Origin of the sequence: Pseudoxanthomonas sp. 22568, from assembly GCF_052044485.1 — a bacterium.
GTDB classification, from domain to species: domain Bacteria; phylum Pseudomonadota; class Gammaproteobacteria; order Xanthomonadales; family Xanthomonadaceae; genus Pseudoxanthomonas_A; species Pseudoxanthomonas_A beigongshangi.
On record NZ_JBQENC010000005.1, the window covers coordinates 280,421 to 335,508 of the forward strand.

At 67.4% G+C, this 55,088-nt stretch carries 50 protein-coding genes (1 of these 50 cut by a window edge); 20 read left to right on the top strand and 30 right to left on the bottom strand.

All coding sequences use genetic code 11. The features are described from left to right. Both ACTJI2_RS08820 and ACTJI2_RS08825 read left to right on the top strand, forming a co-directional pair. Positions 1-1,173, top strand: the 3' portion of a protein-coding gene (locus ACTJI2_RS08820) for a M28 family metallopeptidase (RefSeq protein WP_440841837.1). 534 nt of this gene lie to the left of the window's left edge; 1,173 of the gene's 1,707 nt are visible here — the last part of the coding sequence; its start codon lies beyond the left edge, outside the window; its stop codon occupies positions 1,171-1,173. Positions 1,174-1,366: 193 nt separating this feature from the next. After that, positions 1,367-1,756: an MAPEG family protein gene (locus tag ACTJI2_RS08825; RefSeq protein WP_183640356.1), complete on the top strand. Its 390-nt coding sequence runs from the start codon at positions 1,367-1,369 to the stop codon at positions 1,754-1,756. Positions 1,757-1,826: 70 nt separating this feature from the next. Here ACTJI2_RS08825 and ACTJI2_RS08830 read toward each other — a convergent pair whose 3' ends face one another. Next, entirely contained in the window at positions 1,827-2,549 is a 723-nt protein-coding gene (locus ACTJI2_RS08830) for a pseudouridine synthase (protein WP_183640349.1), read from the bottom strand. 60 nt (positions 2,550-2,609) lie between these two features. Between ACTJI2_RS08830 and ACTJI2_RS08835 the strand changes: the two genes are divergently transcribed. From ACTJI2_RS08835 to ACTJI2_RS08845, 3 genes are all read left to right on the top strand, one after another. Then, a complete protein-coding gene (locus ACTJI2_RS08835) occupies positions 2,610-5,384 on the top strand; it encodes a M16 family metallopeptidase (RefSeq protein ID WP_440841839.1) in 2,775 nt (924 codons plus the stop codon). 126 nt (positions 5,385-5,510) lie between these two features. Further along, on the top strand, positions 5,511-6,176 hold the full coding sequence (locus ACTJI2_RS08840; RefSeq protein WP_440841840.1) for a response regulator transcription factor: 666 nt from the start codon (positions 5,511-5,513) through the stop codon (positions 6,174-6,176). A 2-nt stretch (positions 6,177-6,178) separates the two neighbouring features. Then, on the top strand, positions 6,179-7,558 hold the full coding sequence (locus ACTJI2_RS08845) for an ATP-binding protein (RefSeq protein ID WP_183640342.1): 1,380 nt from the start codon (positions 6,179-6,181) through the stop codon (positions 7,556-7,558). Between the two features lie 9 nt (positions 7,559-7,567). Here the strand turns inward: ACTJI2_RS08845 and ACTJI2_RS08850 are convergent, their stop codons facing one another. Both ACTJI2_RS08850 and ACTJI2_RS08855 read right to left on the bottom strand, forming a co-directional pair. After that, a complete protein-coding gene (locus tag ACTJI2_RS08850) occupies positions 7,568-8,587 on the bottom strand; it encodes an MBL fold metallo-hydrolase (RefSeq protein ID WP_203322264.1) in 1,020 nt (339 codons plus the stop codon). 89 nt (positions 8,588-8,676) lie between these two features. Next, on the bottom strand, positions 8,677-9,207 hold the full coding sequence (locus ACTJI2_RS08855) for a GNAT family N-acetyltransferase (RefSeq protein ID WP_440841841.1): 531 nt from the start codon (positions 9,205-9,207) through the stop codon (positions 8,677-8,679). Positions 9,208-9,392: 185 nt separating this feature from the next. Here ACTJI2_RS08855 and ACTJI2_RS08860 point away from each other — a divergent pair, with 185 nt between their 5' ends. Continuing rightward, positions 9,393-10,553 carry a lactonase family protein gene (locus ACTJI2_RS08860; RefSeq protein WP_440841843.1) on the top strand — a complete coding sequence of 387 codons (1,161 nt, stop codon included), beginning with the start codon at positions 9,393-9,395 and terminating at the stop codon, positions 10,551-10,553. 30 nt (positions 10,554-10,583) lie between these two features. On the opposite strand, the gene ACTJI2_RS08865 is transcribed toward ACTJI2_RS08860, so the two are convergent. From ACTJI2_RS08865 to oleC, 6 genes are all read right to left on the bottom strand, one after another. After that, positions 10,584-11,336 carry an N-acetylmuramoyl-L-alanine amidase gene (locus ACTJI2_RS08865; RefSeq protein WP_183640334.1) on the bottom strand — a complete coding sequence of 251 codons (753 nt, stop codon included), beginning with the start codon at positions 11,334-11,336 and terminating at the stop codon, positions 10,584-10,586. 124 nt (positions 11,337-11,460) lie between these two features. Continuing rightward, entirely contained in the window at positions 11,461-13,119 is a 1,659-nt protein-coding gene (gene ubiB, locus ACTJI2_RS08870; RefSeq protein ID WP_440841845.1) for a ubiquinone biosynthesis regulatory protein kinase UbiB, read from the bottom strand. Further along, complete coding sequence (locus tag ACTJI2_RS08875; protein WP_183640322.1) at positions 13,116-13,757, bottom strand: ubiquinone biosynthesis accessory factor UbiJ; 642 nt, start codon at positions 13,755-13,757, stop codon at positions 13,116-13,118. Before ACTJI2_RS08875 ends, ubiB begins: the two co-directional genes overlap by 4 nt. 51 nt (positions 13,758-13,808) lie before the next feature. Beyond that, positions 13,809-13,967 carry a DUF1328 domain-containing protein gene (locus ACTJI2_RS08880; RefSeq protein ID WP_141454537.1) on the bottom strand — a complete coding sequence of 53 codons (159 nt, stop codon included), beginning with the start codon at positions 13,965-13,967 and terminating at the stop codon, positions 13,809-13,811. 61 nt (positions 13,968-14,028) lie between these two features. Further along, complete coding sequence (oleD, locus tag ACTJI2_RS08885) at positions 14,029-15,042, bottom strand: 2-alkyl-3-oxoalkanoate reductase (protein WP_440841846.1); 1,014 nt, start codon at positions 15,040-15,042, stop codon at positions 14,029-14,031. Further along, positions 15,039-16,685, bottom strand: coding sequence for an olefin beta-lactone synthetase (gene oleC, locus ACTJI2_RS08890; RefSeq protein WP_440841847.1), 1,647 nt, complete (start codon positions 16,683-16,685; stop codon positions 15,039-15,041). Before oleC ends, oleD begins: the two co-directional genes overlap by 4 nt. 100 nt (positions 16,686-16,785) lie before the next feature. On the opposite strand from oleC, the gene ACTJI2_RS08895 reads away from it, so the two are divergent. Continuing rightward, positions 16,786-17,217, top strand: a complete 432-nt coding sequence (locus tag ACTJI2_RS08895) for a YkgJ family cysteine cluster protein (RefSeq protein ID WP_183640309.1) — start codon at positions 16,786-16,788, stop codon at positions 17,215-17,217. A 26-nt stretch (positions 17,218-17,243) separates the two neighbouring features. Here ACTJI2_RS08895 and ACTJI2_RS08900 read toward each other — a convergent pair whose 3' ends face one another. The 4 genes from ACTJI2_RS08900 to ACTJI2_RS08915 form a co-directional block, all read right to left on the bottom strand. Continuing rightward, complete coding sequence (locus tag ACTJI2_RS08900; RefSeq protein ID WP_440841848.1) at positions 17,244-18,137, bottom strand: alpha/beta fold hydrolase; 894 nt, start codon at positions 18,135-18,137, stop codon at positions 17,244-17,246. Positions 18,138-18,203: 66 nt separating this feature from the next. Beyond that, on the bottom strand, positions 18,204-19,220 hold the full coding sequence (locus ACTJI2_RS08905) for a 3-oxoacyl-ACP synthase III (RefSeq protein ID WP_183640303.1): 1,017 nt from the start codon (positions 19,218-19,220) through the stop codon (positions 18,204-18,206). Between the two features lie 312 nt (positions 19,221-19,532). Then, positions 19,533-19,847 (bottom strand): DUF4156 domain-containing protein, encoded by a 315-nt coding sequence (locus ACTJI2_RS08910; RefSeq protein WP_183640300.1) that lies wholly within the window; start codon positions 19,845-19,847, stop codon positions 19,533-19,535. 143 nt (positions 19,848-19,990) lie between these two features. After that, a complete protein-coding gene (locus tag ACTJI2_RS08915) occupies positions 19,991-22,870 on the bottom strand; it encodes a M16 family metallopeptidase (RefSeq protein WP_318288234.1) in 2,880 nt (959 codons plus the stop codon). A gap of 114 nt (positions 22,871-22,984) precedes the next feature. Here ACTJI2_RS08915 and ACTJI2_RS08920 point away from each other — a divergent pair, with 114 nt between their 5' ends. The 3 genes from ACTJI2_RS08920 (at position 22,985) to trmL (ending at position 25,308) form a co-directional block, all read left to right on the top strand. Then, a complete protein-coding gene (locus tag ACTJI2_RS08920) occupies positions 22,985-23,689 on the top strand; it encodes an SDR family oxidoreductase (protein ID WP_440841849.1) in 705 nt (234 codons plus the stop codon). Positions 23,690-24,109: 420 nt separating this feature from the next. Further along, a complete protein-coding gene (locus tag ACTJI2_RS08925; protein WP_183640293.1) occupies positions 24,110-24,502 on the top strand; it encodes a hypothetical protein in 393 nt (130 codons plus the stop codon). A gap of 329 nt (positions 24,503-24,831) precedes the next feature. Further along, positions 24,832-25,308, top strand: a complete 477-nt coding sequence (trmL, locus tag ACTJI2_RS08930; RefSeq protein ID WP_440841850.1) for a tRNA (uridine(34)/cytosine(34)/5-carboxymethylaminomethyluridine(34)-2'-O)-methyltransferase TrmL — start codon at positions 24,832-24,834, stop codon at positions 25,306-25,308. A gap of 9 nt (positions 25,309-25,317) precedes the next feature. Here the strand turns inward: trmL and ACTJI2_RS08935 are convergent, their stop codons facing one another. From ACTJI2_RS08935 to ACTJI2_RS08955, 5 genes are all read right to left on the bottom strand, one after another. Continuing rightward, positions 25,318-26,598: an NAD(P)/FAD-dependent oxidoreductase gene (locus ACTJI2_RS08935; protein ID WP_318288232.1), complete on the bottom strand. Its 1,281-nt coding sequence runs from the start codon at positions 26,596-26,598 to the stop codon at positions 25,318-25,320. Beyond that, positions 26,595-27,305, bottom strand: a complete 711-nt coding sequence (locus ACTJI2_RS08940) for a M15 family metallopeptidase (protein ID WP_318289419.1) — start codon at positions 27,303-27,305, stop codon at positions 26,595-26,597. Before ACTJI2_RS08940 ends, ACTJI2_RS08935 begins: the two co-directional genes overlap by 4 nt. Before the next feature lie 4 nt (positions 27,306-27,309). After that, positions 27,310-28,815, bottom strand: a complete 1,506-nt coding sequence (locus ACTJI2_RS08945; protein ID WP_440841851.1) for a serine hydrolase — start codon at positions 28,813-28,815, stop codon at positions 27,310-27,312. 114 nt (positions 28,816-28,929) lie between these two features. Then, the gene (locus tag ACTJI2_RS08950) at positions 28,930-31,911 is read right to left on the bottom strand and encodes a TonB-dependent receptor (RefSeq protein WP_440841852.1); all 2,982 of its coding nucleotides are present in this window, start codon (positions 31,909-31,911) and stop codon (positions 28,930-28,932) included. A gap of 42 nt (positions 31,912-31,953) precedes the next feature. Next, complete coding sequence (locus tag ACTJI2_RS08955; protein WP_440841853.1) at positions 31,954-33,384, bottom strand: transglutaminase-like domain-containing protein; 1,431 nt, start codon at positions 33,382-33,384, stop codon at positions 31,954-31,956. Positions 33,385-33,760: 376 nt separating this feature from the next. On the opposite strand from ACTJI2_RS08955, the gene ACTJI2_RS08960 reads away from it, so the two are divergent. Genes ACTJI2_RS08960 through ACTJI2_RS08980 form a run of 5 tightly spaced genes read left to right on the top strand, consistent with a single transcriptional unit; the run spans position 33,761 to position 39,277 of the window. After that, complete coding sequence (locus ACTJI2_RS08960; RefSeq protein ID WP_440841855.1) at positions 33,761-35,155, top strand: C40 family peptidase; 1,395 nt, start codon at positions 33,761-33,763, stop codon at positions 35,153-35,155. Positions 35,156-35,162: 7 nt separating this feature from the next. Next, a complete protein-coding gene (locus tag ACTJI2_RS08965) occupies positions 35,163-36,260 on the top strand; it encodes a dipeptide epimerase (protein ID WP_183640269.1) in 1,098 nt (365 codons plus the stop codon). Positions 36,261-36,301: 41 nt separating this feature from the next. Continuing rightward, positions 36,302-37,165, top strand: coding sequence for a MurR/RpiR family transcriptional regulator (locus tag ACTJI2_RS08970; RefSeq protein ID WP_183640259.1), 864 nt, complete (start codon positions 36,302-36,304; stop codon positions 37,163-37,165). A gap of 19 nt (positions 37,166-37,184) precedes the next feature. Continuing rightward, on the top strand, positions 37,185-37,985 hold the full coding sequence (locus tag ACTJI2_RS08975; protein WP_440841857.1) for a L,D-transpeptidase family protein: 801 nt from the start codon (positions 37,185-37,187) through the stop codon (positions 37,983-37,985). Further along, on the top strand, positions 37,982-39,277 hold the full coding sequence (locus ACTJI2_RS08980) for an APC family permease (RefSeq protein ID WP_440841858.1): 1,296 nt from the start codon (positions 37,982-37,984) through the stop codon (positions 39,275-39,277). The genes ACTJI2_RS08975 and ACTJI2_RS08980 overlap by 4 nt, the downstream gene beginning before the upstream one ends. 34 nt (positions 39,278-39,311) lie before the next feature. On the opposite strand, the gene ACTJI2_RS08985 is transcribed toward ACTJI2_RS08980, so the two are convergent. Further along, on the bottom strand, positions 39,312-39,794 hold the full coding sequence (locus ACTJI2_RS08985) for a DUF305 domain-containing protein (protein ID WP_440841859.1): 483 nt from the start codon (positions 39,792-39,794) through the stop codon (positions 39,312-39,314). Positions 39,795-40,085: 291 nt separating this feature from the next. Here ACTJI2_RS08985 and ACTJI2_RS08990 point away from each other — a divergent pair, with 291 nt between their 5' ends. Then, positions 40,086-40,673, top strand: coding sequence for an OmpO family porin (locus tag ACTJI2_RS08990; protein ID WP_183640254.1), 588 nt, complete (start codon positions 40,086-40,088; stop codon positions 40,671-40,673). A 427-nt stretch (positions 40,674-41,100) separates the two neighbouring features. Here ACTJI2_RS08990 and ACTJI2_RS08995 read toward each other — a convergent pair whose 3' ends face one another. The 5 genes from ACTJI2_RS08995 to ACTJI2_RS09015 form a co-directional block, all read right to left on the bottom strand. Further along, on the bottom strand, positions 41,101-42,123 hold the full coding sequence (locus tag ACTJI2_RS08995) for an NAD(P)H-dependent glycerol-3-phosphate dehydrogenase (protein WP_183640251.1): 1,023 nt from the start codon (positions 42,121-42,123) through the stop codon (positions 41,101-41,103). Between the two features lie 52 nt (positions 42,124-42,175). After that, the gene (secB, locus tag ACTJI2_RS09000) at positions 42,176-42,691 is read right to left on the bottom strand and encodes a protein-export chaperone SecB (protein ID WP_183640248.1); all 516 of its coding nucleotides are present in this window, start codon (positions 42,689-42,691) and stop codon (positions 42,176-42,178) included. A gap of 90 nt (positions 42,692-42,781) precedes the next feature. Further along, a complete protein-coding gene (locus tag ACTJI2_RS09005) occupies positions 42,782-43,216 on the bottom strand; it encodes a rhodanese-like domain-containing protein (protein ID WP_440841860.1) in 435 nt (144 codons plus the stop codon). Positions 43,217-43,279: 63 nt separating this feature from the next. Next, on the bottom strand, positions 43,280-43,696 hold the full coding sequence (locus ACTJI2_RS09010) for a hypothetical protein (RefSeq protein WP_183640242.1): 417 nt from the start codon (positions 43,694-43,696) through the stop codon (positions 43,280-43,282). A gap of 36 nt (positions 43,697-43,732) precedes the next feature. Next, positions 43,733-44,191, bottom strand: a complete 459-nt coding sequence (locus tag ACTJI2_RS09015; RefSeq protein WP_440841861.1) for a YiiD C-terminal domain-containing protein — start codon at positions 44,189-44,191, stop codon at positions 43,733-43,735. A gap of 16 nt (positions 44,192-44,207) precedes the next feature. Here ACTJI2_RS09015 and ACTJI2_RS09020 point away from each other — a divergent pair, with 16 nt between their 5' ends. From ACTJI2_RS09020 to ACTJI2_RS09030, 3 genes are all read left to right on the top strand, one after another. Continuing rightward, the gene (locus ACTJI2_RS09020) at positions 44,208-44,984 is read left to right on the top strand and encodes a uroporphyrinogen-III synthase (protein WP_440841863.1); all 777 of its coding nucleotides are present in this window, start codon (positions 44,208-44,210) and stop codon (positions 44,982-44,984) included. Positions 44,985-45,092: 108 nt separating this feature from the next. Further along, on the top strand, positions 45,093-46,073 hold the full coding sequence (locus ACTJI2_RS09025) for a uroporphyrinogen-III C-methyltransferase (protein WP_440841884.1): 981 nt from the start codon (positions 45,093-45,095) through the stop codon (positions 46,071-46,073). Further along, a complete protein-coding gene (locus ACTJI2_RS09030) occupies positions 46,070-47,332 on the top strand; it encodes a heme biosynthesis HemY N-terminal domain-containing protein (RefSeq protein WP_440841864.1) in 1,263 nt (420 codons plus the stop codon). Before ACTJI2_RS09025 ends, ACTJI2_RS09030 begins: the two co-directional genes overlap by 4 nt. A gap of 151 nt (positions 47,333-47,483) precedes the next feature. Here ACTJI2_RS09030 and ACTJI2_RS09035 read toward each other — a convergent pair whose 3' ends face one another. After that, positions 47,484-48,764, bottom strand: coding sequence for an acetyl-CoA C-acetyltransferase (locus ACTJI2_RS09035; protein ID WP_183640232.1), 1,281 nt, complete (start codon positions 48,762-48,764; stop codon positions 47,484-47,486). Between the two features lie 97 nt (positions 48,765-48,861). On the opposite strand from ACTJI2_RS09035, the gene ACTJI2_RS09040 reads away from it, so the two are divergent. Beyond that, positions 48,862-49,749, top strand: coding sequence for a hypothetical protein (locus tag ACTJI2_RS09040; RefSeq protein WP_440841865.1), 888 nt, complete (start codon positions 48,862-48,864; stop codon positions 49,747-49,749). Positions 49,750-49,796: 47 nt separating this feature from the next. Here the strand turns inward: ACTJI2_RS09040 and ACTJI2_RS09045 are convergent, their stop codons facing one another. The 5 genes from ACTJI2_RS09045 to ACTJI2_RS09065 form a co-directional block, all read right to left on the bottom strand. Then, complete coding sequence (locus ACTJI2_RS09045; protein ID WP_440841886.1) at positions 49,797-50,363, bottom strand: superoxide dismutase family protein; 567 nt, start codon at positions 50,361-50,363, stop codon at positions 49,797-49,799. Positions 50,364-50,419: 56 nt separating this feature from the next. Further along, positions 50,420-51,859, bottom strand: coding sequence for a nitrogen regulation protein NR(I) (ntrC, locus tag ACTJI2_RS09050; RefSeq protein ID WP_183640222.1), 1,440 nt, complete (start codon positions 51,857-51,859; stop codon positions 50,420-50,422). After that, a complete protein-coding gene (locus ACTJI2_RS09055) occupies positions 51,849-52,901 on the bottom strand; it encodes a two-component system sensor histidine kinase NtrB (protein ID WP_440841866.1) in 1,053 nt (350 codons plus the stop codon). Before ACTJI2_RS09055 ends, ntrC begins: the two co-directional genes overlap by 11 nt. Before the next feature lie 62 nt (positions 52,902-52,963). After that, on the bottom strand, positions 52,964-54,364 hold the full coding sequence (locus tag ACTJI2_RS09060; RefSeq protein ID WP_425504644.1) for an ammonium transporter: 1,401 nt from the start codon (positions 54,362-54,364) through the stop codon (positions 52,964-52,966). 93 nt (positions 54,365-54,457) lie between these two features. After that, positions 54,458-54,796, bottom strand: coding sequence for a P-II family nitrogen regulator (locus tag ACTJI2_RS09065; protein ID WP_055941078.1), 339 nt, complete (start codon positions 54,794-54,796; stop codon positions 54,458-54,460). Positions 54,797-55,088: the final 292 nt, after the last annotated feature.

Genomic DNA, 55,088 nt, shown 5'->3' on the forward strand with positions numbered 1-55,088 from the left:
GTCATGTTCGTCAACGATCCCGGCTTCCACACCGGCGACGAGAAGCTGTTCGAAGGCAAGCGCATGACCTATTACGGGCGCTGGACATACAAGTTCGAGGAGGCCGCGCGCAAGGGCGCCGCCGCCGCGTTCATCGTCCATGACACGCCCGGCGCCAGCTACGGCTGGGACGTGGTGAAGAATTCCTGGTCCGGCGCGCAGTACGACCTGCCGGCCAAGGACGATCCCGAGCGCCGCATCCCGGTGCAGGGCTGGCTGACCGCCGACGCCGCCCGCCAGTTGTTCGCCGACGCCGGCCTGGATCTGGACACCTCGTACAAGGCCGCCAATCAGCGCGGCTTCAAGCCGGTCACGCTGAAGACCAAGGCCTCCATCGATCTGAAGAGCACCATCAGCGAAAAGAACTCGCGCAACGTGGTCGGCGTGCTGCCGGGCACCGATCGCAAGGACGAGGCGGTGCTGTACATGGCGCACTGGGATCACCTGGGCAAGCATGAAGGCGAGACCGGCGACAACATCTACAACGGTGCGATCGACAACGCCACCGGCGTGGCGGGCATCCTGGAAATCGCCGACGCCTTCGCCCATCAGGAACCCAAGCCGAAGCGTTCGCTGGTGTTCCTGGCGGTGACCCTGGAAGAGTCCGGCCTGCTCGGCTCCAAGTACTACGTCGCCCATCCGACCTTCCCGCTCGCCAAGATCGCGGCGGTGATCAACATCGATGCGATGTCGGTGGCCGGCAAGGCAAAGGACATCACCGTGGTCGGCTTCGGCAGCTCGGAGCTGGAAGACGTGCTCAAGCCGATCGCCACCGCGCAGGGCCGCACCCTGCACGGCGAGACCTCGGTGCAGAGCGGCTTCTACTTCCGCTCGGATCATTTCAACTTCGCCAAGGCCGGCGTGCCGGCGTTGTACGCCGATGGCGGCGAGGATCTGGTCGAGGGCGGCACCGAGGCCGGCAAGAAGGCGGCCGAGGACTACGCCAGGCACTACCACTCGCCGAGCGATCAGTACTATCCGGAAACCTGGAAGCTGGACGGCACGGTGCAGGATCTGGAAGCGCTGTACGGCGTCGGCAAGGACATCGCCGGCGGCGACAAGTGGCCGAACTGGTATCCGGGCAATCCGTTCAAGGCGGCCCGCGACAAGATGATGCAACCGGCGGCGAAGTAAGCCTCCGCGGCATTGACGGCAACGGCGCCCCAGGGCGCCGTTGCTGTTTCCGGGGTGGGTCCGACCGGCGAGTACTTCCGATCGGAACCTGTTTCCCACCGCGGCCCGTTCCGCCGCCGAAGCCGGGAAGTACATCGAAGCGCTCCATCGCGCGGGCTTCGGCTAGGCTATGCGGCAATCCAAGGAGGAATCCATGTCCATCGCTTACTGGTGCATCCTGATCACCGCCCTGCTGCCCTATCTGTGGGTCACCATCGCCAAGCGTTCGGGCGAGCGCTACAACAACCGCGCGCCGCGCGAGTGGCAGGCCAGGCAGGACAATCCGCGCTCGCATCGCGCCCACGCCGCGCACCTCAATGGTTTCGAATCCTTCCCGGCCTTCGTCGCCGGCGTGCTGATGGCGCAACTGGCCGGTGTCGATCCCGCCACCATCAATCTGCTGGCGATCGTCTTCACGGTAACGCGCGTGCTGCACGGCGTGCTTTACATCGCCAACCAGGCCGCGCTGCGCAGCCTGGTGTGGGCGGTCGGATTCGCCAGCGCACTGGCGCTGATCGTGATGGCGGCATTGAAGATCGCCTGACCGAACAGCAGCGGAGCGAGCTCGGCTCTACACCCGGGTAGAGCCGAGCTTGCTCCGCTGAAGGGATCGGTCAGCGCAGCGATTCGTCCCAGCCGAACAGCGCGAAGGCGCGGCGGAATTCGGCGTCCAGCGGCGCGATGGCTTCGATTCGCGCGCCACTGAGCGGATGCAGGAACGACAGCCGCACCGCATGCAGCAACATGCGATGCACGCCATGCATGCGGAAATTGCGGTTGTGGCGGCCGTCGCCGTGGCTGCTGTCGCCTATCAGGTGGTGGGACAGGTGCTTGAGATGCCGGCGGATCTGGCGGAAGCGCCCGGTTTCCGGCCGGCAGCGCAGCAACGCGTAGCGTGAACTTGAGAACCCCGCAGACGGCAGGGGCAATTCGCCGGTCGCCAGCCGGGTAAACCGGGTCGACGCAGGTCGCTTCTCCGGCTTGCCGGGTCCGCCATCGAGCGCATAGTCGAGGTCGATCTGCGGTTCCGGCCACCCTCGACAGATGGCCAGGTAGTCCTTTTCCACTTCGCGCGACATGAATGTCCGGCCCAGCGCCGAGGCGACATCGCGATCAAAGGCGATCAACAGGCAACCGCTGGTCGCGCGGTCAAGCCGGTGGATCAGGAAGATCGGCCTGCCGAAACGCTCGCGCAGGCGGTCGGCCAGGAACTCGGTCTCGCCGCGCGCCAGCTTGCTGTCATGGACCATCAGTCCCGCCGGCTTGTCGATGATGGCCAGGTCCGCGTCCTGGTACAGCACGCCGCCAATGTCGTGACCGCTCTCACTATCGCTCATGTAACGTCCGGCTCCCGCAAATCTGCGACACTGCGGGTTGCCGTTTACAGGGAGTCCTGCATGCAACCACGCCGCCTTATTCTCGCATTGGGCCTGGCATTGACGCTAAGCCTCGGCATGGCGCCGGCCTCCTTCGCGGATACCGCGCTGCCCCGCGGCGTGGTCGCCGGCCCCAGCGTCGAAGGCATCAGCGAGTACCGGTTGGGCAATGGCCTGCGGGTGCTGCTGTTCCCGGATGCGAGCAAGCCCACGGTGACGGTGAACCTGGTCTACGGCGTCGGTTCGGTACACGAGAACTATGGCGAGACCGGCATGGCGCACCTGCTGGAGCACCTGCTGTTCAAGGGCACGCCCACCCACGCCGACATCAGCGGCGAGATGAAGAAGCGCGGCATCCAGTTCAATGCGACCACCGGGCTGGATCGCACCAATTACTTTGCGTCCTTCCCCGCCGACGACGCCACCCTCGACTGGGTGCTGGGACTGGAAGCCGATCGCATGGTCCACTCCAATGTCGCGCGCAAGGATCTGGACAGCGAGATGACCGTGGTCCGCAACGAACTGGAAGCGGGCGAGAACAATCCCGGCGGCGTGCTGTTCCAGCGCATCCGCTCGACCGCGTTTCTGTGGCACAACTACGGCAACAGCACGATCGGCGCGCGTTCGGACGTCGAAGGCGTGCCGATCGAACGCCTGCAGGGCTTCTATCGCACCTGGTACCAGCCGGACAACGCCACCCTGATCATCGCCGGCCGCATCGACCCGGCGGCGACGCTGGCGCGGGTCGCGGCCCATTTCGGTCCGCTGAAGAAACCCGCCCGCGCGCTGCCCGCCTTCCATACCGCCGAGCCCGCGCAGGACGGCGAACGCCAGGTCGATGTGCGCCGTGCCGGCGACGTGCGCATCGTCGCCGCGGCCTACCACATTCCCGCCGCCGGCCATCCGGACAGCCCCGCGTTGAGCGTGCTGGGCAATGTGCTGGGACACACGCCGGGCGGCCGCCTGCACAAGACGCTGGTGCAGCCGCGCCTCGCCGCCGGCAGCGGCGCCGGCAGCGAATCACTGCGCGATCCCGGTTTGTTCACCGCGTTGGCGGTGCTGCCGAAGGATGGCGACGCGGCCAAGGCCGAGCAGGAACTGCTGGCCCAGGTCGAAGGCGTGGCGCGCACGCCGGTGACCGAGGCGGAAGTCGAGGAAGCCAAGCAGCGCATCGCCAATGCCTACGAACTCTATTTCACCGACGTCAACGCGGTCGGCATGGGCCTGTCGGAGTTCCTGGCGGCCGGGGACTGGCGCCTGCTGTTCGTCACCCGCGACGCGATCGCCAAGGTCACCGCCGCCGACGTCAACCGGGTGGCCGCCGAATACCTGAAGACCAGCAACCGCACGCTCGGCCGCTTCATCCCCACCGATCCGCCGGAGCGCGTCACCATCACCCCGCGCCCGGAAATCGCCAAGCTGGTGGACGGCTATGTCGGGCGCCCCGCCGTCTCGGCCGGCGAACAGTTCGATCCCACGCCGCAGAACCTGGAGGCGCGCACCCAGCGTTTCACCCTCGGCAATGGCCTGCGGGTGGCCCTGCTGCCGCGCAAGACCCGCGGCGAGACGGTGGTGGTGGATGCCAACTTCCGCTTCGGCGACGTCGCTTCGCTGACCGGCCGGCAGGATGCCTCCGGCCTGGCCGGCGCCATGCTGATGCGTGGCAGCACCACGCTGAGCCGGGAACAGATCGATCAACGGTTCGAGGCGCTGAAGACCCAGGCCAGCGTCAGCGGCGGCCTGCAGGGCGCCGGGATTTCGCTGCTGAGCCGGCGCACCCAACTGGCCGACGCGCTGGCGCTGGCGGCGGACATCCTGCGCCACCCGGCCTTCCCCGAGAGCGAGTTCGAACAGTTGCGCCTGCAGGCGCTCACCGGCATGGAAGCCTCCCGCAAGGAGCCCGGCGCGGTCGCGGGCCAGGCGTTGGCGCATCATTTCGACCCCTGGCCGAAGGGCCATCCGTTGCACATCGAAACCCTCGACGAGGCCATCGCCGCGGTGAAGGCGCTCAAGCGCGAGGATCTGGCGGCGTTCCATCGTGACTTCTACGGCACCGCCGAGGGCGAAATCGCCGTGGTCGGCGACTTCGATCCGGTGGCGGTGCGCGCGCAGCTGGAATCCCTGTTCGCGGGCTGGAACTCGCCGCATCCGTATGCGCCGATCAACACCCGTTACACGCCGGTCGCCGCGACCCACCAGCGCCTGTCCACGCCGGACAAACCCAACGCGGTATTGCTGGCACGCAGCAACCTGTCGCTCAAGGTCACCGACCCCGACTATCCGGCGATGCTGATCGCCAACCGCATCTTCGGCGGTGGCGCGCTCAAATCGCGACTCGGGGATCGCATCCGCCAGAAGGAAGGCCTGAGCTACGGCGTCTCCAGCGCGGTTCGCGCCGACGACAGCCGCGAAGGCACCGACGACAATGGCAGCTTCAATATCCAGGCCATCGCCGCCCCTGAAAACATGGCCAAGGTGGAAGCCGCCATCCGCGAGGAACTGGCGCGGCTGGTCCGCGACGGCATCACCGGGGAGGAGCTGCGCGATGCCGTGTCCGGCACGCTGACCGAGCGGCGCCAGGGCCGCGCCGAAGACGGCGCCGTCGCCGGCATGCTGTCCGATCAGGCGTACTTCGGCCGCACCATGCAGTTCACCGCCGACCTGGATGCCGCCTACGCCGCACTGACCTTGGAACAGGTCAATGCCGCCATCCGCAAGCACCTCAAGCCGGAAACGCTGAGCGTGTACCTGGCCGGCGATTTCGCCAAGGCGGCCGCGACACAATCCGCCCAGTAGGACCGGAAGCCGGGACGGACGGGACCCTGCCCGGGTCCCTCCCCGCCCGTTCTGCCGTGGGCGGATTAAGACGGCTTTAAAGCGCGCGGTTTACCATCGGTTCCCCTGTTTTTCCGGAACCTCGCCGTGACCCCGATCCTGCTGGTGGAAGACGACCGCATGCTCGGCGACGCCGTGGCCGCCGCACTGCGCCAGGATGGCTGGGACGTCGCCCGCGCCGAGGACGCCGGCGCCGCCAAGACCGCGCTGATCGACCACGCCTTCGCCGCGGTCCTGCTGGATCTGGGCCTGCCGCGTGGATCCGGCCTGGATGTCCTGAACGCGCTGCGCCAGCGCTACGACACCACCCCGGTACTCATCGTCACCGCCCGCGACCAGCTCAGCGATCGCGTGCGCGGCCTGGACGCCGGTGCCGACGACTACATCGTCAAGCCGTTCCAGACCGACGAGCTGTGCGCGCGCCTGCGCGCGGTGGTGCGGCGCAGCCAGGGCCGGGTGGCGCCGGTGCTGTCCTACCGCGACGTGGTCCTGGATCCGGCCGCCCGCACGGTCACCCGCGGCGGCCAGTCGGTGAAGCTGGGCGTGCACGAGTACCGCACGCTGATGGCACTCATGGAACGCCAGGGCCGGGTGGTGGCGCGCGACGCGCTGGAATCGCTGGTCTACGGCGGCGACGGCACCATCGAGAGCAACACCATCGCCGTCTACATCCACCAGTTGCGACGCAAGCTCGGCGACGACTTCATCACCACGGTGCATGGATTCGGCTACCGCGTCGGCGAGGTGGAATGAGGATGAGGCGCCACCATTCGCTCAAGGGCAAGCTGCTGGCCACGTTGATGGGTGTCAGCCTGATCGGCTGGCTGATCTGGCTGGGTTGCCAGTACGTGCAGGTCTCGCGGCAGCAGAACGGGCATTGGGATCAATCGCTGCGCGAAATCGGCCAGCAGATCCTGATGTCGATGCCGAGCGACGTGGACACCGTCGGTGGTCGTTCGCGCCTGCAACTGCCGGCGGATTTGCCCGCCCAGCCCAATTACAAGTTCGACAAGATCCGTTTCCAGGTCTGGAGCCTGCAGCGCCGCGAGAGCATCGTGTCGTCCAATGGCGCGCCGAAGACCCCGCTGCAGCCCAGTTTCCGGACCGGACTGGCCAACACCCGCACCGCGGGCGACAACTGGCGCGTCTACGCGGTCACCGACGCCAGCGGACGCGTGCAGGTGCAGGTCGGCATGTCGCGCAAGCAATTGCGGGCCGAGGTTGCCTGGTGGGTGAAGATCACCCTGCTGTCGGCGGTGGCGCTGATGGTGGGGCTGGCGCTGGCGATCTGGGCGGCGATCGGCTGGAGCCTGCGGCCGGTGAATCGCCTGCGCAATCTGATGTCGCAGCGCGATGCGCTGGACCTGGCCCCGCTGCCCACGGCCGGCATTCCGCGCGAGATCCAGCCGCTGGTGCAATCCTTCAATGGCCTGCTGTCCCGGCTGGCCGACGCGATGCACGGCGAGCGCCAATTCCTGGCCGACGCCGCGCATGAACTGCGCACGCCGCTGGCGGCGTTGCAGACCCAGACGCAGGTCGCGCTGCGCGCCGGCAGCGAGGCCGACGCCCGGCAGGCACTGGGCCAGCTCGCCCACGGCATCGAACGCACGTCGCGGCTGGCGCAGCAGTTGCTCGACTCGGCCCGCATCGATGCCTCGCAGCGTCGCCATGACCACGCGACGGTCGAACTCGCCGACGTGGTGACGATGGTGGTGCGCGAGTTCGAGATCATGGCCTCGCGCCGGCAGCAGACCATCGTGCTGAACACCGCCGTCGCGCCGGTGTCCGGTGATCTCGACGACCTGGGCGTGCTGGTGCGCAACCTGATCGACAACGCCATCCGCTACAGCGGCGAAGGCGGCCGGGTGGTGGTGGCCTGTGGTCGCGGCCTGGACGGCGCGTGCGTGGAATTGACCGTCACCGACAACGGCCCGGGCGTGCCGCGGGAAGAGCGCGCGCAGATCTTCGACCGGTTCTTCCGTGGCAGCAACGGCAATGGCGAGCGCGGCAGCGGCATCGGCCTGTCACTGGTCCGGCGCATCGCCCAGGCCTATGGCGCGGAGGTCACCCTGGACGACGGGCTCGACGGACGTGGCCTGTCGATCCGGGTGCGGTTCCCGGATCCGGGACGCTGACGCCTCCGCTCAACGCGGCAGGCGCCACCACGGCGTGAACGCCTGCGGCGCGTCGACCGCGACCGCCTGCCCGATCATCGGCGTGCTCAAGGCCACGCCACGCTCGGCGGCGATCGCGCTGACCGATTCCATCGGCGCGTTCCAGTCATGGAAGGCCAGATCGAAGGTGCCGTTGTGGATCGGCATCATCCAGCGGCCGCGCAGATCCAGGTGCGCCTGCACGCTCTGCTCCGGCAGCATATGCACGCCTTCCCACAGCGGATCGTAGGCGCCGCATTCGAGCAGGGTCAGATCGAACGGTCCCAGCCGCTCGCCGATTTCGCGGAAGCCGGCGAAGTAGCCGGTGTCACCACTGAAGAAGATCCGTTGGCGCGGCGTCTCGATGACCCAGGAGGCCCACAGGGTGGGATTGCGCTGGAACGGCGCGCGTCCGGAGAAATGCTGCGCGGGGGTGGCAGTCAAGTGCAGGCCACCCACCCGCACCGACTGCCACCAGTCCAGTTGCGTGATCCGATCCTTGGGCACGCCCCAGCGCGCCAGCAGATCACCCACGCCCAGCGGCGTGATGAAGCGTTCGGCACGCGCGGCCAGTGCCCGGATCGTCGCCTTGTCCAGGTGATCATAGTGATCGTGCGACAGGATGACCCCGGCGAGCGGCGGAAGCTCGGACAGTGCGATCGCCGGCGCGTGAAAGCGCCTGGGTCCCGCCCATTGCACGGGCGAGGCACGCTCGGAGAACACCGGATCGGTGATCCAGTAGCCGCCTTCGAGCTTCAGCAGGATGGTTGAATGGCCGATGCGATAGAGCGTGCCATCCGCGGCCGCGTCCAGTTCCGCACGGGTGATTTTCCGGACCGGCAATGCGGCGGGCGGCACGGTGCGATCGGATTTTCCGAACATGAAGCGCCACCACAGACCGGGGATTTCCCGCGTGGCCGGCTGGCGTGGTTCGACCGGATTGTGGAACGCGCGCTCGCGGTACTGCGGTGACTGCGGATAGGGGACGGTGCTGCAGGCGGACAGGGACATGTAGAGCATTCCGGCGATCAGGAACAGGAAGAAGGCGGCGACGCGCCGGCCGGGGCGCCGCCGGGGGGAGGAACGGCGGCGCCCGCGGCTCATGATGCGGTCGGAGTGGACAGGCGGAGCATGCCGCAGCGGCCGTCGCCGATGCTGGCGCCGGTGAGCTGCAGCGGCGGCAGGCCAGCGCCCTGTTGCCACTGCACGGCGAAGCATCCCAGTTGCGCCGCCGTCGCACTCGCCGAAGCCAGCAGGCGTGCTTCCACGTCGCGGCCATGATGCGCCGGATCCACGTACAGCGATTCCAGTCGCAGGTAGTAGCCGCGCTCCAGCAACGAGAAACCCACGGTGGCGGCGGCATAACCGACCGCGGCCTCGCCGTCGCGCGCGATCCAGGCCCAGGCGCGCAGCGGTGGATCGAACAGCGCTTCCATCAGTTCGAGCAGGCCCGCGGATGTCTCCCGATCGTCCGCCGCCGGACTCCGGCCGTGGTCGCGCTGCAGGTCGCACAACGCCATCAGCACCTCGATATCGCGGCGGGAAACCCGGGCGACGGTGTAACCGGCCGCGGCGGGAAAGGTGGGTGGCGATACGCGACCGCGTGGCACGAGAGCGGGGAACAGGTTCACGGGATTCCTCCGGGTGGGGGCTGCACTGCGTCGCGGCGCATCCTGCGCCGGCGGCATTAAAAGGGCTTTAAGTCACCCGCTTCCGGTCGGCACCGGCATGCCGGCGTTCATGAAGTCGGCCGGCTGAACACGCGGCTGGCGCGAATGCGCTTAGGATTCTGGCCTCCCTCTTCCGGAACGCCTCCATGCCTGGTCGTGTCGCATCTGCCGGAGGGTGCCTCCTGGCCTGCCTGCTCGCCGTCGCGCCCGCGCATGCCCAGGTGCTCGGCATCGCCCTGGACGGCAAGGCGCGGATGAACAACGGCGAGGTGGAAATACTCGGGACACCCGCACCGGATCGCGCGGCGTTCTACGACACCACCAACGGACAACTGCGCCTGCTCGGCGAAGTCGAAGTGCCGATCAGTTTCCAGGGACCGCCCTCCAGCATCGCGATCAGTGCGGACGGACGCGAGGCGCTGGTCACCGCCTTCACCCGCGCCGATCCCGAACGCGCCGGCGCCTTCACCGCCAATCCCGCGATGGCGGTGATCGATCTGGCCTCGACACCGATGCGTGTGTCGCAGACGCTGACCCTGGTGGCGGCCCCTTCGTCGGTGAGCCTGCATCCGGATGGCCGCCATGCCTGGGTGCCGCATACCGGCGCCGACAGCGTCAGCGTGCTGGAGAAACGCGCCGGCATCTGGGAAGTCGTCGAGGTGGTGCGCTTCGAAGCGGGCAGCGCGCCAATCGCGACGGCGTTCAGCGCCGATGGCGCGCATGCGCTGGTGAGCCTGCCAGGCAGCCAGCGGATCGCCTGGCTCGCGGCGGATCAGGGCCGACCGGTCCTCCCCGCCCGCCACGAAATGAGCGCCGGCGTCGGCCCCACCGCGCTGTCGTTCTGCGGCGACACCGGACTGGCGGTGGTCGCGAATTACGGCAAGGTGACCGGCGATGTCGACACGATCAGCCTGATCGACACGCGCGGCGCGTTGCCACGTGTCATCGACACCGCCTCCGTCGGCATGTCACCGGAAGGCGTGGCTTGCGCGCCCGATGGCCGCCATGCGGCCGCCGCCCTGCAGAACATGAGCACGCTCCCGCGCTCGCATCCGCTGTATTCGCCGGACAGCCGGCTGGTGGTGCTGGCCATCGAGTCGGGACGGCTGCGACGCGTGGCGGAAACCGGATTCGGCGGCTGGGCGCAGGGCGTCGGATTCCTTGATGATGCACGCACGGTGTTCGCGCAGAGCATGATCGATCGCCGCGTGCACGTGTTCCGGCTGGACGGTGAGACGCTGGTCGCGCAGCCGGGATTGACGTTCACGTCCGGCTCGCCGGCCGCCTATGGCCTGTCCGGCCGCTAGCGCGGATCTTCCGCGCGGGCGGCGACCCGCTTACTCGCCCGTGGACTGCCGCACCAACGACGCCAGGATGCGCAGATCCTCATCGTCCAGCACGTCGGTCTCGGTGCCGCGGAAGCGCCGATGGAAGGCGCGCACGGTGGCGGCGCGATCGGTCAGCGGATAGCCGATCAGGCGCAGCGCGTTCCAGGGATCGAATCCCGCCGGCGCCGGTGGCGCGTCGGCGGCCGGCCAGATGCCGAAGCCGGCTTCGGCCAGCCGCTTCCACGGGAAGCGCGTGCCCGGATCCTGCTTGCGGGTAGGCGCGAAATCGGCATGCGCGACGATCTGCGTGCGCGGGATGTATAGCCGCTCGCACAGATCCTCCAGCAGCACGATCAGGCTGTCGATCTGCCCGGCGGGAAACTCGGATCGCCCGTCGTTGTCCAGCTCGATGCCGATGGACACGTTGTTGACGTCGGTGATCGTGCCCCAGCGTCCGCCACCCGCGTGCCAGGCGCGCAGTTCATCGGCGACCAACTGGTAGCGCTCGCCGTCGCGGCCGATCAGGTAGTGCGCGCTCACCGGCCCGCCGGAATTCTCCGTCCGCAGGGTCTCCAGGCTCTCGGCCACCGAGTTCTGCTCGGTGGCGTGGATGACGATCAGGATCGGTCTGCGCGCTTCATGGTTCGGCGAGGGCGCCCAGTGCGCGAGCGGATTGTGTTCCGGTTTCGGTACGTGCGTGCAGGCGCTGAGCGCCAGGACCGTCATCGCCAGCAATACTTTCAGGAATACCGGTTTCCGCATCGGGTCATCACTCGCTGATTGCCAAGATCGTCATGGAGCAGTTGTAGGAGCGACGTGAGTCGCGAAAGCGCGGCGGGCATCCGGTCGCGACTTACGTCGCTCCTACAGGGGAGCCGGTTTCCGGTCACCGGCGCGGCCAGGCCGCCAGCAGCGCCCACAGGCCGCCGATGCCGGCGATCCAGGCCGAGGCCGGCACCGAGAAGATGCGCGGGCCGCCGGCTTCCAGTCCGTACAGCACCGCCGCCACCAGCAGCAGGCCCACGCCCAGGATCGCGGCGACGATCCGGCGCTGCATGCCGCGCAGTGTCGTCGCCAGATCGGCGAGATCGCGCGAGCGCATCGACAGCTCGTGCCTGCCCTCGACCTGCTGGGTCAGCCAGGCGTGCACCAGCCGCGGCATGTCCGGCGCGTGGGTCATGATTTCCGGCAACCGCTTGCGGAATTCCTGCACCGCGCGCTGCGGGCTGTAGCGCTCCAGCAGGATCTTCTCCAGCACCGGCCGCGCCACCGCCCAGATATCCAGGCGCGGATCCAGCTGGCGGCCGACGCCCTCGATGTTGAGCAGGGTCTTCTGCAACAGGATCAACTGCGGTTGCAGGGTCAGCTCGTATTTCTGCGCGGTGCGGAACAGCTTGAGCAGCACCTCGGCCAGCGAGATTTCCGACAGCGGCCGGGTGAAGTAGGGCTCGCACACCGCGCGCGCGGCCGCTTCCAGTTCGTCGATGCGCACGGTCGCCGGCATCCAGCCGGCCTCGACATGCAGCTCGGCGATGCGCCGGTAGTCCTTGTTGAAGATGGCCATGAAGTTCTCGGCCAGGTAGTACTGGTCCTCCGGCGAGAGCTGCCCGGTGATGCCGAAGTCCAGGGCGATGAAGCGCGGATTGGCGCGGCGCACCGGATCGCTGTCGACCCAGATGTTGCCGGCATGCGCATCGGCGTGGAAGAAGTTGTCGCGGAACACCTGGGTGTAGAACACCCGCACGCCCTTGGCCGCCAGCGCGCGTCGATCCACGCCGGCCGCGTCGAGCGCGGCCACGTCGTCGGACGGGATGCCGTGCACGCGCTCCATGGTCAGCACGCGCTCGCTGGTGTGCGTCCAGATGATTTCCGGTACGTACAGATCGTCGGAATCCTTCCAGAAACGCCGCATCACGCTGGCGTTGGCGCCCTCGCGCTGCAGATCCAGTTCGGCGGCCAGGGTGGATTCGATTTCCGCGACGATCTCGCGCGGGCGGATCTTGTCGGCGCTCGGGTGGGCGCGCTCGACCAGCGCGGCGACCGACTTGAGCAGGGAGATGTCGGCGGCGATCTGCCTCTCGATGTCCGGACGCAGCACCTTGACCACGACTTCGCGGCCATCCGGCAGGGTCGCCGCATGCACCTGGGCAATCGAGGCCGACGCCAGCGGCGAGGTATCGAAGTGGGCGAAGGCCTCGCCGATCGGCCGGCCCAGCACCTGTTCGACGATGGCGCGCGCGGCGTCCCCGTCGAAGGGCTTGACCCGATCCTGCAGCAGCGACAGTTCCTCGGCCACGTCCGGCGGCACCAGGTCGCGGCGGGTGGACAGGATCTGGCCGAACTTGACGAAGATCGGTCCCAGTTCCTGCAGCGCCAGCCGCAGGCGCGCGCCGCGCGGCTGCGCGGCGATCTCGGCGGAGGCGCGCGGCACGAACGGGCGCGCCAGTTTCAGCCAGCGCTCGGCGGGCGTGTCGTCGAGCAGATCATCGAGTCGGTAGCGCAGCAGCACCCGTCCAATCTTGCTGGCGCGCAGCACCGGCCTCATGCGGCGCCTCCGCGCCGGGCCGCCAGCCGCTGCACGCGCGCGGCCAGCCGTTCGACGTCGTCGCGCAGCGCGTCGACATCATCGTGGAAGGCATTCAGTTCCGCGCGCGCGACGACATCGCGCGATTCCTCGGTGAGGTACTCGGCGGTGTTCTCGGCGAATCCGCGCGCGGCGGTGCGCGCCTGGCGCAGTCCGGTGCGAAGGGCGTTGGCGATCTGCACGCCCAGGATGTCGCCGAATACGGCCGTGAAAGGTTGCTGCCAGTCCGGGTCGAAACGCTCGGCCAGCGTCTGCAGGCGGCGCGCCAGATCGGCATCGCCGGAAATGCGCATGCGCCCCACCGGTGCGGCGTTGTCGCGGCGCAGGAACGGCAGCTGCGACAGGACGCCACCGAGGGTGGCGCGCACGGCCAGGTCGGGTTCGTGGACCTCATGGACCGGGCCGACCTGCAGTTCGCCGCCGCCGACCCGGATTTCCATCGCCACCGCGGGCGATTCCAGCGCCAGCGCCACGCGCCGGCCCTCCAGTGGCGCCAGGCCGGCGCGTGTATCGGGATCCAGGGCCAGCGCGCGATTGAGCGCGGCTTCCAGCGCGCGGCCGGCGAAGGGCTTGAGCAGGTCGAAGGGCGAGGCGGACATGCCGCCATTCTACCCATACGCCCGCGCCCGGCCGCGCGCGGGACCGGCGTGCTACACGCTGCGGCCGCGGAACAGGGAGATGATGGCCAGGATCAGGAAGACGACGAACAGGATCCAGGCGATATTGCTGGCGGCGCCGGCGATACCGCTGAAACCCAGCACCGCCGCGATCAGGGCGATAACGAAGAAGATGACGGCATAGCGCAGCATGGGATCTCCTGAAACACGGGCGCGCTCCATTCGGCGCACGTCCATGCTGGAGTCCGCGGAGTCACGGAGAAGTGATGGCGGTGTTGTCGCGGAGTGATGACTTCAGCCGGGTGATGCCTTCGTTAAAGGACACCCTCGGCACATAGCCGAAGTCCTCGCGCGCGGGCGTCATGTCGTACCAGTGGGTGGTGCTGAGCTGCTCGGCCAGGAAGCGGGTCATCGGTGGTTCGCCCTTCAGCGGCAGCACCGTCCACAGTGCTTCGCAGACCCCGCCGATGCGGTAGGCGGCCTTGAACGACAGGTGCCTGTCCACGCCCGGCGCGCCCGCCGCGGCGAGCAGGGTGTTGAGCAGTTCACCCATCGGCTTGGGTTCGCCATTGGAAATGAAGTAGGCCTTGCCGGCGCAGCGTGCACCCGGCGCCAGGTGTTCGAAGGCATCGAAATGCGCCTGCGCGGCGTTGTCGATGTAGGTGGTGTCCACCCGGTTGCTGCCGTCGCCGACGATGCGCAGGCGCCCGGATTTCGCGCGTTCCACCAACCGCGGCAGGATCTGCTGATCGCCCGGCCCCCAGATCAGCCGCGGGCGCAGCGCCACCGTCGCCAGCGCCGGACCGTTCGCCGCCAGCACCGCCTTCTCGGCGATCAGCTTGGTGGTGGCGTAGGGTGCCTTGAAGCCTTCGCCATACGGCACGCTGTCGGCGGTGCCGCCTTCGACCGGATGGGTGGCGCGATGGGTCACGCTGGGTGTGGAGGTGTAGACCAGCCGGCCGATGCCATGCTGGCGGCAGGCGGCCAGCACGTTCTCGGTGCCGACCACGTTGGCCTGGTGATAGAGCCGGTAGGCGCCCCAGGCACCGGCCTTGGCAGCGTTGTGGAAGATCGCGTCGACGCCGGCCGCCGCGTGCATCACCGCGTGCGCATCGGCCAGATCGCCCTGCACCTGGCCCACCCCCAGCGTGGCCAGTGCGGGATAGTGGCCTCGGTTGAAGCTGATGACGTGGTGGCCGCGTTCGACCAGCCCCCGGCACAGGGCCTGGCCGAGGAATCCACCGCCGCCGGTGACCAGGATCTTCATGCGCGCTGCTCCAGCTGCTGGGTCGCCCAGACCGCCAGTTTCTCGCGGCCGATCTTGGCGTTGTGGCGGATGTCCACCGGGAAGCCCGGATGGCAGAGGAAGGTCTCGATGCCCGCCGTGTGCGGATGGCGCTGCGCGAGCGTGCGCAGATCGGCGGCCACGGCGTCGCGGCGCATCGCCGCGACTTCCGGCAGCAGTTCGAAACACAGCACCGGTCGCTGGCGTCCCGGTTCGCCCACGCCGACCAGCGCGGTGCGGCGCACGTCCGGGTGGGTGTTGAAAATCGGTTCGGCCTGTTCGGTGTAGCGCGGTCCCTGGGCGGTTTCCACCCGCTGGGTCTTGCGGCCGCAGAACCACAGCCGGCCCTCGCCGTCGAAATAGCCGACATCGCCCATGCGATGGACGATGCGTTCGCCGCCATCGCCCAGGCGCTCGCGGATCTTGGCATTCCGGGTGGCGGCGTCGCGGTTGAAGTAGGTGTCGGTGGCGGTCGGACCGGCGACGGTGATCTCGCCCACTTCGCCTGTGGGCAACACCCGCGCCGCGTCCCAGTCGGCGATGGCGCCATCGTCGATGCCGATGATGCGCACCTGGTTGGGCGGCACCGGCCGGCCCACGCAGGTGCCGGCGCCGGCCTCTGTGGCCTCGCGCGTGGCTTCCAGCTCGCGCCCTTCGATGACCGCCACCGGCAGGCATTCGGTCGCGCCGTAGGGTGTCCAGAACTGCGCGTCGTCCGGCAGCAGCGCGCGCATGCGCGCCACCGTGTCCGGCGGCACCGGCGCGCCCGCGGAGGTCACCCGGCGCACCGTCGGCAAGGGCTGGCCATGGTCGGCGAGCACCTTCATCAACGCCGGCGAACCGAACAGCTGGGTCACGCCGAACCGCGCGATCGCCGCGTGCAGTTTTTCCGGATCGGCATTGGCCGGCCGGGTCGGATCCATGTCCGGGATGATCGAGGTCAGGCCCAGCGCCGGATCGAACAGCGCGAACGGCGGGAAGGTCGGCAGGTCCACGCCGCCGGGCTGCATCGCGAAGGCCTCGCGCAGCAGTTCGATCTGGGCGACGAAATGGCGATGGCGGTACACCACGCCCTTGGGCACGCCGGTCGAGCCGCTGGTGAACAGGATGCCGGCCACGTCGTCGGGCGCGGTCGCCGCCAATTGCGGACCGGCGCCCTGCCCCGCGCGTTCCAGCCGGGCCAGGGTGGTGCCGCCCCAGCCCCAGCGCGTACCGACGGTGACGATCCGGCGCGCGCTTCGCGCCCAGCCCAGCAGCAGGCGCGCGAGCTGGGCGAGCGGGACGCCGATGAAGGCTTCCGGCGCCGCCTCGTCCAGGCATTGCTTCAGCGCGCGCTTGTCGATGCCCGGATCCACCAGCACCGGCACCGCGCCGGCCTTGAACAGGGCGAACATCAGCAGGAAGAACTCCGGCGTGGGCCGGACCATGACCACGGTGCGGGTGCCGCGGCCGATGCCGTGGCGGCCCAGGCCGGCGGCGAGGGCATCGCTGCGGGCATCCAGTTGGGCATAGGTGAGTTCAGTGGCATAGCGGCCATCGCGGCCCGGGCAGCGCATCGCGACGCGGTCGGGCTGCTCGCGCGCCAGCCGCGGCAGGGAGGCGGCGATGTTGCAGGGTTCGGTCATCCGCCCATTGTCGCCGCTGGACGGTACTTGCGTCAGCCGAGAGAGGCCTCACAATTCCGCACCCCCTGCTCCCTCCTCGCGCACCGCCCGAGCCTTTCCCATGCATCCCTGCCTGACCTGCGGCGCCTGCTGCGCCTATTTCCGCGTCAGTTTCCACTGGAGCGAAACCGACCCGGCCCTCGGCGGCCCGGTGCCGTCCGAACTGACCGAGCCGTTCGACCCGCATCGCGTGGTCATGCGGGGCACCTGGGAGCAGAAGCCGCGCTGCGTGGCGCTGGACGCGGAAATCGGCGTGCGTTCGCGCTGCAGCATCCATCCGCAGCGACCGACCGTCTGCCGCGATGTGCCGGCGTCATGGGAATTCGGCGAAGCCAGTCCGCAGTGCGACAAGGCCCGCATCGCCTGGGGCCTGCCGGCGCTGACCGCGGCGGACTGGCGCTGGCGCGACGGCGCGGCCAACGACGACGACAGCAATCCGGACGATCACGACAACGATCCCTCGACGCCGCTGCCGCCGATACGGGCGGCCTGAGGCGGACAGCGGCGCGTAGCCGGCGCTCAGCCGGCCAGCGGGTGCCGTTCCAGGAAGTCGCGGATCAGCGGCACCAGCTCGGCCGCCTTGTCTTCCAGCACATAATGGCCGGCGTCGTCCCAGGCGTGCGCCTCCGCACGCGGCAGCGCCGCGCGAAAGCCGTCCAGGAAATGCTGGTCGAACACGAAATCCTTCAGGCCCCAGCCCAGCAGCGCGGGCCGGTCGGCGAACTCCGGCAGGCGCCGGCCGGCTTCTTCCAGCAACGCCCAGGCCTTGTCGCCGGGACCCAGCGGAATGTCCTGCATGAAGCGGACCGTGGAAATGCGGTTGGCCCAACTGTCGTAAGGCGAGACATAGGCGCGGCGCACCTCGGCCGGCATCTTCTTCTCCACGCCCAGGTAGGACGCGCCGCCAGAGAAGGCGTTGAACGCGCGGATGATGAACGCGCCGAATTTCCAGTCGCGGCCCAGCGCGATCTGCCAGGGCATCGGCTTGGCCTTGGGCAGCGGGAAGGCCGCGGTGTTGGTGATCACCAGCCGCTTGACCTGATCCGCGTGCGAGAGGGCCCAGCCGAAACCGATCATGCCGCCCCAGTCGTGCACGGCCAGCGTCACCGGACCGGTAATGCCCAGGTGATCCAGCAACGACGCCACATCGTCCACGCGCGATTGCAGGGTGTAGTCGTAGCGCTCGTCGGACGGCTTGTCGGACAGGCCCATGCCGATGTGGTCCGGCACGATGCAGCGGTAGCGATCGCTCAGCCCCGACACCAGATTCCGCCAGTAATAGCTCCACGACGGATTGCCGTGCAGCATCACCACCACCTCGCCATCGCGCGGGCCTTCGTCCAGGTAGCTCATGGACAGGCCGGGACGGACTTCGAAGCGCTGGGGAGTGAAGGGGTAGCCGGGAAGATTCATCGCACGGTGCCGCGGTAAACAAAAGGGCCGGCGAACCGGCCCTCGGGAAAGGTCAGTGGGCCGGTGTTACCAGACCACTTCGGCCATCGAGCAGTTCAGCCCGGAACCGATGCCCAGCAGGGCGATGCGATCGCCCTTCTTCAGCCGGCCCAGTTCCTTCAGCTTGCTCAGCACGATCGGCACGCTGGCCGGGCCGATGTTGCCGTGCTCGCCGAAGATGGTCAGCACCTTCTTCGGATCGATGCCGAACGCCTTGATGAAGGCGGCGGTGTGCACCTGGCTGACCTGGTGGATGACGAACTGATCCAGTTCGTCCACCGCCCAGCCCAGCGCCTGCTTGGCGGCGATGAAGGTCTTCTGCGCCAGCTTGATGCCTTCGATCAGCAGCATGCGGGTGTCGGTGACCATGCGGTCCAGGTTGCCGCGGCAGAGCTTGTTCCACTCGGTCGCCGAACGGGTCACGCCGCCCTTGTAGCGCGGCGCTTCCGGCACCAGCTCGGCGCGCGCCATGACCATCGCGGCGGCGCCGCAGCCCAGGGTAAGGGTAGCGAGCTCGTTGCGGAACTGTTCCTCGGTGATGTCCGGCGCGACCATCCGCTCGAGGGTCTTCTTGTAGGCCAGGTTGGCGGTCTCGCCGTCCACGACCAGGGCGTAGTCGATCTCGCCGCGCTCGAGCATGCGGGCGGCGATGTCCATGCCGTTGATGAAGGCCAGGCAGGCGTTGGCGACGTCGAAGTTCTGGCAGTTCTCGCTCAGGCCCAGATTGCCGGACACGATGCTGGCGGTGGACGGCTCCAGGTAGTCGCGGCTGACCGAGGTGTTGACCAGCAGGCCGATGCGATCGGCGGACACGCCGGCGTCGTCCAGCGCCTTCCTCGCCGCCAGCGTCGCCACGTCGGACGCCTGCTGCTCATCGTCCCACAGGCGGCGCGCGTGGATGCCGGCGATGTCGCCGAGCACGTCCGTGCGGATGCCCAGGCGCTCAAGCGTGGGCTTGAGCTGCTCGTTGATTTCCTTGGAAGTCAGCGTGTGCGGCGCATCAACGTGCGCCAGTCCCGCGATGGAGACGTTCTTGAAGAGCATCGAAAGTAGCGCCAAGGCTCAGGCCGAAGGGGGCGACAAGGTTACCGGCTTCCGGACTTCACCGCATCTTTATGCAGGTTCTGACAGAAGGCCGAATGGGCACTTTACGTGATGACCATCACATTTTCCGTACGCTGCCGTTTGGGCGGGCCCCGGCCCAGGTGGCGGCAGCCCCATTCCGACCCGCCGACAGGCACTGCAGGTGCCCGGCCGGCCCTTGCCGGAGCGGGCATCGGCGATGGCCACCGGCGGCTTCATCCGGACGCCGCACAGCGCCGGCGGCACGGCAAACGGTAGTTCCTTTCAGGAACTTCAGCGTCCGCAGCGATACGCCGCGAAGCGCTGTTCGCCATTGGCGGGGTCGCCCAGCGGCTGGATGGTGTCGGCCTGGATGCCCGGTGCCTCGTTGCGCGCCAGGGTTTCCAGCTCATCGCGCACGCGCAGGTTGTTGCGTTCGTAGAAGGCCACCTTGTCCTTGACCGAGACCGAGACCTCGCCCTGCTTCTGGCAGTTGGCGGGGGCGGCGCCGGCCGCGACGACCCGGATGCCCTTGGCGTTCGGCGCCAGCGGCACCCAGGTGCAGGCCGCCAGGGTGGTGACGGCGGCGAGGAGAATGAAAGTGCGCATGGATTCGCCTCTGTGCGGGAACGGCGGGCATTCTCGCCCAGCCGGGATGAATCATGGGTGGCTTCCGCCGCACGGGCGGCGGAAGCGTGCGGAACATCCTGCAACCACGCGCCCCTCCCCAGAAGGAAGGGGCGCGAAGGAGCTTACTTCCCGGCGGCCGTCACCGGCTTGCCATCGGCATCGAGCACGGTGACCTCGCCGATCTTCAGATCCCGGATCGGCTGCTGGATCTTGGCCAGATCGCCGACCACCACGTAGGTCAGCGCGTTGGGTTCCAGGGTCTTCGCCGCCGCGGTCACGTCCTTGGAGGTGATCGCCTCGTTGCGCGCCTTGTAGGTCAGGATGTAGTCGTCCGGACGGCCGTAGCGCAGGTTGCTGGTCACCTGGCCCATCACCGCGGCCGCGGTTTCATAGGCACCCGGCAGCTCCAGCGTGTTGCTGGCGCGGATCTTGGTGACTTCGGCGTCGGAGGCCGGCGCCTCGCCGGTGGCGAAACGGGTGATCTCGGCCTTCAGTTCCTTCACCGAATCCACGGTCTTGTCGCTCTGCACCGCCGCCTGCGCGAACCACGGACGCTGGCCCAGGGTGTTGGTGGCGCCGCTGTAGGAACCATAAGCCCAGTGCTTGTCCTCGCGCAGGTTCATGTTGAGGCGCGAGCTGAACTGGCCGCCGAGCACGCCGTTGGCGAAGTCGAAATCGATCGTGCCCTTGTCGCCGGTCGGCGGAATCAACTGGCCGACATAGATGTTGGACTGGATCGCGCCGGGCTGGTCGATCAGGAACACGCGCGGCGCGCCCGGCTTGGCCACGGCCGGCACCGCCGGCAGCGCCGGCGCGTTGGGCGCGGTCTTCCAGTCACCCAAGCGGGCTTCCAGCAGCGGCACGATCTGGGCCAGGGTGGTGTCGCCCACCACGATCACGCGGGCCTTGTCCGGCTGCAGCCAGTCGCGCTGGAACGCGACCAGATCATCGCGGGTCAGCGACGCGATCGATGCCTCGGTGCCGCTGCCGGTGAACGGAATCGCGTACGGATGGCCCTGGCCGTACAACAACGGCGGCATCACCCGCAGCGCGGCGGTCTGCGGACGCGCCTTCTCCTGCTTGATGCCGGCGATCCAGGTCGCGCGCACCCGCTCGAGTTCGCCCGCGTCGAAGGTCGGACGACGCAGCACGTCGGCCAGCAGATCCAGCGATTCGGGCAGCTTGTCGCTCAGCGCCGACAGGCCGACCGAGGCGCTGTCCAGGCCGGCGCCGGTGGTCAACTCGGCGCCCAGCGCCTCCTTGCGTGCGGCGAACTGCAGCGCGCTGTAGTCGCCCGCGCCCTCGTCCAGCATCTGCATGGTGAAGCTGGCGGTGCCGAGCTTCTTGCCCACGTCCGCGGTGTAGCCGCCGGGGAACTGCACCGACAGTTGCACGACCGGCGTTTCATGGCGCTCGGCCAGCACGACTTCCATGCCGTTGGACAGCTTGGCGCGGTGCAGGGCCGGGAACTTCAGATCCGGGAACGAAGTGGTCTTGGGCACGCCCTGGCTGCGGTCGACGTCGGTCTTGACCGTCTTGAACTTCGGATCCACCGCCGGGATTTCCGCCGGCCGGGTCGCCGGTGCGGCCAGCACGGTTTCCGGCAGCGAGGACAGCGGCTTGTCGCTGGGCTGCACCACCAGCGTGTGCGAACCCGCGCCCAGCCACTTGCGCGCGGCGGCCTGGATGCTGGCCGGGGTGGCCTTCATCAATTCATCGAGTTCGTCGCGGTAGCAATCCGGCTTGCCCTGGTAGACCGTGCAGGAGGCCAGCACGTCGGACTTGCCGCCGAATCCGCCGATGCGCTCGATGCCGCGCACGAAACCGGCGCGGCTGTAGGTGCGCGCCTGTTCGACTTCGGCGGCGGTCGGGCCTTCGCTGATCAGGCGCTGGATTTCCTCGTCCAGCACCTTCTCGACCTTGGCCGGATCCACGCCATCCTTGACGGTGGCGCTGACGATGAAGGTACCGGCAATCTCGCTCATCCACGGCGAGGTGCTGACCTGGTCGGCGATCTTGTCGCCATGCACCAGCCGGGCATCCAGGCGCGAGGAAGCGCTGCCGCCGAGGATCTGCGAGAACAGCTCCAGCTGGGTCGCGTCCGGCGTGCCCATTTCGGCGACCGGCCAGGCGCGATAGATGCGTACCTGCGGCACGCGGTCGGGCACCGTCTCGCGGGTGTCCTGCGCGCGCTTGGGAATATTGGACTTCATGTCGGCCAGCGTCGCGCTGGCCGGGATGTCGCCAAAGTAGCGGGTGACCTTTTCCTTGGCGGTCTTCAGGTCGATGTCGCCGGCCAGCACCAGCACCGCGTTGTTCGGGCCGTACCAGCTGCGGAACCAGGTTTTCACGTCGTCCAGGGTGGCGGCGTCCAGATCCGCCATCGAGCCGATGGTCTGCCAGCTGTAGGGGTGACCCGGCGGATACAGGGCCTCGAAGATCTTGGTGTAGATGCGGCGACCGTAGGGCTGGTTCTCGCCCTGGCGCTTCTCGTTCTGGACCACGCCACGCTGCTCGTCCAGCGCCTTCTGGTCGATCGCGCCGAGCAGGTGGCCCATGCGGTCCGATTCCATCCACAGCGCCATGTCGAGCGCGGTGGTCGGCACGTTCTGGAAGTAGTTGGTGCGGTCCTGGTTGGTGGTGCCGTTCTGATCGGTGGCGCCGACCAGCTCGAAGGGCTCGAAGAACTCGCCCTTGTGGTTCTCGCTGCCCTGGAACATCAGGTGTTCGAACAGGTGGGCGAAGCCGGTGCGGCCGGGCTGCTCGTTCTTGCTGCCGACGTGGTACCAGACGTTGACCGCGACGATCGGCGCCTTGCGATCGGTGTGCACGATCACCCGCAGGCCGTTGGGCAGGGTGAACTCCTCGTAGGGGATGACGATGTCGGTGCCGGCCGGTTTGGCCTGGGCCAGGGCGGGGACCGGCGCGTAGGCCAAGCCGCCAAGGGCGGTGCCGAGGGCGACGGCAAGCAGCGCGGCGCGCGGCCGACGGGATGCGATCATCGTGTGACTCCTTGTATACAGGTACGGGATTCCCCAAGAACCCCGGATGCTAACCCGGTCGCGGGGGCCATACACTAGGCCTCATGGCACGTGCCCCTCAAAGCGAGGTGTCTCATGGATCGTCGCCACTGCCTGGTCACCGGCGCCAATCGTGGGCTGGGGCTGGAGTTCGTCCGCCAGTTGCTGGCCCGCGGCGACCATGTCGTCGCCGCCTGCCGCCATCCCGGCAAGGCCAATGCGCTCAACCTGCTGGCCGGGGAGCACCCCGGCCGCCTGCTGGTACTGCCGCTGGATCTGGCGGAGCCGCGCACGCATGCTGCACTCGCCAACGAAATCGCCCTGGTGACCGACGAGCAGCCGCTGGATCTGCTGATCAACAATGCCGGCGTCCTGCGTGGCGGCGAGCGCTTCGGCCAGGTCCATGCTTCGGATCTGGAAACCAGCTTCCGCACCAATGCCGCCGGCCCGTTCCTGCTGACCCAGACGTTGGCCCCGCAATTGGCCGACGGCGCGATCGTGGCCAACATTTCCTCGGAAGTCGGTTCCATCGCGCTGCGGCAGGAATTCCGCACGCCCAGCTACGCGATGGGCAAGGCCGCGCAGAACATGGCGACCTCGCTGCTGGCCCAGGCGCTGGCGACGCGGGGCATCACGGTGGTCGCGCTGCACCCGGGCTGGGTCCGCACCGACATGGGCGGTGCGCAGGCCGCGCTTTCCGCGCAGGAATCGGTCGCCGGCCTGCTGCACGTGATCCATCAACTGTCGCCCGGGCAATCCGGCGGCTTCTTCGACTGGCAGGGCCAGCCGCTGCCCTGGTGAACGTGCCCTGATGGATGTGCCCGGTTGAACTTGCGCCAACGGAACCGGCCCCAGCGCAACCGTTTCCGCCTAAACGGCATCCAAACCAGCAAGTCCCGGAAATGACCGGATGACGGTGGGAAGGGCGTGTTGGAGGTCACATCCCGCCGCCAGGCACGTCCTGATAACCAGAAAACGGACGGCGCCACCCGGACACTGGCCGGACACGGACACGAAGAAAGAAACGGATTTCCTTTTGAATCAATAATTTGCAGTTGGCACGAGTCCTGCTTTACTTCAATTGCGAACAGCAGCAACCCAAGCAATCCTGACTAAACGCTGAACAAAGGAACTGCAAACACAAGTTCCGCTTGATCTGTCTGATTAGGTGTACTACCTTACTACCACACCACCCCACAACATCACTACAGAGGCAAAACAATGAACACCAAGACCCTGCTCCCGCTGACCGCCGCCGCCGTGTTCGCGCTGTGTGCCGGTTCCATGGTCCTGTCGGCCAACAGCTACGCCGACAACAACCTCCAGGCGCAGTCCGCCACTCCGGCCAGCACCCACGTGGTCGACCTGCCGGCCGTGACCGTCAAGCCCGAAGCCGCCGACCTGGCGCACTACCTGACCTACAAGGATGCGAAGGTGGTGAACCTGCCGGCCGTGACCGTGACGCCTGATGCGCGCGACCTGGCGTACTACCTGGCCACCCAGACCGCCAGCATCGTCGACATGCCGACCATCACCGTGCGCCCGTCGGCGGAAGATCTGCAGCAGTTCGCCGTGCAGGCGGGTGTACTGGCCCAGCAGCTGGCCGCGCGCTGATTACCGGATTGATTCACGCAACCGCTTCAAGCTTCCACCTGCTTCATCGCTCCATCCTCCGGTAAAGCGCGTTCCAGCCGCTGCAGTACCCGCACTTCCGCCGCGCACCGTCCCGCGACGCGCGCGCAGGCCGCACCACCGAAGCCGTCGATTCCCGTTGAATCCGGCCACGAAGATTTCCGCGATCCCCCGGTCGCCAGGACAAGGAAGCCGCATCCCGCGATGCGGCTTCCCTCCAAAGCATGACAGGCACCCACCGGATCGCGGCAGGCTCCCTTCCGCTCGCCGCATCCATGGGAACCTTCCGGTCCGGCCCGTAGAATCCGCGCATGACCGCGCTTTCCCTCGATGTCCTGCTCTACCAGCCGGAAATTCCTCCCAACACCGGCAATGTCATTCGCCTGTGCGCCAACACCGGTGCGCGACTGCACCTGATCCGGCCGCTGGGTTTCGATCTGGACGATCGGCAGTTGCGCCGCGCCGGCCTGGATTACCACGAATACGCCAACCTGCAGGTCCACGATTCGCTCGACGCCGCATTGGCCGCGCTCGCGCCGGCGCGACTGTTCGCATTGAGCACCCGCGGCACGGCCCGGTTCGACCAGCCCCGCTATCAGCCGGGCGACGCGTTCCTGTTCGGTCCGGAGACCCGCGGACTGCCGCAGGACGTGTTGGACGCGCTACCGGCCGAACACCGCCTGCGTCTGCCGATGCGTCCGGACAACCGCAGCCTGAATCTGTCCAACACGGTCGCGGTGATGGTGTTCGAAGCCTGGCGCCAGCAGGGATTTCCGGGCGGTGCCTGATTCGGTGATTCAATGGCGCGCGTACGATCCGAAACGCGCCAGGCCGTAGGGCGCCAGCGCAATCGCATTCGCCTCGCCCGTCATCATCCGCGCCATCAATTGGCCGCTGATCGGTCCCTGGGTCAATCCCAGGTGGCCGTGTCCGGTGGCGATGAAGATGCGCTCGTCATCCACGCGGTCCAGGATGGGCAGCGAATCCGGCGTGCAGGGCCGCAGTCCGGACCAATCCGAGGCGGGTTCTCCGACCAATGCCGGAAACAACCGACGCGCCTGCGGCGCCAGGCCGTGGATCAGGGCCGGGCGAGGCGGACGCCACGGCGCGGTCATCTCCTTGAATCCGGTGACCCGCACGCCAGAGCGCATCGGCGACACCACCATGTAGCGTTCCGCCCACAGCGTGGGGCGGCGCACGCCCCCATCCTGTCGCGGATAGGTGGCGTGGTAACCGCGCGCGGCCGCCAATGGCAGGCGCAAGCCGAACGTCTGCAGCAGCGTCCCGCTCCACGCACCGGCGGCGACCACGACCTGATCGGCATGGAGGTCACCGCCCGAGGTACGCACGCGGTAGCCCGCGCCTTCCCGCTCGATGGCCCGTGCGCTGGCGATCAGGATGTCGGCGCCGCGGGCGCTCAGCCAGTTGAACAGCCGGCGACAGAACTCGCCTGGCTCGCGCACGAACAGCGAATCGCGTTGCAGGACGCCGTGGCGCACGAAATCGGCCAGGCCCGGTTCGAGCGCACGCAGTTGCGCGGCGTCCAGCACATCGAACGCGACACCGTGCCGCTGCATGTGGGCACGCCCGCCGGCGGCGCGCTCGAACGTCGCGTCCTCGCTGTAGACATGCAGATAACCGGTATGGCCGATCAGATCCGTCGCGCCGATGGCTTCGGCCAGATCCAGCCACGCGGTACGCGCGCCCTGGTTGAGTGCCTGGGTCGCATCGATGATCGCCGGCAGTTGCTGCGCGCGGCCCGCCCGCAGGAACCGCCACAACCAGCCGGCGTAGTGCGGCCACGCACCCGCGTCGAGCTTGAAGGGCGCCAGCGGATCGCCCAGCCCGCGCAGCGCGGGCCGGAGCATGCCCGGCATCGACTGCGGCATCAGGTTGCCGACCGACACCGCACCTGCATTGCCATGGGACGCGTCGCCTGCCGGACCACGCGGATCGATGAGCAGGCAGGACAGGCCGCGGCGCTGCAACTGGAACGCCACCGACAGGCCAACGATGCCGCACCCGATCACCGCGACGTCGATGACGCGCGGCGGGGGCCGCCAGGAATCGGAACTCATTGCACCGGTATGTCGTAGGCGGTGGTGGGCGTGGGTTCCGGCTGGAAGGTGTAGTGCCACCATTCCAGCGGGTAATTGCGGAAACCGCGCCGCTCCATTGCCGCACGCAGGCGCTGGCGGTTGGCTTTCTGCTCACCACCGATGCGCGGGTCGTCGGTGTTGGCCAGGGCATCGAAGTGATCGAATCCGGTCCCCATGTCCAGCAACTCGCAGCGCGCGCGCTCGCATCTTTCCAGGCCCAGATCCACCGTGGCGCCGCGGCTGTGGCCGGAACTCTCGGCGATGTAGCCATCCAGCAGCTTCGACTTGTCCAGGTTCGGATAGAAGCGCGCCTTGGTGCGCTGATCCGCCGGATCCCGCGCCCAGCGCACGAAATCCTTCACCGCGCGCACCGGCCTGTAGCAATCGAACAGGCGCAGGCGATAGCCGTCGGCGGCCAGATCCGTCGCCACCTGTTGCAGCGCTTCGGCCGCCGGCCGCAGCAGATAGCACTTCGGCGCCTGGTAACCGTCCACGGTCCGGCCAACGAAGTTGTCGTCACCTGCATAGCGGATTTCCAGGGTCGCCAGCGGGATCCGCTCGCCCACGTCGACCAGATCGACCTGGTCGAAGCGCGTCGCCGTCGACACCGTCACCTCGCCGGCCCGGGCGGAAGCCACGCCCGCGATCACCAGCAGGCCCACACACAACGACTTGCCGAGACGCATCATGTCAATCGCATCCGCCGGTCCGCTGGAAATCCAGGTCCGCATAGTCATAGCTGAAATCGGCGTCGGGATCGACGTGGGACAGGGTCATGCGTGGCGGCGTCCCCGCCGTGGCCGGATGAAACGCCAGCCAGGGCTCGGCGTCGACGCTGTCATCGTCCCAGTCCACCAGCCAACGGTCACCGACCTTCATCACCCGGCCCGCCAGCATCGGCGAACGCGCCGACTGGAATCTCACGCCGTCGTCCTTCATGCACAGGGCTACTTCGCCGAACCACGGATCACGGTATCGCCCCGTCTGTCCCGCCAGTTCCGTTCCGGTCGCGGGTCGACGCGCGGAGGTGTCCGGTTTGCGTTTCTGCGCCGGTATCGCCGCGTCCTCGCGCGCGATGGCCTCGGCGTAGTGGGCCACCGACACCTTCTGCGCGGGTGCGGTGTAGTGCTTGGTCAACACTTCGCCCAACACGGAGCGGGCGTCCTCGCCTTCGCCATTGATCAGGATGACGATGCCGACTTTCCTGTCCGGCAGCAGGATGACCGAGGAATACATGCCGGCCAGCGTGCCGGTGTGCGCGACCTTCCAGACGCCGTCGACATCGGACAGGCGCCAGCCATAGCCGTAGGCGGAGAAGTGGCTGTTGTCCCACTCGCGCATCCGCGCGGAAACCGGCATCGGCATGTGCGCCGTCCACACCGCGCGCCGCTGTTCGGCGCTGAGCCAAGCCGGTTGTCGTTCCGGCGACAGCCACGTGCGCATCCAGGTCAGCATGTCGTTGAGGCTGCAGCGGATGCCGCCGGCGGCCATCGAGGTGATGTCGGGAACGATGGCGCCGTCTTCGCGAATCGGTACATTGCCCGCGGCGGTGCGCATATGCGGCTGGGCGACGTTGCCAACCTTTTCGCGGTTCCACTCGCCAACCTGGCAGCGGGTCATTCCCAGTGGTTCGAAAAGCTCCTTCCGCACCAGAACGTCATAAGGCGCACCGCCCGCCGCCGCCGCCACTTCGCCAGCGACCACGTACAGCAGGTTGTCGTAGGCATAGTGCGAACGGAAGCCGTGGGTCGGCTTGAGATGTTGCAGCCCGGCGATGATGTCCCGACGGGTGAAGTCATTGGGCTCCGGCCACAGCATCAAATCCCCGGCGCCAAGACCCAGGCCGCTGTTGTGGATCAGCAGATCCCGCACCTGCATGTTCCGCGTCACCCACGGATCGTTCATGCGGAACTGCGGCAGGTACTTGGTGACCGGATCGTTCCATTCCAGCTTTCCCTGATCGACCAGCCGGGCCAGCACGGCGGCGGTCATGGCCTTGCTGTTGGACGCGATCTTGAAGAGGGTGTCGGGGTTGATGTGCTGGCCAGTGCCCACGGCCAGCTCGCCTTCGGTGCGCTGGTAGACGACCTTGCCGTCTTCGATTATCGCCACCGCCATGCCAGGCAACGCATAGCGCGCATAGGTGTCCGAAAAGGCATGCTCGAACAGGTCGGAAGCCTTCGTGGTCGAACACAAGAAAAGGCCCGCCAGCACCAGGTAGGGAAGCGAGCGAAGCTTCCGGCTGTGAGATGGGAATATGTCCATCGGGCATGCGGCCGGCCCGNGATCGCGGGCCGGCCGGCTCCTTCGTCAGTAGCTCAGCGAAACGGTCAACTGGCCATAGCGAGGAGATTGCAGGAAGCGTTCCTTGCCGAAGAAAGGATCCCGATCGCCAATGCCGGGTTCGAGCTCTTGGTAGACCCAAATCGGCTGCTGCTTGTTGAATACATTGAAAAACGCCAGCTTAGCCTTGAACTTGGCTGCTCCGAAAGATCGTTCGTAGGCTACGTTTGCTCCCACATCGAATGTCCACGGCATGCGGCCCGCTCCACCACGCGGCGAATACTGGTAGACCCGGTCCTGCGACACCTCCGAATCACAATTCGCCACACAGATGTAGTAGCTGTGATAGGGGGTGGCGTCATACGGATTTCCCACACCGAATGCGGTGATTGGACCACCGGAACGGGCATCCAGAGTAGCGCCTACCTGCCAGTAGTCATTCAATGCGTAGACACCACGCAGTTTGATCTGGTGGCGATGATCATTGGCCAATGGTCCGTAGCCTCCAAAGTTCACCCAGGGATCATCAAAGTTTTCGGTACGACCGGTATCACCGAAGTTGGTGTCTGTGTTGACCGGCCCTTCTGCATTGCCCTGGCTCCAGGACATGGTGTACGACGCATTGAACGCCCACTTGCCATCCCACGCCCGATCGAACTGCAGCTCGAGTGCCTTGTAGGTGCGCTTGGGTTCCACCCAGCCGCGCTGGCCGAGGTAGTTGCCATCCGCATCGTACATAGCCCAGCCTTCACGCTTGGTATCCACCGTCACCCAACCATCGGCGTCGCCGTCACAGTTGGTATCTCCCCAGACGGTGACTTCCTTGCCGGGGTTCGCCATTACCCAACCGATGTAGCCATCTCCGCCGCACGCACCCGTCGCGGAGATCTCCATATCGTCGATGGCGTTGTTGAGGCGACGATACACACCGCGCAAGGCCCAGGACCAGGTTTCGCTGATCTGCTGCTGGAAACCCATGATCAGTTCGTCCTGGTACACCTGATCCATGTCACGGTCGACTTCCGCACGGAGATCGCCCACGGTGCCGTTGCCCTGTCCGTCATAGAAGCCAAACTGCGGGCCGAGGATCGGAACCGCGTACTGGCTGCCGCCCTGATCGCGAATTTCCCACCCATCGAAGCCATAATAAGTACGCGCATCCAGCAATGCACCTGCCTGCTTGATGTTGATCACATTGGCAACCGGCAGGAAGTAGCGTCCGACATTGCCGAACAACTTGGTCGTCCCATCCCCCTTGACGTCGAACGAGAAGCCGAACCGCGGCGCCCACATGTTGTCCATCTTAATGTAACTGCGCCCTTCCGCGTCCTTGTTGTCGAAGGCTTCATTGCGGATTCCGAGATTCAGCATCAGGCGATCAGTGACCTGCCAGTTGTCCTCCAGATAGAACGCGGTATTGATGGTCTCGAAATTACCGGACACCGAATACTGGCGCGTGCGGACGTAGGCTGTATAGCCTGGCGGAACGACACCACCACCAGAGTTCGGAATGGTTGCCCCCGGCGTGGTGGTGTAGACGTTGTATTGAAGCCCACCGGGGCCGGGATAGTACTGATCGAGTTCGGAAACATTCTCCTCCCGGTCATATCCGAAGCGCAGCAGGTGATCACCCAGTTGCCATTCGAAGTCGGCGCGCATCTGCTTGCGGGTATCTTCGCGGTCATAGACCGAGGAGTTGGTGGTACACCCCACCGGCACGCCTGGATTCGGCACCCCTCCCGCCCGGGTCACGTAGTTGCACGAGGCATCCAACGGCGACCCCTGCTTGCTTTGCCGCTCATTGCGGCCATACATCAGCTTCATCGAGAGGTCGTCTGTCAGGGATGAAGACCAGGTCGCGGCCCAGTTGCGGCCACCGGTCTCCTCATAGATCTCGTTTATCTTTTCTCCCTTTCCACTCCCGTCGAAGTCGTAGTCATAGACCTCGCTGTCGACCCGATTCTGGTTGGAGAATGCCATCAGACTCAGTCGGTTCCGGTCGGTGATCTGCCAGTCGATGGTCGTACCCCAGAAACCGTCGTTGCCATCGCCTTCCGTGAGAGTGGCGCCGGCATCATCCGTGTTGACGGGTTCCTGCTTGCGGCCCTCGTACATGGCGAAGAAGAACAGGCGATCTTGGATGATGGGCCCCGATGCCCACACATTGAGCTTGGTGGAATCAGACTTGTCGCGGCTGCGTGTCAGGTAGCGTTCGCCGTCAAAGTAACTGTCGCGTGCCGACGCCTGCCACTGTTCCGGCGTCCATACCAATTCCGCTCCATAATGGAACTCGTTGCCGCCAGACTTGGCCACCGCATTGACGACACCACCGGTGGTCCGGCCGAACTCTACGGAATAGCCCCCCGTCTTGACCTCGAACTGGTCGTAGAACGAGAACGGCGCTTCGGAGAACCCCACGCGATTGTAGAAATCGGTGACGTTCAGGCCGTTGACGTAGAAGGCGTTCTCCGCGACCGAGGACCCGCCGAATGAAATACCGCCAAAACCGGCATTGCCCTTGCCCACGCCCGGCGCGAGCAATGCCACCGACGCAACATCGCGGTCCACTGGCAGGCGGGACAACTCCTCCGCGCTGATATTCAGTGCAGACTCGGTCGATCGGACGTCCACGGGCGTGATGATGCGCGATCCAACCACCTGCACGGCAGCCATGTCGATGGCGCCTTCGTTATTCAGGTTGATGGTCGTCGCACTGCCCAGGTTGACGGAGATTTGCACGGGCTCCCCAACCGGCTGCCCGCCGCGGACGACCTGCAGAGAGTAATTTCCCACCGGCAATTGGGCGAGGCGATATTCACCGTTTTCGCCTGCAGTGACCGTTCGTGTCAGACCGGTCGCGGTGTTGGTCACCGTGATCTGATCCCCGGCCGTGGTGCGGCCCACCACCGAACCATTCACGGCCTGCGCCATCACCATCGGCGCCATTGACGCGATGCACGTGCCCAGCGCGATACACAGCGCTGCTTTCTTCAAGGTCTTGCCATTCATCCCCGCTCTCTCCTGCTAGGTGTTGAAGTGATCCCGCCCGGTTTACTGGTCACTGCCCGCGATGGGCAGCATGGTCCATTCGAACTGGTAGTCCCATTGATCGAAATAGAGGTTGCCTCCACGCCACTCGGCCTCGCCACGCTGCGAATCCACCGTTTCCGAGCGGAAATGCTGCTTGGCTGGCACCAGCGGCTGCGAGAAGTCGTTGTTGAAGCTGATGCGGTAGGCGTCCAGGCCGCCGAAGTAGAAGTCGCGCAGGCCCGCGTCGTCGCTCTGCAGCGCGCCGGTGGTGACGTCCATCGGTACCCAGCCATAGGGCGCCAGGTACATCCAGCCCCAGTCATGCATGTTGTCGTAGCCGACCTCCTCGTCCGAGTAGGTCCAGCCTGACTGCCAGCGCGCGGGGATGCCGTTGTAGCGCAGCAGCGTCATCAGCAGCAGGGTCTGCTGGCCGCAGTCGGCATGATCCGAGTGCAGGGCATAGTCGCTGATGTTGGAAATGGTCGAGTATTCGCGCGCGCCACCCCAGGGAATCCGGTCCACCGCGTCGAACAGCTTCCTGGCGATGCGGTAGGGGTTCTTCTCGTCTCCGACCACCTGCGCGGAGAAGCGCTTGATGTCGTCCGTGAATGCGATGTGCGGCCCGCGCTCGCCCAGGTGGGGCGCCAGTTCCGGTGTCGCGGCGGTCGCTACGACCTTTTCCGGATCGAGATCGAAGTGGCGCGCGTGGATGGTCAGTTCATAGCTGATGGAGAACCGCGTCGGCTGCCCGGCCCGTGCGGTCTGCTCCATATAGACGGTACGTTGCGGCGTGCCTTCGGGCGCGATCCGCGATTTCTCCGGCGTGCTGCCGATGAAACGGATGTGTTCCTGCTGTCCCGCAATCGCCTGCGGATAAGGAATCCAGGCGCGCACCGTTTCGCCGGCCGGAACGGCATCCGGTTTCACCACCAGTGATTGGGTGACCCGCAAGCGGCGCGGCGCGATGCTGTTGGCACCGGTGGCGCGTGCCTGTTCCAGCGCCTCGCGATGATGCGGGTGCAGGCGTTCGAAGGGGCCCTCGGAGAACGGCTTGACCGGCGGCGCGCGACGCGCGGCGACATCCGGATACAGGCGGAACAGGTTCGACACCGAGCGGCTGAAGTAGCGCTTCTCGCCGTCGATGGTGAGCCGCTCGATCCGGTTGGCCTGATCCCAGGCGGCGAATTCCTCCGGCTTCAGATCCGGAATCTGCTTACGCAGCTGTGCCAGCACATCCGCTTCGGTGAGCCGGAAATCCAGCCGGATCCGGCGCATGCGCTCGCGTTCGTATTGCAGCGCGTCACGCTGTTCATCGTCCAGGCCGGGCTGGGCGAGCGCACGCGCGATGGCCTGTTCGGCCTCGGCGAAACGGCCCGCATCCACCTGGGCGACGATGGCCGGTGGCGCCGGCGGCGGCAATTCGCCGGCAACGCTGGACGCGACGAGGGCCATCAGGAGTAATATCGGCCATGCAGTCGCACGCACGCGCACGGAACGCCCGGCACTCCGGTGCTCCCTTCGAATGGAACGGTTTCGCTGGCCCCCGCTGGCGTCCACGTCGATCACTTGCCCCTCAGCCGACTGGTCACCGTTGTGTAACACGACCGGAGAACCCGGTCAATAATTTATTCTTGAATCTTTCAGAAAAAGAAGTAAATATTCCTCGGAATCGACCCGGTCGTTTGCCGTCCGTGCAACACCAGGCCGTCGCATCCGTTCCGAGGGGAGGCAAATGAAACAAGACACCGGTGGTCCGGCCCGGCGACATGCCGCGCCAACATTCGCCTCGCGGGTTGCGCACCCGGCCTCCGGAATGCGGGGCCGTCGCATGCCTGGCCTGCTCCTTTCCGCCCTGTTGGTCCTGCCGGCGGGCGGATTGCTGGCCCGCGAACCGGCACCCGCGCTGCCGGTTCCCGCGCACGCCGTCATTGGAGTGGAGGACCGGCACCTGGATCCGCAGTACTGGATCGACAAGCTCGCGCAGCCGGATCGCGTCGTCCTGGAGCCGCGGGCGATCGCCGCCCAGAACGAGCGCCTGCACGAGCTGGACCGCTCGGTCCACGACATCGAGGGATTGCCGGCGCAGTTCAGCGCCGAGGAATTGCGCGAATGGGTGGGCAAGCTGTCCAGCCCGCCCACCCGAACGCTGTATGACGCGAAGGGACAGCCGGTCGACAAGGCCGCGCTTGACGCCATCGTCGCCAATGCCGCGCTCGACTCGGTGCCGGCGCGGACCGACGTGCGCTACGCGCTGGTGGTCAGGCGCGCCGACCTGCGTACCTTCCCGACCCGGCTGCGGGTCTTCCGCGAGCCGGGCGACACGGACATCGATCGCTTCCAGGAAAGCGCGCTGTTCCCGGGCACGCCGGTGGTGGTCCTGCACGAAAGCCGCGATCGCCAGTGGTCGTTCGTGATCAGCCCGCTGTATGCGGCCTGGATTGAAAACGCCTACCTGGCCGAAGGCGCGCGCGAACAGGTGTTCGGCTACGCCCATCGCACGCCGACGCTGATCGTCACCGGTCCGACGGTGCATACGGTGCATACGCCGGAACAACCCGGCGTGTCGGAACTGCAACTGGACATGGGCGTGCGCGTGCCGCTGTTGAGCGACTGGCCGGCCGACAAGCCGGTGAATGGCCAGCATCCGTACACGTCCTGGGTCATCCAGCTGCCGGTGCGCGGCACGGACGGCAGACTGGAGCTGGTCCCGGCGCTGCTGCCGAAGAACGCCGACGTCGGCACCGAGTACCTTCCACTTACCCCGGCGCGACTGTTGCGGCAGGGTTTCAAGTTCCTCGGCGAACGCTACGGCTGGGGCCACTCCTACAACACCCGCGACTGCAGCGGCTTCGTGTCCGAGGTCTACCGCAGCTTCGGGGTGGAACTGCCGCGCAACACCAGCGACCAGGGCGTGAGCCCGGCGCTCAACCGCATCGCCTTCACCGACAAGGATGATCGCGAAGCGCGCATGAAGGTCATCCGCGATCTGCAGGTGGGCGATCTGATCTACATCCCTGGCCACGTGATGATGGTGATCGGCAAGGAGAACGGCCAGACCTACCTGATCCACGACACCACCGGCATCACCTACAAGGATGGCCGCGGCCAGCTGGTCCGCGCCTCGCTCAACGCCGTGTCGGTGACTCCGCTGGAGCCACTGCTGGCCGGTGGCGACAAGACCTTCATCGATCGCATCTACAGCATCCAGAGAATCCGCCCCTAAGGCCCCCATGAAAATCACCGACATCCAGTTCGGCATGCTGCGCGTGCCGCTGAAAACCGCCTTCAAGACGGCCCTGCGCACGGTCGATACGGTGGAGGACATCGTGGTCATCGTGCGCACCGATACCGGCCATGTCGGCTACGGCGAAGCGCCGGCCACCGCGGTGATCACCGGCGATACCCATGGTTCGATCATCGAGGCCATCGCGCGTTTCATCAAACCGCGCCTGATCGGCCAGGAAATCGCCAACCTCAACCACATCACCCATCTCATCCAGACCGCGCTGGAGCGCAACACCAGCGCCAAGGCCGCGGTCGAAATCGCCGTCTACGATCTGTTCGGCCAGCTGTATGGCGCGCCGCTTTACAAGATACTCGGCGGCGGCGATCCGGTGATCACCACGGACATCACCATCAGCGTCGACTACATCGACAAGATGGTGGCCGACTCGATCAACGCGGTCGAGCGCGGTTTCGAATCGCTGAAGATCAAGGTGGGCAAGGACATCGGCCTGGACATCGAGCGGGTCAAGGCAATCTATTCGGCGGTGGAAGGACGCGCGCTGCTGCGCCTGGACGCCAACCAGGGCTGGACCGCCAAGCAGGCGGTCTTCGCCATGCACAACCTGGAAGACGCCGGCGTGGTGCTTGAGCTGCTGGAACAGCCGGTCAAGGCGCAGGACATCGATGGCCTGAAGTACGTCACCGACCGGGTACATACCCCGGTGATGGCCGACGAGAGCGTGTTCGGTCCCACCGAGGTCATCGATCTGATCAAGATGCGCGCGGCCGACATCATCAACATCAAGCTGATGAAGACCGGTGGCATTTCCAACGCGGTGCGCATCGCCGACATCGCCTCGCTGTACGGCGTGGAATGCATGATCGGCTGCATGCTGGAGACCAGCATCAGCGTTGCCGCGGCGGTGCACCTGGCGGTCGCCAAATCGCAATCGATCACCAAGGTGGACCTGGACGGCCCCTCGCTGTGCCAGTTCAACCCGGTGGAGGGCGGGGTCATCTTCAACGAATCGGAGATCTCCATCACCGACGCGCCGGGCCTGGGCATCCAGACCATCCATGGCCTGGAACTGATTTCGGTCTGACCCCTGGACCGACCCGACACAGGATGGGATAAAGAGCGCACATGCCGCCCCTGGTCAAAATCCGATCCGAACGCGACCACATGTCGGCGATCGAACGCCGCATCGCCGACTTCATCCTCGAGAACGCCCACCTGCTGCGCGACTACTCCTCGCAGCAACTGGCCAGCGCACTGGGCATCAGCCAGTCCAGCGTGGTGAAGTTCGCGCAGAAGTTCGGCTTCAAGGGTTATCCGGATCTCAAGTTCTCCATCGGCGAGGCCGTGGCCCGCAATGGCGGCGCGCCGCAGCCGCGGCAGGCCGAAGACGCGGGCGACGCGGAAGGCGAAAACAGCGCCTACCAGCGCCTTGAGGCCGGCCTGCGCCGTGGCAAGGCCGCCGCCGAGGAAGAAACCCGGCTGCTCAATCCGCCAGCCAACATCGAACACATCGCCGGCCTGATCCATGGCGCGGGCAAGGTGTTCGTCTACGGCCTGGGCGACGACGGCCTGTTCGCGCGCGAGTTCGCGATGCGCCTGTCGCTGCTGGGTGTGCTGACCGTGCACCATGCCGATCCCATCCTGATGATGGCCAACCTGTCGGCGGCCCGTCCCGGTGATGTGCTGCTGGTGTTCTCCGAGTTCGGCAAGCTGCCCACGCTCTCGCAGATCAGCCGGCAGTTCCAGGACGCCGAAGGCAAGGTGGTGTCGATCACCCGGCATACTTCCAATCCGCTGCGGGCGCATGCCGACACATCGCTGGTGGTGTCGGCGCATGATTCCGCGCCGCACGTCGAAGCTCTGCTCTATCGTTCCTCGCTGCAGTACCTGCTGGACGTGTTGTTCGTCCTGCTGTGCCACAACCACGACGACCGCCATCGGCAGTTGAACATCAATCTGGAAAGGATCCAGCACCTGCTGGATTCCTGATCCCCGTCCCGGAGCCGCCATGGCCTCTGTGTTCCGCTTCGCGCTGTCGAACCTCGTGCTGGCCACCGCCCTGGCGGCCAGCCTTCCGGCCCATGCGGCGTCCTCCCCGGCGACGGCGCAGGTGGCATCGGCCTGGCGGCAGGCGCAACAACTGATCCTGGTCGTAACGCCAGGCTGGGACGCCAGTGGGGGGAGGATGCAGGCGTTCGAACGCCTCGGCGAGGGCTGGCGTGCCACGGAATCGCCGGTACCGGTCACCATCGGCCGCAGCGGTGCCGCGTGGGGACGTGGCCTGCATCCCGCGCAGGCGGACGGCCCGCAGAAACGGGAAGGCGACGGCAGGGCGCCGGCCGGCGTGTTCACCCTGGGCGAAGCCTTCGGCTATGCCGCCCAGCGCGACACCGGATTGACCTACGCGCCGATGCAGGCGTCGCATTACTGCATCGACGTGCCCGCCTCGCCGCTCTACAACCGCATCGTCGACAGCGAGCGGGTCGGCGCGGCCGCGGTCGAAGGCTCGACCGAACCGATGCGCCGCGACCTGCACGCCGATGGCGATGTCCGCTACAAGGAAGGCTTCGTGATCCAGCACAATCCCGACAACGTCAGTGGTGCCGGCAGTTGCATCTTCGCCCATCTGTGGAAGGCGCCCGGCGAACCGACCGCGGGCTGCACCGCCATGGCCGAGCCGATGATGGATCGCCTGCTCGCCTGGCTGGATGACAAGCGGCATCCGGTGTTCGTGTTGCTGCCCGAGGCCGAGTACCGGCGCCTGCGCGCCGACTGGCAATTGCCCGCGATCACGGAGGCCGCCCCATGAGCGACGCCGCCCCCAATCCCGGCTTCGTCCGCGCGGTCAACCGCTGGCAGATCGTCGGACTGTCCATCAATGACGTCATCGGCAGCGGTATCTATCTGCTGCCGGCCGCCACCGCGGTGCTGCTGGGTCCGGCCAGTGTATGGGCGGTGCTGCTGGCAGGCCTCGCGGTTGCCCTGCTCGTGCTGTGCTACGCGCAGGCAGCCAGCTATTTCGATCAGCCCGGCGGCAGCTACCTGTATGCGCGGGAAGCGTTCGGCCCGTTCGTCGGCTTCGAGATCGGCTGGATGGTCTGGCTGACCCGCATCGCCTCGGCCGCTGCGCTCAGCAACGGCCTGGCGGATGCGACCGCGCGTTTCTGGGCGCCAGCCGCGTCCGGTGGCGGACGCCTGGCGGTCGTGGTGGGCTCGCTGGGCCTGCTGACCCTGATCAACGTCATCGGCGTGAAGTCGGCCGCACGCACCGGCGTGGCGCTGGTCATCGGCAAGCTGCTCCCGCTGGCGCTGTTCATCCTCATCGGCGTGTTCTACGTCGATATCGATCTGCTTCGCAGCGGGGAACTGCCGCCGATGCGCAATCTGGGCGAGGCGGCATTGCTGTTGCTGTTCGCCTATGCCGGTTTCGAGAACATCCCCGCGGCGGCCGGCGAGTTCAAGAATCCGCGGCGCGATGTACCGTTTGCGCTGCTCACGATGATCGCCACCGTCACCCTGATCTATGCGGCGGTGCAACTGGTCGCGCAAGGCACCCTGGCGGGATTGGCCCTGTCGAAGACCCCGCTGGCGGATGCCGCCGCCAGTTTCAGCGGCGAGGGCCTGGCGCTGATCCTGACCGTCGGCGCGACCATTTCCATCCTCGGTACGAACAGCAACACCATGCTGTTCGGTCCCCGCGTGCTGTACTCGCTGGCGGAAGACGGCTTCGGCCCGCGCGCGCTCGCCAGCATCCACCCGCGCTTCCATACCCCCGCGGTGGCGATCGTGACCCAGGGCGTGCTCGCTCTGGCCCTGGCGCTGTCCGGCTCTTTCGTGCAGCTCGCGCTGCTGTCGGTGGTGGCACGCCTGTGTGCCTACATCGGCACCACACTGTCGGTGCTCGTGCTGCAGCGTCGCTACGCCGACCATCCAGGCGCGCTGAAGTTGCCCGGTGGCCCGCTGATTCCGCTGGCCGCGCTGATCCTGTCGCTCGGCCTGCTCGCCAGCGCCAACATCGGCAACCTGCTTGCCGCCGCGGTCGCATTGGTGATCGGTGCGGTGCTGTATCTGTTCCGGCGCAGGGTGCCGGCGAACGCCTGACGCGGTTCCGGCACAAGCAGGGTCGCCGACGCCCTCATTCCAGCCGGGATTTCATCTGCGTGATCTCGGCTTCCTGGCCGCGGATGATGCCGTCGCACAGGCGGCGCAGATCCGGCGCGTCCAGTTCCGCCTTCCGGCACATCAGGACGGCGCCCGCATGGTGGGGAATCATCGAGCGCAGGAACTGCTGGTCACCGATGGCCCACTGTCCGCGGATACCCAGCCAGCACACCAGTGCGACGACAAGTGCGCAAACAGCCAACAGCAGGTTGAGCCGGCGATCCGGATACATGCTCCGCATCAGCAGAACCTCGATCAGCAGCATCGGCGCCGCCATCAAGCCGGCCATGTAGATCTGGTTGAGATTGTGGAAGACGTTGCCGGGACGATCGACCATCGCATACATCAACAGGTACATGACCGCGAAGGACAGCGCGATCATCACCAGCAGGCGCCGGTAGTGACCCGATGCCCGATGATTGCCGTCGTGCGCTTTTTCGTGCGGGGATGCGGCCATGACCTGCTCCTCGTTTCCTTTCCTCGACACCCGCAACGCTAGGTCGTCGCCGGTGTGGGATGCGTGCAGGAATCCCGCACGTGATGAAAGGCTGACTTTGCGCGCCGGCCTGCGTTTTTCGGCCGCCTGCTCATGTGCCGAAAGTTCCGCAAATCACTCTTCAATTTATGTACTGCTCAGTTTGATATTCAGGGCACATTGAGGGCGCTAACGGATAATTCACATCACCAGCAGCGAACGGATCACCTCCTCAGCGCTGGATACCAACTAAAAAAATAGAGGTTTGAGCGTATGAAGAAGTCCTTGCTTGCCCTGACCCTGCTGGCCGCCCTGCCGTTCGCCGCCTCCGCGGCCGATGGCGTCTCCTACAACTACGTGGAAGGCGGCTACACCAAGACGAACATCGATGGTCCGGATTCCGACGGCTGGGCGCTGAAGGGCTCGGTGGCCATCCACCCGAACTTCCACCTGTTCGCTGATTACAGCCAGCAGGAAGTGGACGACGTGAAGGTCGACTTCGACCAGTGGCGCGTCGGCGTCGGCTACAACCACGAGCTGTCCAAGCGCGTGGACCTGCTGACCCGCGTGGCCTACGAGAAGGTCAAGACCGATCGCTTCACCACGCCGTCCGGCATCCGCGTTCCCGGTTTCAGCGCCGATGGCTACAGCGTCGAAGTCGGCGTGAACAGCGCACTGACCAACCGCCTGAACGGTTATGCCCTGGCCGGTTACGAAGACGGCGACGACTATGACGGTGACTTCTACGGCCGCCTCGGCGCGCAGGTGAAGTTCACCCCGAACTGGAGCGCCTCGGCCGACGTGAAGGTCGTCGACGGTGGTGATACCCAGTGGTTCGTCGGTCCGCGCTTCAGCTGGTAATCCAGGAAGCCACACCGCCTCCCGCGACGTGTCTCTCTCTCCCCGCGTCGCGACCCGAAGCCCGGCCACAAGCCGGGCTTCTCTTTTCTGGTCCAAGCGGCGCGAATGCCGTTTCTCCGGCCTCGAAGATGGAGATGGCCCGCCATCCGGTGGTTGAGGGGCATTTTGCTTTTCCGCCAAGAGCAAATCCCCCGTCACCCGCTACGCAGGTGCCCGTCCCCTTTTTTAAAGGGGGCTATCAACGACTCGACCGCGTAGGGGAACCCGCTTTGCCTCCCCCCTTCGAAGAAGGGGGACTGAGGGGGATTTGCTCTTGGCGCGAAATGTAGCCGCTCCTCAACCACCGAATGGCGAGTCCACTTCCCGGCAACCATAAAAAAGCCCGGCCAATGACCGGGCTTTCTGCATCCTCGATCCGCTCGACGGCTTACTTGAACAGCGTCTCCGGATATTCCGGTTTCTGTTCGCGCGCCAGCAGTTGCTGCAGGCCCAGCGTGGGCGTTATCTCGCCATGCAACACGGCACGGACCGCGCTGGAGATCGGCAGGTCGATGCCGTGCCGCTCCGCCTGGCGCATCACTTCGTCGGCGGCCTGCATGGATTCGACCACCTGGCCGATTTCGCGGATCGCTTCCTGGATCGGCTGGCCACGCCCCAGCGCCAGGCCCAGCCGCCGGTTGCGCGAGAGATCGCCGGTGGCGGTGAGCACCAGATCGCCCAGGCCAGCCAGGCCCATCAGGGTTTCCGGCTTGCCGCCGATTGCCGCGGCCAGTCGCAACATCTCGTTGAGGCCGCGGGTAATCAGGCCGGCGCGCGCATTCAGTCCCAGCTGCATGCCATCGGCGACGCCGGTGGCCACGGCCAGCACGTTCTTCATCGCGCCGCCCAGTTCGGCGCCGACCATGTCGTCGCCGGTATAGGCGCGGAACGCCGGGCCATGCAGCACTTCGGCCATCAACTGGGCGAAGCCGGCGTCATGTCCATGCACGGTGACCGCGGTCGGCAGGCCGAGTGCGACTTCCTTGGCGAAGGACGGGCCGGTGACGACGGCCAGCGGCACGTCCGCGCCCAGGATTTCCTCGGCGACCTCATGCAGGAAGCGTCCCGAACCGGGCTCGAAGCCCTTGGTGGCCCAGGCGACGCCGGCGCCGGCCGGCCGCAGCGGGGCGACCAGCTTCAGCGTTTCGGTGAACGCATGCGACGGCACCACCACCAGCACCAGTTCGGCGCCTTGCATGGCGGTGGCGAGATCGGTGGTGGCGCGCAGGCTTTCCGGCAACGCGATGCCCGGCAGGTAGCGCGGGTTCTCGTGCTGCGCATCGATCGCGGCCGCGACTTTTTCGTCGCGACCCCACAGCACGACCTGATGGCCGTTGCGGGCCATCAGGGTCGCCAGCGCGGTGCCCCAGGAGCCCGCGCCGAGGACGGCGATCCTCAACGAATCAGCCATGCGTCACCCCCATCGGCGCGGTTCGCGCCACGACGGGATTGTGCCTCATGAATCAGGCGTTGCCCGCCGGTTCCGTGTTGGCCAGTTCGCCGTCGCCACCCTGCTGCGCGGCGCGCTGGCGCAGGGTTTCGGCGTACAGGGCGTCGAAGTTGATCGGCTGCAGGAAGAACGGCGGGAAGCCGCCGGACTGGACCAGGTCGCTGACCAGCTGGCGCACGTACGGGAACAGGATGTTCGGGCACTGGGTGCCGAGCAGCACGTCGACCGCCTGCGGCTCCAGGCCGACCAGGCCGAAGATGCCGGCCTGCTGGACTTCGGCCACGTACGCGGTCTTGTCGCCGGCCTTGCAGGTCAGGGTGACGCCGAGCACGACTTCGAACGCGTTCTCGTTCAGGCGCTGCACGCGCTGGTTGAGGTTGAGTTGCAGGTCCGGCTGCACGTTCTCGGTGAAGATGGCTGGCGCACCCGGGACTTCGAACGAAACGTCCTTGACGTAGATCTTCTCGACGGTGAACGCGGCGCCAGCTTCGGCCGGCGCGACGGCGCCGTTGTTGGTTTCTTCGGACATTTCGAAACTCCGGGAATTCGGTTGAACGGAAAGTAAAGAGGGTGATTATGGCATGTCTTGGCGACGCGCCCGCCCGGAATCAAGGGCGGCTCAGCGGCCCTTGATCAGCGGCAGGTCGGCCTGCTGCCAGGCGGCGATGCCGCCATCCAGCCAGTACACCTGGGTGAAGCCGGCCTTCTTCAGGCGCTTGGCCGCGTCCGCGGACGCCTGGCCATTGCGGCACACCATCACCACCGGCAGCGCCTTGGCCGAGGACAGCAGCTTGCTCTCCGGGTCGAACTGGCTGGGCGCGACGTTGCGGCTGCCGGCGATGTGCCCCTTTTCGAAATCGCCGGTGGCCGAGAGATCCACCACCAACGCGTTCTCACGGTTGATGAGACCAGTGAGCTCGGCCGGGCGCAGGGCCTTGTAGCCGCGGAACAGGCGGGCGATTTCGGTGTAGATGATCACCGCGGTCAGGCCGACGAGCAGCAGCGACAGGACCGGGCTATGGGCGACGAACGCCTGCAGTTTTTCGAAACTCACGGGAATACGCGGGTCTGGGCAAACCGCGATTGTCGCATAGCGGCGCGGACTGCGGCGGGGGCGCTATTCGCCTTCCCAGAAGTCCGGCAGGCCACCGACCAGCCACCAGCGCTTGCCCTCGGCGTCCCAGCGCCAGCGCTCGCGGTAGCGCAGGGTCCGCTCGGCCTGGGTATGGCGGTTGATCACCCGGACCTCGATCAGGCGCACGACCACCTCGTCCGGTTCCACCAGGCTGGACAGGTCGCGATAGCCGGATACCTGGACCTGCTCGTAGCGCCGCAGCTCGAATTCGCCCATCGGGTGCGCCGCGGCGTAGGCGGGCTCGACGAAGGTCCATGCGCCTTCGAAATCGCCCCAGCGAATCGCCGCCGCGTAGGCGTTCTGGGCCTGTTCCAGCTTGGCCCGTTGCCGCCCTCCCGCGGCCTGCACACCGAACGCGGCGATCGCCAGAACCACCAGCAGTACCCAGCGCAGGCTCATCGGCATCGGTTCCCCTCCCCCACAGGTACCCCCATCCTACCGCCTCGCGATGGCGACGAAACGACCGCTCAAGGTGGTGGCCGCGCCGCCATCGGGCAAGCACACCACCGCCTCGACCTGGATCCGCGCCCGCCCGCGCTGGCGCAGGGTGGCCAGGAAGGTCTCCCAGGACTCGCCCGGCGCCAGCCGCGCTTCGGCCTGCAGATCCGAACGCAGCGGCGCGAGATAGCGGATGTTGCTGTCCGCCACATATACCTCGGCGGATTCACCGGCCAGATCCAGGCCGAGCGTGATCCGTCCCCAGCCAGCCACCGTCATCAGCGAAGTCAGGCTGCCGCCGAACGCAGTGCCCTTGTCATTGACGTTCCGCGCCAGCGGAGCCGTCAGGCGCAGTACGCCATCCGCGTAGCCGGCAACCTCCACCTGCATGGCGGCGACCGGCGGCATCCCGCGACAATACGCACGCAGGCGTTCCAGCGCGGCTTCGGCATTCATCACGGATAATCCGCCCATGGCTTCGGATAAAGACGCAGGATGGTACGTGATCTCGCTGCGGCCGCAGGGCGGGCATGAAGCGCTGCGCCGCGCGGCGGCGCGGCGCGGCGCCGGGCTGCTGGCGTTGTCGCCGTGGCGGATCGCCGTGCGCGGGGACGAAGCCGCGCGCGCAGCCCTGGCGCGTGCCCTGCAAGGCGACCTCGTGCTGTTCACCAGCCCGGCGGCCGTTGCCGCCGCCGCGAGCCTGCAGCGTCTGCAGGCCACGCCGGGGCAGACGTGGCTCGCCGTGGGCAGTGGCACCGCGCACGCGCTGCGTCGCCAGGGCATCGCTCGGGTCTCGGCGCCCGCGCGGATGGACAGCGAAGGCCTGCTGGCCCTGCCCGAACTGCAAGCGATCGCGGGCAAACGGATCGGCTTCGTGACCGCGCCGGCCGGCCGCAACCTGCTGGCGCCCAGCCTGGCGGAGCGCGGTGCACGCCTGGAACGCGCCGACGTTTATGAACGAACGGACGTGGCCGTGTCGGCGCGCAGCCTGCGTGCGCTGGAACAGTTGCGCGCGCCGGCCTGCGTGTTGATCAGCAGCGGCGGTGCGCTCGAACGGCTGGTGGCGCAACTGCCGTCGACCGCACTCGAAACGCTGCGGCGCCTGCCGGCGATCGCCGCCAGCGAACGACTCGCGACGCAGGCATCGCAAACCGGTTTCGCGCGCGTGCTGCAGGCCGCCGGACCTCGCAACGCGCACATGCTGGACGCCGCGGAAACCGCCCTGTCGCGGCCCGATCCGCTAGCATGAGCCCACGACGCCCGCCAGAACGACAACAAGGACGGTCGAGTGAACGACGAAAACCCTTCCCCTTCTCCTTCCGGTAACCGGGATCGCCGCGGCGGCCGCGGTGCGTTCATCTGGCTGCTGGCGCTGATCGCGCTGGCCGCCGTCGCTGCGCTGGGCTGGCGCGGCTGGAAGGCGCGCGACGCGCAGGCACAGGCGCAAGCCGCCGATGCCGCACAACGCCTGGGCGCCATCGAACAGCGGCTGGAATCGGTGCGTCGCGATCAACGCACCCTGACCCAGCGTGTCCAGGACGCGGCCGCGACCAACCGCGTGTTGCGCGATGAAGTGCTGGGCCTGGGCCAGCGCGGCGCCCTGCTCGAGGAAAGCGTCGCCAAATTGTCCGACCCGAGCCGCCACGGCGCGCAGGCGCTGCGTCTGGACGAAGTGGAGATGCTGCTGTCGCTGGCCGGGCAGCGGCTGAGCGTGGCCGATGATCGCGACGGTGCCCGTCGTGCCTACGCATTGGCTGCCGGCGCGCTGGAAGGCATCGACGATCATCGTCTGCTCAATCTGAAGCAGACCCTCGCGCAGGAGCGCCAGGCATTGGAGGCGCAGGGTGCGGGACCACGCGCGCGCCTGAGCCGGCAGTTGGACGCTTTCGCCGCGGGCCTGGCGGGGTTGCCGCAGCGCGCGGCAGCGGCGTCGGCGGTGACCGAGCAACGCCGCTGGCAGCGCTGGCTGGCGCCGCTGGTGGACGTGCGGCCGAGCCGCCAGGCGGCGTTCGTCGCTCCCTCCGATCGCAATGCCGGCGAAGCCGCGCTGCGCATCGAGATCAGCCTGGCGCACGCGGCACTGGAACGCGGCGACGCGGCCGGCTTCCAGGCCTCGCTGAACCGCATCGATCAATGGATCACCCGGTTGTGGCCGGATTCACCGGCACTGCGTCAGGGTCGCCAGCAGTTGGCGGCGATGCGCCGGCTGCCGCTGCGCGACGACGTGCCGCTGCTGGGCAGTACCCTGGAACAGCTGCGCAGCCTGCGCTCCGCGGGTTTCACCGCGCCGCCTCCCGCTGCCACGGCGCCCCGACTGGAGGAGGAGACCGTGCCATGAAGGTGTTCCGCACCACCGTCATCCTGCTGATCCTGCTGGCCGTCGGCGTGTTCGCCGCGCAATGGTTGGCGCAGGAACACACTCGTGATTTTGGCCGGGTATTCGTGGAGTTCGGCGGCAACGACTGGGAAACCGATGTGCCGCGCGCGCTGCTGTCGCTGCTGCTGGTCGCCGGGGTCATCTGGCTGCTGCTCAAGCTGCTGACCCTGCCGTTCCGCGCCTGGGCTCGGCATCGCCGGAAGCAGGCGCGCGCACGCCTGATCGAGGGCCTGGACAATCTGCATGGCGGCCACTGGAACCGTGCGGAAAAGTTGCTGGAACGCGCCGCCGAGGATGATGAAGTGGGCGCAATCGCGCGGATCGCCGCGGTGCGCGCGGCCGATGCCCGCGAGGACGAGGCCGCCGCCCGCCGCCATCTGGAAGCACTCGCGCAACGCAGCGCGGCGGCCCATGCGCTGACCACCGCCGATCGCGCGCTGGCCCGCCAATCCCCGATCGAAGCGCTGACCGCGCTGGAATCCCCTGCCGCGCAGCCGCTGCCGCCGCGCGGACTTTCGCTGCGCGCGCAGGCGCTCGCCCAACTCAACCGCAGCGGCGAAGCCTATGGCCTGCTGGGCGCGATGAAGCAACAACAGTCGCTGTCGGGCGGTCGGCTCGATACGCTGGAAAAGGAACTGGCTGCCCGCGCGGTGCGCGAGGCCGGCGATGCCAACGTGCTGGCGGAGCGCTGGGAAACCCTGTCCAAGCCGCTGCGCAACGATCCCGCGGTGGTCGCCGCCTATGCCGAGCGCGCGGCCGCGATGCGCTGGGAAGATGCCGCCATCCGCAGCCTGGAGTCGGCCATCGACGCACTTTGGGACGAATCCCTGGTCGCGCTGTATGGACGGCTGCCGGTGGGCAAGGCCGATTCGCGCCGGGCCAGCGCGCAGCGCTGGCTGCAGGCGCACCCGGCCAGTCCCGCGCTGCTGGTCACGCTGGCGCGGCTTGCCCGCCAGCAGGGACAGTGGCCGCAGGCGCAGGAATTCCTGCACCGCGCGCTGGCGCAGGGAGCCGGGGCGGACGCATGGGAAGAACTGGGTGAAGGTTTCGCCGCTGTTGGCGACGAAGCCAGCGCGCGGCGCAGTTTCGCCAACGCGTTGCGTGCGCTGCGCGGCGAGCCGGCGATCGAACTGCCGGGGCGCGACATGAAGCAGAAGATTTTCGATGCGGCGGTGGTCGAGGAACGCGACGAACACGGCCTGCCGCGCCTGCGCGGCTGACAAACCGCGCATCCCGCCCACCAGGTGGGGCAAGGGTAGGAGCGGCCTCCGGCCGCGAGCTCTCGCGCGAGCTCTTCCCCGATTGCCTCGCGCGTCCACGAGAGGGAGCTCGCGCCGGGACGGCGCTCCTGCCCGGTCGTGTATGTGCGAATCAGCGCTCGATGATCGCGACCACGCCCATGCCGCCGGCGGTGCAGATCGACACCAGGCAGCGGCCGCCACCGCGTTGCTTCAGTTCCTTGGCGGCGGTGGCGACGATGCGCGCACCGGTCGCGGCAAACGGATGGCCGGTGGCGAGCGAGGAACCATTCGGGTTCATCTTCTCCGGATCGATCCGGCCCAGCGGCGCGTCCAGGCCCAGCCGGTTGCGGCAGTAGTCCTCGCTTTCCCACGCGCGCAGCGTGCAAAGTACCTGGGCGGCGAAGGCTTCGTGGATTTCATAGAAATCGAAATCCTGCAGCGTCAGGCCGTGGCGCTTGAGCATTTCCGGCACCGCGACGGTCGGCGCCATCAGCAGGCCCTCGCCGTGCACGAAATCAACCGCCGCCACCTGTGCGTCGCGCAGGTAGGCCAGCGGTTCGTGCCCGTGCGTGCGTGCCCATTCCTCGCTGGACAGCAGCACCGCGGCGGCGCCGTCGGTCAGCGGCGTGGAGTTGGCCGCGGTCAAGGTGCCGCGCCCGGAAGTCTTGTCGAACGCCGGCTTGAGCGTGGCGAGCTTTTCCAGTGAGGTGTCCGGACGCAGGATGTTGTCGCGCTCCAGTCCGCGGAACGGCGCGATCAGATCACTGAAGAAACCGCGCTCGTAGGCCGCCGCCAGCTTCTTGTGCGAGGCCACCGCCAGTTCGTCCTGCGAATCGCGGGAAATGTTCCATTCCTTGGCCATGTCCTCGCAATGATCGCCCATGCTCTTGCCGGTGCGCGGCTCGGCCACGCCGGGGAACTCGGGCTTGAGCTCGCTGAACTTGAAGCCCTTCACCAGCGTCTTGATCTTGTCCTGCGTGGTCTTGGCGCGATTGGCGGCGAGGATGCGCGCGCGCAGCTTCCTGCCGTAGACGATCGGCACGTCGGAGGTGGTGTCCGAACCGCCGCCGATGCCCGATTCGATCTGTCCCAGCGAAATCTTGTTGGCGACGGTGATGATGCTGTCCAGGCTGGTACCGCAGGCGCGCTGCAGGGTGATGCCCGGCGTCAGCGGCGAAAGCCCGGAGGACAGTGTGGCTTCACGGCCCAGGTTCCAGTCGCTGGAATGCTTGATCACCGCGCCCATCGCCACTTCGCCGAGTTGCTGGCCATGCAGGCCGAAGCGCTCGACCAGCGCGCCGAGCGTACGCACCGACATGCCCAGGTTGCCCACATCCGCGTAGGCGGTGTTCTGCCGGCAGAACGGAATGCGGACGCCACCGAGGATGGCGACGGGACGGGCGGCTGGCATGGAGGACCTCATCACGGTGCGGTGGTTCGGAAGCCGCGGCGGCGGCAGGCATAATGCGAGAGTGTAATGCCCCCCTCCATCGCCGCCAAACCTTGATATGACCGCATCCGCAACGACCGCCGACGTGAAGGGATTCCTGGCGCTGGAACTCTCCGCCGGAAACGCCCCTGCGCAGGCCGCGCTGCGGCCCGCCGACTCCGCCATGCTGGTGGAGCGGATTGGCCGCGACCTGGCTGCGCTGGTGCCCGCCATCCGCGATCTGGATCTGACCCTGGCCGCGGCGCATTTCGACCCCGCCGAGGCGCTGCGCCCGGGCTGGCCGCTGCATCGTCGCCTGCAGGAGCTGCAGCAGCGCGCGCCCGGCCGCAACAGCGGGCCGCGGATGATCGCCTTCGGCGCGGATGAGCACGGGGAAGTCCCGCTGCCATTCGCCGCCGAGAACGATCTGGCAGGCGGGCCGCTGCGCGTGCTGCCGTTCCTGCTCAGCGGCGAGAACCATACGGTTTCCGAAATTGCCGAACGGTTGGAAGCGATCCTGCTGGAGACCGGCATGGCCCAGGCCGATACCGCGCTGCTCGCGCAGCAGGCCTTCGGCGCGCAGATCGAACACGCGCGCTACCTGACCCTGCATGATCTCGCCGCCATGACCGCGATGCAGTACGGCCACGGCGGTCTCGATTCGCTCTGGCCGATCATCGAGACCGCGCTGCTCGCGCCGGAGCGGGAAGAATGGCTGGACGCATCGCCGGAGCCGCTGCTGCGCTACCTGGACGGCGAAGTACGCATCGCGCTGTTCGAGCCTTCCGCCTGGCGTGCGCGCTACGCGCCGCAGGAAGCCACCGAAGAACGGCTGGAGCGCGCCTACAACCATTTCCTCGCCCGCCAGCAGCAATTCGCCGCGGTACTGGAAGCGCACGGCATTCCGGTGCTGTTCGCGCACTGCGCCGGCTATGCGGATCCGCGCGACGCCCTGGGCCAACCCTGAGCCGGGCGATAGCGGGAACGACGCGTTGCGCCGTTCCCGCCTGACCGTCACTGGGTGACGGTGATGATCCCGCAGGCCACGCGCGCGCCGGCGTTGCCGGCGGGCTGGCTGGTGTAGTCGTCCGGCGAGCCGTGCACGATCAGTGCCCGCCCGGCGATGTCGTTGGGCGCGCCGCCGCCGAGAGTCACGCCGGTCAGGTGCACGTTGATGCGGGCCACGCCTTCGGCGTTGGCGGTGACATTGTCCATGTCGCCGGCATGATGCGCGCCACCGCCGGCCTTGCCGTGGGTGGTCGCGGTCGGGTTGAAGTGCGGGCCGGCGCTGCTGGCGTCCACCGCGCTGCAATCGCCTTTCTCGTGCACGTGGAATCCATGCGCGCTGTTGGCCGGCAGTCCGCCGACTTCGCCGGTCAGGTGCACGCCATCGGCCATCGGCACCAGCGTGATCTTGCCGCTGACCAGGCTTCCCGACGCCGAGGCGAGGTTCGCGATGCCCTGCTTGGCGGTGCTGGTGGCGGCCGGGGCGGCGGGCTGTTCCGCCGGCTTCGGGTTGCTGCCGCAGGCGGCAAGCGCGATGGCGGTGACGGTGGCAAGCAGTGCGGTACGCATGGCGATCTCCTGGAAGCGTGAGCACGCAAACGTAACCTCAGCTTCATTCAGGTGCAATGAATTCAGCGCCGCTTGCGTCCCGGGCCCAGCTTGCGCGTCACCGTGTTGCGCCCCACGCCCAGCCGCGACGCGGCCTCGGCGCGTCGGCCCTGGGTGAATTCAAGGGCCACTTCCAGCAGGGTCCGATCGAAGCGTTCGCGCGCCTCGGCGTGCAGGCCATCGGCGCCTTCGACCAGGCGCGCGCGGGCCCAGCCGGCCAAGGCTTCGTCCCATTCGCCCGCGGAGGTGGCCGGCGGATTGCGGATTCCACCACGCGGCAACACCGCTTCCAGATCGGCGCCGCTGATGACATCGCCCGGCGCGAGCGCCGCCAATCGCCAGCACACGTTTTCCAGTTCGCGGACGTTGCCGGGCCAGGCATACGACTGCAACTGCACCTGCGCCGCGTGCGAGAAGCGCTTGGGCGCGATGTCCAGCTTGCGGGTGGCGGCGGCCAGGAAGTTGTCGGCCAGCTGCGGCACGTCGGCCAGGCGTTCGCGCAATGGTGGCAACTGCAGGCGCACCACGTCGAGGCGGTGCAGCAGGTCGGCACGGAAACGGCCTTCGGCGACCAGCGTTTCCAGATGCTGATGGGTCGCGGCGATCACCCGCACATCGACCCGGATGAGCTCACGCCCGCCCACGCGGAAGAATTCACCCTCGGCGAGCACGCGCAGCAAGCGGGTCTGCAGGGGCAGCGGCATGTCGCCGATTTCGTCCAGGAACAAGGTGCCGCCGTCGGCCTGCTCGAAGCGGCCGATGTGGCGTTTCTGCGCGCCGGTGAAGGCGCCGGCCTCGTGGCCGAACAATTCGCTCTCCAGCAGTTCGGCGGGAATCGCGGCGGTGTTGAGCGCGACGAACGGCTTGCGCGCACGCGGCGATTCCTGGTGCAGCGCGCGCGCGACCAGTTCCTTGCCGGTACCGGTTTCGCCATTGATCAGCACCGACAGCGGCGCCTGCGCCAGCCGCCCGATCGCGCGGAACAGCGCGCGCATCGCCGGGGTGTCGCCAATCAGGCGGGGCGGGCCCGGCACGGAACCAGCCGGTTCCATGGCCGCGGAGACATCCTGCTCGGCATCCGGCAGCGCGCGCGCGGCCAGGGCGACGGCATCGTCGAGATCGAAGGGCTTGGACAGGAACTCGTGCGCGCCACCGCGGAACGCGCCGGCAGTGCTGGCGACGTCGGTGTAGGCCGACATCACGATGACCGGCAACTGCGGGTGCGTGGCCTTGAGCTTGTCCAGCAGCACCAGCCCATCGTCGCCGGGCATGCGCACATCGGTGAACAGCAGGTCCGGCGCGCCACGCGCGCCCAATGCCTGCAACGCCGCGGCGGCGCTGTCGAAACCATCCACGTCGTAGCCCGCGTCGCGTAGCGCGGTGGCAAGGACGAAGCGCACCGAGCGGTCGTCGTCGACCACCCAGATGCGTTGCAGATGGGGCGTGGCGCTGTCAGTGGACATGGCGTTCCTCTTCCTCGTCGCTCCCCGGCGGCAACAGCAGGGTGAAAACGGTATGGCCGGGACGCGAACGGTAGGTCAGGGTGCCGCGATGTTCGCGCGCCACCTGCTGGGCCAGCGCCAGGCCCAGCCCGCTGCCTTCGGCGCGCCCGCTGACCAGCGGCAGGAACAGGTGTTCGGCCAGTTCCTCGGGCACGCCACGGCCGTCATCGATGATTTCCACGCGCAGCGCCATCGTGTGCAGGTGATCGTGGATGCGCAGGCCATGTTCCACCCGCGTGCGCAGCACGACGCTGGCGGCGCCGGCCTGGATCGCGTTGCGCACCAGGTTCCAGACCGCCTGGGTCAGCCGGTCCGCATCGCCGGGCAGTTCCGGCAGGCTGGGATCGTAGTCGCGTTGCAGGCGCACCGACCAGCCGCCCTCGGTTTCGGCCAGGCGCAACACGCGCTCCAGCACCGCATGGATGTTCAGCGGCGCATGCGGCCGCTGCGGCGCCGGCGACAGCAACTGATCCAGCAGGGTGTTGAGGCGACCGATTTCCGATTCGATCAGGTCGATCAGTTCGCGCTCGTCCTCATTGTCGGTGCGCTGCCCGGCCCGCCGCGCCAGCAGTTGCGCGGCGCCCTTCAGGCCGGCGAGTGGGTTGCGCAGTTCATGTGCCAGCCCCTTGAGCGCGGCGCCCAGGGCACTCGGCAGCACCTGGGTCGGATCCGGGGCCGGGAATTCGTCCACCGGGTGCGCCTCCAGCAGCCAGCCGCCGCCGTCCAGCCGCGACAGCCAGCCCTCGGCGAAGCGCGGCGCCTCGCCGCCCGGCATGCCCAGCGCCATGCGGTGCAGGCGGAGCACGTCATGATCGGTGTTTTCCAGGAAACGCGCCATCGCGTCACCCTCCATTTCCAGTGCCGCCAGTGGCTGTCCCTGCAGGCGCCGGGCGCTGACGCCCAGCCAGCGGGCGAACGCCGCGTTGACCCCGGCGATGTGGCCGCCGGCATCGGCCCAGGCCACCGGCGTGCTGAGCGCATCGGGAGCGGGTACGGGAAACATGGGGAAAGTCACCGGGGCCGGCATTGCACCAGTTTAGTGCAAAGCCGGCCCGGTGGCGGGAATCAGGCCTCGTAGGCCGATTCGCCGTGGGACGTGATATCCAGGCCCTCGCGCTCGGCTTCCTCGGCCACCCGCAGGCCGAACACCAGCTTGGCGATCAGGAACGAGACCACCGACACCACGCCAATCCAGACGATGGTGATGCCGACGCCCAACGCCTGGATGCCGACCTGGCTGGCGATGTCGTAACCCTCGCCCTTCACCCCGCCCAGCGAGGCGGCGCTGAACACGCCGGTGAGGATCGCGCCGACGATGCCGCCCAAGCCATGCACGCCAAACACGTCCAGGCTGTCGTCCGCGCCCAGCAGGCGCTTGAGGCCATTCACGCCCCACACGCAGATCACGCCGGCGGCCAGGCCGATGACGATCGCGCCGAACGGTCCGACCGTGCCGCACGCCGGGGTAATACCGACCAGGCCGGCGACGGCGCCGGACGCCACGCCCAGCGCCGAGGACTTGCCCTTGGTGAACTTCTCGGTCGCCGCCCAGCCCAGAATCGCCGCGGCGGTGGCTAGCAGGGTGTTGAGGAAGGCCAGCGCCGCGCCGGCATTGGCTTCCAGGTTGGAACCGGCGTTGAAGCCGAACCAGCCCACCCACAGCAGCGAGGCGCCGACGAAGGTGAAGGTCACATTGTGTGGCTTCAGCGCCTCACGCCCGAAGCCCACGCGACGGCCGACGAAGTAGGCACCGACCAGGCCGGCGATGCCCGCATTGATGTGCACCACAGTGCCGCCGGCGAAATCCAGCGCGCCCTTCTCGAACAGGAATCCGCCCGCGGCCCACACCATGTGCGCCAGCGGCAGGTAGCCGAAGGTGAACCACAGCACCGAGAACAGCACGACCGCGGCGAACTTGGCCCGTTCGGCAAACGCACCGACGATCAGCGCGCCGGTGATGCCGGCGAAGGTCGCCTGGAACGCGACGAACACGTACTCCGGCAGGCTCACGCCGGCACTGAAGGTCGCCGCCAGCGATTCCAGCGTCACGCCTTTCAGCAGCGCCTTGTCGAGATTGCCGATCCACGGTCCCTCGCCCGAGAACGCCAGGCTGTAACCGTAGAACACCCACAGGATTACCAGCAGCGAGAACACGGTGGCGACCTGGATCAGCACCGACAGCACGTTCTTCGAACGCACCATGCCGCCGTAGAACAGCGCCAGGCCCGGCACCACCATCAGCAGCACCAGCAGGGTGGAGGTGAGCATCCAGGCGACGTCGCCCTTTTCCACCACCGGGGCGGCTTCGGCGGCCGGAGCGGCTTCGGCGGACGCGGTGGCTGCGGGCGTGGTTTCGGCGACCGGCGCCACAACTTCGGTGGCGGCCGGTGCCGCGGTTTCCTGCGCCGATGCAGATGCCGGCGCGGGCGCCGGATCCTGGGCCGAAACGCCGGCCGCGAACCCCATCGTCATCACGCCGCATACGGCGGCCAGGCACAACGCTTGCGCACGGGCTTTCCACCCGTCGAACAGTCGAGTCTTCATGTGGGGCTCCGAGTGTTAGAGCGCGTCCGCGCCGACTTCGCCGGTGCGGATGCGGATGACCTGGTCGATGGTGGTCACGAAGATCTTGCCGTCGCCGATCTTGCCGGTGCCGGCAGCCTGCTGGATGGCCTCGATGACCGCTTCCAGGCGTTCGTCGGTGACGACGGTTTCGATCTTGATCTTGGGCAGGAAATCGACGACGTACTCGGCGCCGCGATACAGCTCGGTGTGGCCCTTCTGCCGGCCGAAGCCTTTCACTTCGGTGACGGTGATGCCGGACACGCCCGCCTGCGACAAGGACTCTCGGACCTCGTCGAGTTTGAACGGCCGGATGATGGCGGTGATCAGTTTCATGCGCATACCCCGATGGTGGATGGAACCGGCCGGCCGCAGCCGGCCGGTGGTTTCAGGACACCCGTGCGCGCAGCCCCCTGGCGGCGGACACGTTCTCGGTGCGGAACAACCCATGAGCCGCACAAACCGTCGCCGCGATGCATCGCGGTGACGGTAGGTGACGTGGGAGGGAGTGGCGGCTCATGGTTCTCTCCTGTGTTGCTCTGTGTTGCGTTCCCCTGTGTTGCCGGTGTTGCGATCTCCTTGAAGCGGTGCGGCTCCCCAGCTCCCCAGCCGGGTCGAGGTGCGGCGA

What these genes read in the sequence shown, in the direction of transcription:
- ACTJI2_RS08825 (WP_183640356.1), top strand. Translation starts at nt 1,367, where the DNA reads ATGTCCATCGCTTACTGGTGCATCCTGATCACCGCCCTGCTGCCCTAT.
- ACTJI2_RS08830 (WP_183640349.1), bottom strand. Translation starts at nt 2,549, where the DNA reads ATGAGCGATAGTGAGAGCGGTCACGACATTGGCGGCGTGCTGTACCAG.
- ACTJI2_RS08835 (WP_440841839.1), top strand. Translation starts at nt 2,610, where the DNA reads ATGCAACCACGCCGCCTTATTCTCGCATTGGGCCTGGCATTGACGCTA.
- ACTJI2_RS08845 (WP_183640342.1), top strand. Translation starts at nt 6,179, where the DNA reads ATGAGGCGCCACCATTCGCTCAAGGGCAAGCTGCTGGCCACGTTGATG.
- ACTJI2_RS08850 (WP_203322264.1), bottom strand. Translation starts at nt 8,587, where the DNA reads ATGTCCCTGTCCGCCTGCAGCACCGTCCCCTATCCGCAGTCACCGCAG.
- ACTJI2_RS08860 (WP_440841843.1), top strand. Translation starts at nt 9,393, where the DNA reads ATGCCTGGTCGTGTCGCATCTGCCGGAGGGTGCCTCCTGGCCTGCCTG.
- ACTJI2_RS08865 (WP_183640334.1), bottom strand. Translation starts at nt 11,336, where the DNA reads ATGCGGAAACCGGTATTCCTGAAAGTATTGCTGGCGATGACGGTCCTG.
- ubiB (WP_440841845.1), bottom strand. Translation starts at nt 13,119, where the DNA reads ATGAGGCCGGTGCTGCGCGCCAGCAAGATTGGACGGGTGCTGCTGCGC.
- ACTJI2_RS08875 (WP_183640322.1), bottom strand. Translation starts at nt 13,757, where the DNA reads ATGTCCGCCTCGCCCTTCGACCTGCTCAAGCCCTTCGCCGGCCGCGCG.
- ACTJI2_RS08880 (WP_141454537.1), bottom strand. Translation starts at nt 13,967, where the DNA reads ATGCTGCGCTATGCCGTCATCTTCTTCGTTATCGCCCTGATCGCGGCG.
- oleD (WP_440841846.1), bottom strand. Translation starts at nt 15,042, where the DNA reads ATGAAGATCCTGGTCACCGGCGGCGGTGGATTCCTCGGCCAGGCCCTG.
- oleC (WP_440841847.1), bottom strand. Translation starts at nt 16,685, where the DNA reads ATGACCGAACCCTGCAACATCGCCGCCTCCCTGCCGCGGCTGGCGCGC.
- ACTJI2_RS08895 (WP_183640309.1), top strand. Translation starts at nt 16,786, where the DNA reads ATGCATCCCTGCCTGACCTGCGGCGCCTGCTGCGCCTATTTCCGCGTC.
- ACTJI2_RS08900 (WP_440841848.1), bottom strand. Translation starts at nt 18,137, where the DNA reads ATGAATCTTCCCGGCTACCCCTTCACTCCCCAGCGCTTCGAAGTCCGT.
- ACTJI2_RS08905 (WP_183640303.1), bottom strand. Translation starts at nt 19,220, where the DNA reads ATGCTCTTCAAGAACGTCTCCATCGCGGGACTGGCGCACGTTGATGCG.
- ACTJI2_RS08910 (WP_183640300.1), bottom strand. Translation starts at nt 19,847, where the DNA reads ATGCGCACTTTCATTCTCCTCGCCGCCGTCACCACCCTGGCGGCCTGC.
- ACTJI2_RS08915 (WP_318288234.1), bottom strand. Translation starts at nt 22,870, where the DNA reads ATGATCGCATCCCGTCGGCCGCGCGCCGCGCTGCTTGCCGTCGCCCTC.
- ACTJI2_RS08920 (WP_440841849.1), top strand. Translation starts at nt 22,985, where the DNA reads ATGGATCGTCGCCACTGCCTGGTCACCGGCGCCAATCGTGGGCTGGGG.
- ACTJI2_RS08925 (WP_183640293.1), top strand. Translation starts at nt 24,110, where the DNA reads ATGAACACCAAGACCCTGCTCCCGCTGACCGCCGCCGCCGTGTTCGCG.
- trmL (WP_440841850.1), top strand. Translation starts at nt 24,832, where the DNA reads ATGACCGCGCTTTCCCTCGATGTCCTGCTCTACCAGCCGGAAATTCCT.
- ACTJI2_RS08935 (WP_318288232.1), bottom strand. Translation starts at nt 26,598, where the DNA reads ATGAGTTCCGATTCCTGGCGGCCCCCGCCGCGCGTCATCGACGTCGCG.
- ACTJI2_RS08940 (WP_318289419.1), bottom strand. Translation starts at nt 27,305, where the DNA reads ATGCGTCTCGGCAAGTCGTTGTGTGTGGGCCTGCTGGTGATCGCGGGC.
- ACTJI2_RS08950 (WP_440841852.1), bottom strand. Translation starts at nt 31,911, where the DNA reads ATGAATGGCAAGACCTTGAAGAAAGCAGCGCTGTGTATCGCGCTGGGC.
- ACTJI2_RS08955 (WP_440841853.1), bottom strand. Translation starts at nt 33,384, where the DNA reads ATGGCCCTCGTCGCGTCCAGCGTTGCCGGCGAATTGCCGCCGCCGGCG.
- ACTJI2_RS08960 (WP_440841855.1), top strand. Translation starts at nt 33,761, where the DNA reads ATGCCTGGCCTGCTCCTTTCCGCCCTGTTGGTCCTGCCGGCGGGCGGA.
- ACTJI2_RS08965 (WP_183640269.1), top strand. Translation starts at nt 35,163, where the DNA reads ATGAAAATCACCGACATCCAGTTCGGCATGCTGCGCGTGCCGCTGAAA.
- ACTJI2_RS08970 (WP_183640259.1), top strand. Translation starts at nt 36,302, where the DNA reads ATGCCGCCCCTGGTCAAAATCCGATCCGAACGCGACCACATGTCGGCG.
- ACTJI2_RS08975 (WP_440841857.1), top strand. Translation starts at nt 37,185, where the DNA reads ATGGCCTCTGTGTTCCGCTTCGCGCTGTCGAACCTCGTGCTGGCCACC.
- ACTJI2_RS08980 (WP_440841858.1), top strand. Translation starts at nt 37,982, where the DNA reads ATGAGCGACGCCGCCCCCAATCCCGGCTTCGTCCGCGCGGTCAACCGC.
- ACTJI2_RS08985 (WP_440841859.1), bottom strand. Translation starts at nt 39,794, where the DNA reads ATGGCCGCATCCCCGCACGAAAAAGCGCACGACGGCAATCATCGGGCA.
- ACTJI2_RS08990 (WP_183640254.1), top strand. Translation starts at nt 40,086, where the DNA reads ATGAAGAAGTCCTTGCTTGCCCTGACCCTGCTGGCCGCCCTGCCGTTC.
- ACTJI2_RS08995 (WP_183640251.1), bottom strand. Translation starts at nt 42,123, where the DNA reads ATGGCTGATTCGTTGAGGATCGCCGTCCTCGGCGCGGGCTCCTGGGGC.
- secB (WP_183640248.1), bottom strand. Translation starts at nt 42,691, where the DNA reads ATGTCCGAAGAAACCAACAACGGCGCCGTCGCGCCGGCCGAAGCTGGC.
- ACTJI2_RS09010 (WP_183640242.1), bottom strand. Translation starts at nt 43,696, where the DNA reads ATGAGCCTGCGCTGGGTACTGCTGGTGGTTCTGGCGATCGCCGCGTTC.
- ACTJI2_RS09015 (WP_440841861.1), bottom strand. Translation starts at nt 44,191, where the DNA reads ATGAATGCCGAAGCCGCGCTGGAACGCCTGCGTGCGTATTGTCGCGGG.
- ACTJI2_RS09020 (WP_440841863.1), top strand. Translation starts at nt 44,208, where the DNA reads ATGGCTTCGGATAAAGACGCAGGATGGTACGTGATCTCGCTGCGGCCG.
- ACTJI2_RS09030 (WP_440841864.1), top strand. Translation starts at nt 46,070, where the DNA reads ATGAAGGTGTTCCGCACCACCGTCATCCTGCTGATCCTGCTGGCCGTC.
- ACTJI2_RS09035 (WP_183640232.1), bottom strand. Translation starts at nt 48,764, where the DNA reads ATGCCAGCCGCCCGTCCCGTCGCCATCCTCGGTGGCGTCCGCATTCCG.
- ACTJI2_RS09040 (WP_440841865.1), top strand. Translation starts at nt 48,862, where the DNA reads ATGACCGCATCCGCAACGACCGCCGACGTGAAGGGATTCCTGGCGCTG.
- ntrC (WP_183640222.1), bottom strand. Translation starts at nt 51,859, where the DNA reads ATGTCCACTGACAGCGCCACGCCCCATCTGCAACGCATCTGGGTGGTC.
- ACTJI2_RS09055 (WP_440841866.1), bottom strand. Translation starts at nt 52,901, where the DNA reads ATGTTTCCCGTACCCGCTCCCGATGCGCTCAGCACGCCGGTGGCCTGG.
- ACTJI2_RS09060 (WP_425504644.1), bottom strand. Translation starts at nt 54,364, where the DNA reads ATGGGGTTCGCGGCCGGCGTTTCGGCCCAGGATCCGGCGCCCGCGCCG.
- ACTJI2_RS09065 (WP_055941078.1), bottom strand. Translation starts at nt 54,796, where the DNA reads ATGAAACTGATCACCGCCATCATCCGGCCGTTCAAACTCGACGAGGTC.